Genomic DNA, 55,910 nt, shown 5'->3' with positions numbered 1-55,910 from the left:
GAGGACTGGGTGGGTGCCCATTCGACGTCCAGGATGCGTTCCGGCTGCTGCGACAGCGAGTCCACGTTGACACAGTCGGCGCGGTGCACCGAGACGCCGCTGCCCCGGGTCACGAAGCCGATGATCGGGTCGCCTGGAACGGGTGTGCAGCAGCGGGCCAGTTTCACCCAGACGTCCTCGACGCCCTTGACGACCACGCCCGGGTCGGCGTTGGCGCGGCGCTTGCCGCGACCGCGCGAGGGCGGCGAGCTCTCCGCGATGTCCTCGTTGGCCGCGTCCTCGCCGCCGAGCGCCTGGACCAGCTTCTGGACGACCCCGGCCGCGGCCACATGCCCCTCGCCGATCGCCGCGTACAGCGACGAGATGTCGGGGTAGCGCATCTCGTGGGCGAGCGTGACCAGGGAATCGCCGGTGAGGATGCGCTGGATCGGCAGGTTCTGCTTGCGCATGGCCCGCGCGATGGCGTCCTTGCCCTGCTCGATCGCCTCGTCCCGGCGCTCCTTGGAGAACCAGGCACGGATCTTGTTGCGGGCCCGGGGCGATTTGACGAAGCCGAGCCAGTCGCGCGAGGGGCCGGCACCGGCCGCCTTGGAGGTGAAGACCTCCACCAGGTCGCCGTTGTCCAGGGTCGATTCCAGCGGCACGAGCCGCCCGTTGACCCGGGCCCCTATGGTCCGGTGGCCGACCTCGGTGTGGACCGCGTAGGCGAAGTCGACCGGTGTGGCACCGGCGGGGAGCGCGATGACGTCGCCCTTGGGTGTGAAGACGAAGACCTCGTTGCGGGAGAGGTCGAAGCGCAGGGACTCCAGGAACTCGCTGGGGTCCTCGGTCTCCTTCTGCCAGTCCAGGAGCTGGCGCAGCCATGCCATGTCGTTGACGGTGTCCTGGCCGCGACCGGTGTGCTTGGGCACGTCGGTGCGCACCTTGGAGGCGCCGGCGACGGCCTCCTGCTTGTACTTCCAGTGCGCGGCGATGCCGTACTCGGCACGCCGGTGCATGTCGAACGTGCGGATCTGCAGCTCCACGGGCTTGCCGCTGGGGCCGATCACCGTGGTGTGCAGCGACTGGTACATGTTGAACTTGGGCATCGCGATGTAGTCCTTGAACCGGCCGGGGACCGGATTCCATCGCGCGTGGACGGTGCCGAGCGCCGCGTAGCAGTCGCGGACGGTGTCGACGAGGACCCGGATGCCCACCAGGTCGTAGATCTCGGCGAAGTCCCGGCCCCGCACGATCATCTTCTGGTAGACGCTGTAGTAGTGCTTCGGGCGTCCGGTGACGGTGGCCTTGATCCGGGCGGCCCGCAAATCGGCCTGGACCTCGTCGGTCACTATGGCGAGGTATTCGTCACGCTTGGGCGCCCGCTCGGCGACGAGACGGACGATCTCGTCGTACATCTTGGGGTAGAGGATCGCGAAGGCGAGGTCCTCCAGCTCCCACTTGATGGTGTTCATGCCCAGGCGGTGAGCCAGGGGGGCGTAGATCTCCAGCGTCTCGCGGGCCTTCTTCTCCTGCTTCTCCCGCTTGAGGTAGCGCATGGTGCGCATGTTGTGCAGCCGGTCGGCGAGCTTGATCACCAGGACCCGGGGGTCCTTGGCCATGGCGACGACCATCTTGCGCACGGTCTCGGCCTGTGCGGCCTCGCCGAACTTGACCTTGTCCAGCTTGGTGACGCCGTCGACGAGCAGGGCCACCTGGTCGCCGAAGTCCTGGCGGAGGGTGTCCAGGCCGTACTCGGTGTCCTCGACCGTGTCGTGCAGAAGCCCGGCCATCAGCGTCGCCGGATCCATGCCGAGCTCGGCGAGGATGGTCGTGACGGCGAGCGGGTGGGTGATGTACGGATCGCCGCTCTTGCGCTTCTGGCCGCGGTGCCAGCGCTCGGCGACCTGGTAGGCGCGCTCGATCTGGCGCAGCGTGGCGTTCTCGATCTTGGTGTCGTTGCCGCGGACGATCCGCAGCAGCGGTTCGAGGACCGGGTTGTACGGGCTGGAGCGCTGCACGCCCAGGCGCGCGAGCCTGGCCCTCACCCGATTGGAGGAGCCGCCGGACCGGCCCGTGGGAGCGGCCGGGGCGACCGGCTTGGCGGCGGGCTTCGCCGGAGGCTTCGGAGTGGTGGACGCCGGGGAGGCGGGAGCGGCGGGCTGCGCGGGCGAGGCGGGCCGCAGCGTGGGGGCGGCAGGGCGGCCGGGGCCCGTACCGGCCTCGGGGGCCGGGGGCTTCGGCTTCTGCGCGGGCTGCTTCTTCCCGGGCATGGCTGAGGCCGCCGCGGGCTTGTCGGGCTGCGGGGCGGCGACTGGCTGGGCCTCGTCTGGCAAGAGCACTCCTCGTGCGGATCCGGACTCCCGGAAAGGCCATCGTATCGACCCGGTGGCAGGTCCTCGCCCGGGGACGGCGAGACCCCTGACAACGACGGACGGGCACCCGGTTGTTCCCGGGTGCCCGTCCGTCGTGTCCGTGAGCCGCCGGGGACCGGCGGCGGCCGATGCTCAGACCGTGATCAGAACCTCCAGCGGAGCGCCCGCCAGGCCCTGCTCCACCCGGGCACGCCCGTCCAGGAAGCCGAGCTCCATCAGCACCGCCACGCCCGCGACCTCGGCGCCGGCCCGCCGGATCAGCTCCAGCGAGGCCTCGGCGGTGCCGCCGGTGGCGAGGATGTCGTCGATGACCATGATCCGGTCGTCGGCGGACAGGTCCTCCGCGTGGATCTCGATCTCGGCCGAGCCGTACTCCAGCTCGTATGCCTGGCTGAGCGTGGCGCCGGGCAGCTTGCCCGCCTTGCGGACGGGCACGAAGCCGAGACCGGCCCGTACCGCGACCGGCGCGGCCAGGATGAATCCGCGCGCCTCCAGACCGACGATCTTGGTGGCGCCGTGCCGTACGCACAGCTCCGCGAGGGTGTCGGTGAGGGCCGCGAACGCGGTCGGGTCCGCGAGCAGCGGCGTGATGTCCTTGAAGACCACCCCCGGCTTCGGGTAGTCGGCCACGTCACGGATGCGGCTGAGCAGGAGCTCACGCGTGCTCTCGGTGGTGCTGCTGGTCATCGGCGGTTCCCCGGGGTGCGGCCCTGGCCCCGGTGGGGCTGCTGGCGCTGACCGACCACCGCGGCGGCGGGAGCCACGTCCTCGACGCGGTCGTTCGGCGGCTCGTCCCCGGCGGACTCGCCCCGGGCGGCGGCGGCCGCGCGCTTGGCGAGGATCCGCTTCTTCAGTGCCTTCATCTGCGGGTCGCGTTCCTTGAGGTCGGCGACGAGCGGGGTGGCGATGAAGATCGAGGAGTACGCACCGGCGGCGAGACCGACGAACAGCGACAGCGAGATGTCGTTCAGCATGCCCGCGCCGAGGACGCCGCCGCCGATGAACAGCAGACCGGCCACCGGCAGCAGGGCGACGATGGTGGTGTTGATGGAGCGGACCAGCGTGCCGTTGATCGAGCGGTTGGCGATCTCGCTGTACGTCCAGCGGGTCTGCTTGGTGATGTCGTGGGTGCTCTCCTTGAGACTGTCGAACACCACGACGGTGTCGTACAGGGAGTAACCGAGGATGGTCAGCAGGCCGATCACGGTGCCCGGGGTGACCTCGAAGCCGACCAGCGCGTAGACACCCACGGTGATCGTGATGTCGTGGATCAGTGCGACGAGGGCCGCGATGGCCATGCGCCATTCGAACGCGATGGCCAGGTAGATCACCACGAGGACCATGAAGACGCCGAGACCGGTCCACGCCTTGTTGGCGATCTGCTCGCCCCAGCTCGGGCCGACCAGATCGGCAGCGAGCTTCTCCTCCGGGATGCCGAGGTCCTTGGAGAGCTGGGCCTTGATCTGGTCCGACTTGGCGGTGTCGACCTCGGTGATCTGAATACGCATCTTGCCGTCGCCCAGCTTCTGGACGATCGCCTGGTGGCCCGAGGCGGCCGTGGCGCTGTCCTCCGCCTCGGCCACGGTGGCCTTGGTGCTCGGCGTCGTGAAGACCGCACCGCCCTTGAACTCGATGCCCATGTTCAGGCCGCTGACCGCCAGGCCGACGATGGCCGTGATGGTGATCAGGATCGAGACCCCGTACCAGATCTTGCGCTTGCCGATGAAGTCGTAGCCGACTTCGCCGCGGTAGAGACGGGCGCCGAGATTGCCGAGTCGCGACATCTCACGCCTCCTTCGGGTGGTCGGTACGGACGGTGGCACGACGCGAGCGGCGCAACGGCGGCTTGGCACCGAGCCGCTTCGGGTCCAGACCCGACCACGGGTGGCCACTGGCGAAGAACTTCGTCCGGGCCAACAAGGTCATGAGGGGCTTGGTGAAGAGGAACACCACGACCACGTCGAGCAGGGTGGTGAGCCCGAGCGTGAAGGCGAAGCCCTGGACCTTGCCGACGGTGACGACGAAGAGCACCGCCGCGGCGAGGAACGAGACGAAGTCGGAGACCAGGATCGTGCGGCGGGCCCGCGGCCAGGCCCGCTCGACGGCCGGACGCAGGGTGCGGCCCTCGCGGATCTCGTCCCGGATTCTCTCGAAGTACACGATGAAGGAGTCGGCGGTGATACCGATGGCCACGATGGCTCCGCAGACCGCGGGAAGGTTCAGCGCGAATCCGATGGCCGGTCCGAGCAGCGCCATGATCGTGTAGGACAGGACGCCGGAGACCAGGAGGCTGAGCAGCGCGATGAACGCCAGGCCGCGGTAGTACACCACGAGGTAGATGACCACCAGGGCGAGGCCGATCGCGCCCGCGATCAGCCCGGCGCGGAGCTGTTCGCCGCCGAGGGCGGCGGTGACGGTGGTGGCGCTCTGCTCCTTGAACGAGAGCGGCAGCGCGCCGTAGGAGAGCACGTTGGCCAGGTCCTCGGCGGACTGCTGGGTGAAGCTGCCGGAGATCTCGGCGCTGCCGCTGAGCGTCGAGTTCACCTGGGGCGCGGAGACGACCTCGCCGTCCAGGGCGATGGCGAACTGGTTCTGCGGGGAGGGCTGCGCGGAGAGCTTCTTGGTGATCGTCTGGAACTGCTTGGAGCCCTGCTTGGTGAACTCCATCTGGACGATCCACATGCCGCGCTGCTGGTCGAAGCCGGCCTTGGCGCTGTCCACCTCGGTGCCGGACACCTCGGCCGGTCCGAGGATGTACTTGGCGTCGCCCTCGGAGCTGCACGCGACGACCGAGTCGGCGGGCTTGGCACCCTGCGCGGCCTTGGACCGGGAAGCGTTGCTGGAGCAGTCGAGTGCGGCGAAGTCCTTCTGCAGCTTGGCCGCGGCGGCGTCCTCGGCGGGGGCCGACGGCGCGGTCGAGCCCTCGCTCGCCCCGGGGGTGGGCGTGGCGTCGGCCTTGAGGCCGTCGGTGACCGCACGGCCCTGCGTGGTGGCGGTCGCGTTCGGCGTCGCGGCCGCCTTCCCGTCGGCGGACGCCGACGCGCTCGGACTGGGCTTGCCGGACGGCGGGGCGCTGGGCGTCGGGGACGCGGTGCCCTGGGCGACGGTCAGTACCGGCCGGAAGTACAGCTTCGCGGTGGTGCCGACCTGCTCACGTGCCTGGGCCGAGTCGGTGCCCTTGGGAATGTTGACGATGATGTTGCGATCGCCCTGCGTCTGGACCTCGGCCTCGGAGACACCCAGACCGTTGACGCGGCGTTCCATGATCTGGACCGCCGTGTCCATGTTGGTCTTGTTGATCGCCGATTCCTGGCCCGGCTCGCTCTTCGCCTCAAGCGTGATGGATGTACCACCGGCCAGGTCGATGCCCAGTCGTGGCGTCGGCTGGTCAGCCAGGAACATCCCGCCTGTGAGCGCGACCATGGCGATCAGGATCAGAGCCAGGGAACGCCCCGGCCTGCCCTGACCGCCGGCCGCTCCCCGGCTCTTCTTCGGTGCTGCCACCTTCTCGTTTCTCCCTGTCCAACCGCCCCGCGCCGGGTGCGCGCCCGAGCGGCCACGAAGTGTAGTGGGGACCCGCCCCCGCAGAAGATCGCACGGTCCGGGCGCCTGATGCCGGTGGCTCGCGGCGTCCCCGGGTCGTGGACTACTTCGCGTCGGCCTCGCCGTCGGTGCCGCCCTCGGACTTCTTGTCCTCGGACTTCTTGCCGGACTCGGCGTCCTTCGGCTCGGCGTCGTCGGCCTCGGCCTTCTTGCCCAGGTCGATCCTGCCGTCGTCCGAGGTGGTCTCGGCGGCGTCCGTCTCGGTCAGGGAGGAGGCGTCGTCCGGCACGACGGTGCCGTCGATGTCGAGAGCGTTCTCGTCGTCGCCGTGGACGATGCGGTTGTACTCGGCGTCGTCGAGGACGGCGCCGATGGCGTTCTTGGCGTAGATGGCGTGGACGCCCGGCGCGACCTCAAGGAGAACCGTGTCGTCGTGAGCCTCCTTGACGGTGGCATACATGCCCCCGATCGTCCGGACGCCGGCGCCGGGCTGCAACTCGTTGCGCATCTGGGCGGCGGCCGCCTGCTTCTTCTTGGCGGACCGGGTCATCAGGAACATGGCCCCGATGAGCACGATGAAGGGGAGGAGAGACACGGGATTCACGGGACGAGTTTCCTTCGCACGACCGCACCGGAGGACGGCCTGATCTTCGGGGGTGGGTACACCGGCCCATACGGGCGGCATCGGCGGAGTCTAAGCGAGTCCGCATCGATGGAACAACGCCCAACGCCTCCGGTTGGTTCCTGTCCGGGCCAAGCTGTGACGCGTCACGCCCCGAACAGGCCCTGTTGTCCCTTTCCGCCGTGCTGTGGGGGCACGAGGCCGAGATGGGCCCAGGCCGCGGGTGTCGCGACCCGTCCGCGCGGCGTTCTGGCCAGGAGTCCCTCCCGTACCAGGAACGGTTCCGCCACCTCCTCGACCGTCTCGCGCTCCTCGCCCACGGCGACCGCCAGGGTGGACAGGCCGACGGGCCCGCCGCCGAACAGCTTCAGCAGGGCGCCGAGCACCGCCCGGTCCAGCCGGTCGAGTCCACGGGCGTCGACCTCGTAGACCCCGAGGGCCGCGGAGGCGACCGGGCGGTCGATCCGGCCGTCGGCCTTGACCTGGGCGTAGTCCCGGACGCGGCGCAGCAGCCGGTTGGCGATGCGGGGGGTGCCACGCGAGCGCCCGGCGATCTCGGCGGCGCCGTCGTCGTCTATCACCACGTCGAGAAGACGGGCCGAACGGTGGATGACGCGTTCCAGTTCGGTGGGGGCGTAGAACTCCATGTGGCCGGTGAAGCCGAAACGGTCGCGCAGCGGGGGCGGCAGCAGTCCGGCCCTGGTGGTGGCGCCGACGAGGGTGAAGGGCGGGAGCTCCAGCGGGATGGCGGTCGCTCCGGGGCCCTTGCCGACGATCACGTCGACCCGGAAGTCCTCCATCGCCATGTAGAGCATCTCCTCGGCGGGCCTCGACATGCGGTGGATCTCGTCGAGGAAGAGGACCTCGCCCTCCTGGAGCGAGGAGAGGATCGCGGCGAGGTCGCCCGCGTGCTGGATGGCGGGGCCCGAGGTGATCCGGATCGGGGCGCCCATCTCGGCGGCGATGATCATGGAGAGGGTGGTCTTGCCCAGGCCGGGGGCGCCGGAGAGCAGCACGTGGTCGGCGGTGGCACCGCGGGCCCTTGCCGCCTTGAGGACCAGATCCAGCTGTTCACGCACTTTTTCCTGACCGACGAATTCGTCGAGGTCCTTCGGTCGCAGTGCCGCCTCGACCGCGGTGTCCTCGCCGGCCGCGTCGGCGTCGACGAGGCGCTCGTCGAGCCGCTCGCCGGTGTCGGGTCCGGTCTCGTCCCAGTTCATTGCGTCTGTCCCGCCTCGGGTGTTTCGGTGCCGTGCGCTGCCCGGCCCGGCGTCGGGTGCTCCGTTTCCCGGGGGCCCCGGGGTGCGGTGCCCGGGTCAGCGTGCCCGGTTGAGGGTCTGCAGCGCGGCGCGCAGCAACTGCGGCACGGGGGCCTGCCCGCTCTCGGCCAGCGCCGCCTCGGCCTGCGGGGTGACGGCGGCGACCGCCTCGTCGGCCTCGCGGGTGGCGTAGCCGAGGCCGATGAGGGCGGCGTGCAGCTGGTCGCGCCAGGCAGGGGTGACCGCGGCACCGACGCCCTGGTGGCCGATCCGGGCGCCGACGGGCTCCCCGAGCCTGTCCTTGAGTTCGAGGAGGAGCTTCTGCGCGCCCTTCTTGCCGATGCCGGAGACGGCGGTGAGCGCCTTCTCGTCCCCGGTGGCGACCGCGACCCTCAGCGCGTCCGGGCTGTGCGCGGCGAGCATGGCCTGGGCGAGCCGGGGGCCGACCCCGCTGGCCGTCTGGAGCAGTTCGAAGGTCTGGCGCTCGTCGTCGTCGGCGAAGCCGTAGAGAGTGAGCGAGTCCTCGCGCACGACGAGGGAGGTGGCCAGTCGCGCCTCCTGGCCGACGCGCAGGTCGGCAAGGGTGCTCGGGGTGCACTGGACGGACATGCCGATGCCGCCGACCTCGATCACGGCCGTGGTCGGGGCGAGCGCGGCGACGGGGCCGCTGACGAAGGCGATCATCGGGGGACCTTCCGGACGGGGGCCGCGGGTGTGCTGCCCGCGGAGGTACGGGGGGCGCGCGGCGCGCGGGACGCGGCGGCGGCCGCGGCGTGCGCCTGCTGGAGGCGGTTGACCGCGGGGGCGCGCCAGATGTGGCAGATGGCCAGGGCCAGGGCGTCGGCCGCGTCGGCCGGCTTCGGCGGGGCGTCGAGCCTCAGCAGCCGGGTGACCATGGCGCCGACCTGGGCCTTGTCGGCACGGCCGCTGCCGGTGACGGCGGCCTTGACCTCGCTCGGGGTGTGCAGGGCGACCGGTATGCCCCGGCGGGAGGCGCACAGCATGGCGACCGCGCTGGCCTGCGCGGTGCCCATCACCGTGCGGACGTTGTGCTGGCTGAACACCCGCTCCACGGCGACGTATTCGGGCCGGTGCGCGTCGAGCCACTCCTCGATGCCGCGCTCGATGGCGACCAGCCGGTGGCCGAGCTCCGCGTCGGCCGGGGTGCGGACGACGCCGACGCCGAGCATCGTCAGGGTGCGGCCGGCCACGCCCTCGACGACACCGACGCCGCATCGGGTCAGCCCCGGGTCAACGCCGAGTACCCGCATGGGACGCCCCTCCGTACCGATCGGTCAACTGTTCTGGCAGGCTATCGGCTCGCACTGACAACGTGTCGGGCAATGCGACGGGCCGACGGGGTGTGTCCCCCGTCGGCCCGCGCGTGAAGGTGGTACCGAGCCCGGCTCAGAGCCTTCCGGGTGACCCGCGTCCGCCCGGTCGGAGGTCACCCGCCAGGCTCTCAGGCGTCGACCTTCTCCATGACCTCGTCCGAGACGTCGAAGTTGGCGAAGACGTTCTGGACGTCGTCGCTGTCCTCCAGCGCGTCGATCAGCTTGAAGATCTTGCGCGCGCCCTCCTCGTCCAGCTCGACCTGCATGGTGGGCAGGAAGCCGGCCTCGGCGGAGTCGTAGTCGATGCCGGCCTCCTGGAGCGCGGTGCGCACCGCGACCAGGTCGGTGGCCTCGCTGACGACCTCGTACGTCTCGCCGAGGTCGTTGACCTCCTCGGCGCCCGCGTCGAGCACGGCACCGAGCACGTCGTCCTCGGTCAGCCCGCTCTTGGGGACGATGACGACGCCCTTGCGGTTGAAGAGGTACGAGACCGAACCGGGGTCGGCCATCGAACCGCCGTTGCGGGTCATCGCGACGCGCACGTCGGAGGCGGCACGGTTGCGGTTGTCGGTGAGGCACTCGATGAGCACCGCGACACCGTTCGGGCCGTAACCCTCGTACATGATCGTCTGGTAGTCGACGCCGCCCGCCTCAAGACCGCCCCCGCGCTTGACCGCGGAGTCGATGTTCTTGTTCGGTACGGAACTCTTCTTCGCCTTCTGGATCGCGTCCACAAGGGTCGGGTTGCCATCGGGGTCCACACCGCCGGTGCGGGCCGCGACCTCGATGTTCTTGATCAGCTTCGCGAAGAGCTTGCCGCGCTTGGCATCGATCACGGCCTTCTTGTGCTTCGTCGTAGCCCATTTAGAGTGGCCGGACATCTGCCTTCTCCTTCGCGTCACCAAAATTCGATCCGAACCCGGGAGATCCTACCGGGATCGAGTCAGCCGACTGCGCGCACCATGTCCACGAACAGCGCGTGAACGCGATGGTCCCCGGTCAGTTCCGGATGGAACGACGTCGCCAGCGCGTTGCCCTGGCGGACGGCGACGATATGGCCGCCGTGCTCGGCCACCACCTCGGCCCGGGCGCCGACCGACTCCACCCACGGGGCGCGGATGAACACGCCCTCGACGGGGTCGCCCTCGATCCCGTCGACCCGGACGGCCGCCTCGAAGGACTCGTTCTGCCGCCCGAAGGCGTTGCGCCGCACGATCATGTCGATCCCGCCGAACGTCTCCTGGCCGGCCCTCGGATCGAGGATCTTGTCGGCGAGCAGGATCATGCCCGCGCAGGTTCCGTAGACCGGCATCCCGCCCCGTATCCGTGCGCGCAGCGGTTCCGTCATGCCGAACAGGGAGGCCAGCTTGGACATCGTGGTGGACTCTCCACCGGGGACGACGAGTCCGTCGACCTCGGCGAGTTCCTCGGGGCGCCGGACCGGCCTGGCCAGGGCGTCGGCCGAGGCCAGGGCGATCAGGTGCTCCCGCACGTCGCCCTGGAGAGCCAGGACTCCGATCACAGGGGTGTCGCTCATCGGCGCTTACCAGCCGCGGTTGGCGTAGCGCTCGGCCTCGGGCAGGGTGTCGCAGTTGATGCCGACCATGGCCTCGCCCAGGTTCCGGGAGGCGTCCGCGATGACCTTCGGGTCGTCGTAGAAGGTGGTGGCCTTCACGATGGCGGCGGCGCGCTTGGCCGGGTCGCCGGACTTGAAGATGCCGGAGCCGACGAAGACTCCCTCGGCGCCGAGCTGGCGCATCAGCGCGGCGTCGGCGGGGGTGGCGACGCCGCCCGCGGAGAACAGCACGACCGGCAGCTTGCCGAGCTCGGCGACTTCCTTGACCAGCTCGTACGGGGCGCGCAGTTCCTTGGCGGCGGCGTACAGCTCGTTGTTGTCGTAGCCGCGCAGGCGGGCGATCTCGTTCTTGATCTGGCGCAGGTGGCGGACGGCCTCGACGACGTTCCCGGTTCCGGCCTCGCCCTTCGAACGGATCATGGCCGCGCCCTCGGCGATGCGGCGCAGCGCCTCGCCCAGGTTGGTGGCGCCGCAGACGAACGGGGTGGTGAACGCGAACTTGTCGCTGTGGTTGACCTCGTCGGCCGGGGTGAGGACCTCGGACTCGTCGATGTAGTCGACGCCGAGGGACTGGAGCACCTGTGCCTCGACGAAGTGACCGATGCGGGACTTCGCCATCACCGGGATGGAGACGGCCTCGATGATCTCCTCGATCATGTTCGGGTCCGACATCCGGGCCACGCCGCCGTCCTTGCGGATGTCGGCCGGCACCCGCTCCAGGGCCATGACGGCCACGGCGCCCGCGTCCTCGGCGATCTTCGCCTGCGCGGCGTCGACGACGTCCATGATCACGCCGCCCTTGAGCTGCTCGGCCATGCCGCGCTTGACGCGGGCGGTGCCGGTGACCGGGGATGCGGCGGACTGCGGGGTGGTGGGAAGCGTGGACACGGATCGACCTCACTCGGAGAAAAGTCGCTGAAAGCGCTGATGTGTGCAGGGCCGAGCAAACTCTCCGGAGGCGGTCCACATCAAGGGCCAATGGAAGGCCGGTGGATCGTTTTGGGCGCGTACGGTACGGGTTGTGAAGCAGGTCACGTCGGCGTGGACGGCCTGTCCGGCCGAGGGCGGACGGAGGGTCCGGTCCGGTCTCACGCGAGTGTCCTGACGGCTCAGAGCCTGTCGGGCGACCTCGGATCGGGTGGTGGACGCGGTCCGGTGCCCGCGGTCCCCGGGCAGAGGAGGGAGTCGACGCGGAGCGTCGGCGACCGACGACAACGCGGGAGGCGTGCGTGCCGGGGCGTGGCCGCCCGGCCGGAGGCCACCCGGCGGGCTCTCAGCCGGCGGGACGGTCGGCCAGGGCGACGGGCGGTTCGTCGTCCATCTCGAACGCGAGCGGGAACGGGGCGTGCCCGGCCAGCCGGAACCACCGCACCTTGCGGTGGCGGCGCAGCGCGCGCGCCGCGCGTACCGCGTCGTTGTGGAACCGCCGGGCCATCGGGACCCGGCGCACGGCGGCGGCGAGTTCGGACGCCGCCTCCTCGCCGCCGGGGATCTCCTTCACGGCCTCCACCTGCGCCGTCTCGCCGAACACCGCGCGCAGCGCGGCACTGAGCTCGCTCTCCGCCACCTCGCGCTGCTCCTCCTCGGCCTGACGGGCGGCGTGCGCGGCCTCGTAGAGCACGATGGACGCGGCAGGGTCGAGAACACCCGATGTCGCCAGTTCCTGGGTGACCGATGCGCGGCGCAGGAGCTGCGCGTCGAGGGCGGCGCGGGCGGCGTCGATGCGGGTGTGCAGCCGGTCCAGCCGGCCCGCGGTCCAGCTGAGGTACATGCCGACCGCGACGAACGCGACGACGATCCAGATGAAGGTTTCGGTCACGGGCGGCAAGGCTACCGTCGGGGCGCGTGCGGCAGGACCGGGCGGACGGGGCGCGCGGGGCGCCCCGCGCCGTCCGCGGTCAGTCCCGGGCCAGGCCCAGGCGCGCGCGCAGCCCCGTGCGTTCGTCCGCCGCCACCGAGGCCGCGCCGTCCGTCACCGTCTCGTACACCGCGAGGATGTCCGCCCCGACCGTCGACCAGTCGAAGCGGCGTACGTGCGCGGTGCCGCGCTCGCTCAGCTCCGCGCGCCGTACCGGGTCGCCGAGCAGCCGGATCGCCGCCGCCGCCAGTGCCTCGGCGTCCTCGTTGGCGAAGAGTTCGCCCGCCGCGCCCTGGTCCAGCACCTGGGCGAACGCGTCGAGGTCGCTGGCGAGGACCGGGGCGCCCGCCGACATCGCCTCGACAAGGATGATGCCGAAGCTCTCGCCGCCCGTGTTCGGGGCGACGTACACGTCGACGCTGCGGAGCAGACGTGCCTTGTCCTCGTCGCTCACCATGCCGAGGAATTCGACGCGCTCGCGCATCCGCGCGGGCAGCGAGGCGACGGCTTCCTCCTCGTCGCCGCGTCCCGCGACCAGCAGTCTGGTGTCCGGGCGCGCGGCGAGGATCGTGGGCAGGGCCCGCATCAGGACGGGCAGCCCCTTGCGGGGCTCGTCGATACGCCCGATGAAGCCGAGCGTGCCGCCGCCGGGGCCCCCGCGGTCGCCCTCCACCGGGCCGCGCGCCTCCCGCGACTGCCACTGCGCCCTGGGTTCGGCCGAGGCGAAGAAACCGACGTCCACGCCGTTCGGGATGACGACCGCGTCGCCGCCGAGGTGCTCGACCAGGGTGCGGCGCGCGTACTCGCTCACCGCGATGCGCGCGCTGATCTTCTCCAGCGCGGGCTGCAGGATCGGGTACGCGGCGATCATGGCCCGGGAGCGGGGGTTGGAGGTGTGGAAGGTGGCGACGATCGGCCCCTGCGCGGCCCAGCAGGCGAGCAGTCCCAGTGACGGCGACGTCGGTTCATGGATGTGGATGACGTCGAAGGTGCCGTCGTGCAGCCAGCGGCGCACCCGCGCGGCCGAGAGGAACCCGAAGTTCAGCCGGGCCACGGACCCGTTGTACGGCACGGGCACGGCCCGGCCCGCCGAGACCACGTACGGCGGCAGGGGTGTCCCGTCGTCGGCGGGGGCCAGCACGGAGACCTGGTGTCCCAGCCGGATCAGGTGTTCGGCCAGGTCCCGGATATGGAACTGCACGCCGCCCGGGACGTCCCAGGAGTACGGGCAGACGATGCCGATCCTCACGACCGTCCCTCCGGGGTGTGCGGGGCCTGCGGCATCCCCTCCGCCGCCGGGCCCTCCCGGTTCTCCAGATCCGCGAGCCAGAGCCGTTGCAGCATGTGCCAGTCCTCCGGATGTTCGGCGATCCCGGTGGCGAAGGCGTCGGCCAGCGACTGTGTCATCGCGGACGTCCGCTCGGCGCGGCTGCCCGATTCCGGGACCTCGACCGGCGGATGGATGCGCGCTCTCATGACCGGCGTGTCGTCGTACCCGAGTGTCACCGGCAGCAGCAGCGCGCCGGTCTGCTGTGCGAGCAGCGCCGGTCCCGCGGGCATGCGCGCGGTGTCGCCGAAGAACGTGACCTCGACGCCGGAGGCGGACAGGTCACGGTCGGCGACCAGGCAGACCAGTCCCCCGGCCCGCAGCCGTCGCGCCAGGGTCCCGAAGGCGGCGCCGCCGCTGTGCGGCAGGACCTCCATGCCGAGCCCCTCGCGATAGGCGACGAACCGGTCGTACAGGGTCTCGGGCCTCAGCCGCTCGGCGACCGTGGTGAAGGGGACCTTGAGGTCGGTGGTCACCCAGGCACCCGCCAGATCCCAGTTCGCCAGGTGCGGCAGGGCGAGGATGACGCCCCGGCCGGTGTCGAGACCGTCGGTCAGCCGGTGCGCGTCGGCGACGTCGATCGACTTCTTGATCCGCTCCGGGGTCCAGGTGGGCAGCCGGAACGACTCCATCCAGTAACGCATGTACGAGCGCATCCCGGCCCGGGACAGTGCGGCGAGCCGGGCGGGCGACGCCTCGGGCACGACCCTGGCCAGATTGGCCTCCAGTCTCAGGACGCCCTTGCCCCGCCGTTTCCAGACCTGGTCGGCGAGGGTCCGGAAGAGGCTCCGTGCGACCGGTTCGGGAAGCTTCTTCACGACGGCCCAGCCGAGCCCGTACAGGCTGTCGACCAGCCGGTCCCGCAGGCCGGTCCGCCCGTCGGCCGGTGCGTCGCTCACCGGGCCGCCCCGCTCCCCCGGTCGGTCACGGAGGCCTCGGCTGCGTCGGCGGCGTCGGCCTCGGCGGCCTCGCGGCGCACGGTCACGACCCGCTGCACGAGCGTCACCAGACTGCCCGCGGCGACGATCCACAGGGCGATCGGCAGCAGGATCTGGATTCCGGGGACTCCGAAGGTGTGCAGACCGGCGAATCCGGCCGCGACCAGCGAGATCACCAGCCGCTCGGCGCGCTCCACGAGTCCGTTGACCGCGACCGGCAGCCCGATCGACTCACCGCGCGCCTTCGTGTACGAGACCACCTGGCCGCTCGCCAGGCAGAAGATCGCGACCGCGCACAGGATGTTGTCGTCGCCCCTGCCCGCGTACCAGAGCGCGAACCCGCCGAAGATCGCTCCGTCGGCGACCCGGTCCAGGGTCGAGTCCAGGAACGCGCCCCAGCGGCTGGAGATACCGGCCTGGCGTGCCATGTTGCCGTCGACGAGGTCGGAGAAGACGAAGATCGTGATGACGATCGTGCCCCAGAAGAACTCCCCCATCGGGAAGAAGACCAGTGCACCTGCCACCACCCCTGCCGTACCGATCAGGGTGACCGCGTCGGGGCTCACGCCGAGGCGGAGCAGCAGTGCGGCGAACGGTGTGAGGACACGCGTGAAAAAGGCACGCGCGTACTTGTTCAGCATGGCCTTCCCGAGGTTCTGTGTGCCGGGCGGCCCCTTCGGCCCCGGCTGGCCCATCGTAGTCACGCCCGCCGGACTCCACCTGCCGGGCACCCCGCCGCGCGCGGCGGGGCGCGACGGATGGACGCGGCCCGGCCCAAGTGGAAAGCTCGAATTACCGCGGGTGTCACCGTGGCCGCTCTCCACGGGTGTCGCCGTGGTCGGCACGGCTCCCCCGCGCCGCGCACGCTTCTCCCCCACCGCGCGGGATCGTCCCCCGATCCGCGCCACCACCCGGGAGGCACGCATCATGGGAGACAAGGCACATGCCCGCGCCGGGGCCGCCGGCGGGGTGGCGACGCCCGACCGGCCCTCGTCCGTCCGCAACGTGGTGCTGGTCGGCCACAGCGGCTCCGGCAAGACCACGCTCGTCGAGGCCCTGGCCCTGGCCGCCGGGGCGCTCAACCGGGCCGGCCGGGTCGAGGACGGGGCGACCGTCTCCGACTACGACGAGACGGAGCGACGCCGGCACCGGTCCGTGCAGCTCTCGCTGGTGCCCGTCGCATGGGACGGGTTCAAGATCAATTTGCTGGACACCCCCGGATACGCCGATTTCGTCGGGGAGCTCAGGGCCGGTCTGCGGGCGGCGGACGCGGCCCTGTTCGTGGTGTCCGCCGCCCAGGAGGCCGACGCCGTGGCCGGCGCGGCGCGGGCCGTGTGGGACGAGTGCGCCGCCGTCGGCATGCCGCGCGCCATCGTGGTGACCCACCTCGACACGGCGCGCATGTCGTTCGACGAGATGGTCCGGATCTGCGGAGAGGTCCTCGGCGGGGACGACCCCGACGCCGTGCTCCCGCTGTACCTTCCCGTCCATGGCGCCGCCGGCCCCGACGGGCACGCCCCGCTCACCGGACTCGCCGGGCTCCTCACGCAGCGGATCGTCGACCACTCCTCGGGCGAGCGCCGGGAGACACCGCCCCCGGCCGACGACCGGGCGGGGCTCCGGGAGGCCCGGAACCGGCTGATCGAGGGCGTCATCGCGCAGAGCGAGGACGAAACCCTGATGGACCGGTACCTCGGCGGGGCGGAGATCGACGTCGCGACACTCGTCGACGGCCTGGAGCGGGCCGTCGCCCGAGGCACGTTCCATCCCGTCCTCACCGCGGCCCCCGCCCCCGACGGTGCCCGGACGGGCGTCGGCACCACGGAGCTCCTGGACCTGATCACGGGTGGTTTCCCCGCACCGCCGGAACGCCCGCTGCCCGGGGTCGTCCCGCTGCGCGGGGCCCCGCGGCCCGCCCTGACCTGCGACCCGCGGGGGCCGCTGCTCGCCGAGGTGGTCAAGACCTCCTCCGACCCGTACGTCGGCCGGGTGTCCCTCGTGCGCGTCTTCTCCGGCACCCTGCGTCCCGACGACACCGTCCACGTCCTCGGTCACGGCCTCACCGATCCCCGCCACACGGCTCGCCCCCTGCACGAGGCGGAGGTGCGCGTCGGCGCGCTCTCCTCGCCGTTCGGCGGGCAGCAGCGTCCGGTCACCGCCGGTGTCGCGGGCGACCTGGTCTGCGTCGCCAAGCTGGGCGGGGCGGAGACCGGGGACACGCTCTCCGGCACGGACCTGCCGCTGCTGATGGACCCGTGGACCGCGCCGGACCCGCTGCTGCCGCTGGCCGTGGAGGCACACGGCAAGGCGGACGAGGACCGGCTCTCCCAGGGACTGGCCCGCCTGGTCACGGAGGACCCGACCCTGCGCCTCGAACAGAACCAGGACACGCGCCAGGTCGTCCTGTGGTGCCTCGGCGAGGCCCACCAGGACGTCGCCCTGGACCGGCTGCGCAGCCACTACGGCGTCCGGGTCGACGCCGTGCCGCACCGGGTGGCGCTGCGCGAGACCTTCGCCACGCCCGTCACCGGACGCGGTCGGCACGTGAAGCAGTCCGGCGGCCACGGCCAGTTCGCCATCTGCGAGATCGACGTGGAGCCACTGCCGCCGGGGTCGGGCGTCGAGTTCGTCGACCGGGTGGTCGGCGGGGCGGTGCCGCGCCAGTTCGTCGCCTCGGTGGAGAAGGGGGTCCGGGCCCAGGCCGCGCGCGGAGTGGCGTCCGGGCATCCGCTCGTCGACGTACGGGTCACCCTGCGGGACGGGAAGTCCCATTCGGTGGATTCCTCCGACGCCGCGTTCCAGACGGCGGGCGCGCTGGCCCTGCGCGAGGCCGCCTCGGCCACCCGTGTCCGGCTCCTCGAACCGGTCGCCGAGATCCGGGTGCTGGTGCCCGACGACTACGTCGGGCCGGTGATGAGCGACCTCTCCGGGCGGCGCGGACGAGTCATCGGCACCGAACAGTCCGGCCCCGGACACACGCTCGTACGGGCCGAGGTCCCGGAGCTGGAAATCGAACGGTACGCCGTCGACCTGCGCTCGCTCTCCCACGGCGCCGGCCGGTTCGACCGGGCGTACGCCCGGCACGAACCCATGCCCCAGCAGCTCGCCGAGCGTGTCCGCGACGAGCGCGAGGGCCGCCCGATCGGCGTGTGACCGCCCGTGGCGCCGGTCCCCGCCCACGGGTTGTCCACAGGGGCGGACGGGGCAGCATTCCGGACGATACGCTGTGGTCCCAGCTCAGAAGGTGTGCCGGGCACGGCAGTTGGGAAACAGCCGCAGGAGCGGTTCCTCGGCGTTGAGTGGGGGCGACGGTGGCCAACGAAGGATTCGATTTCTCTCCCGGAGCGCAGATCCCGATCCAGGGCTCGGGCGGAGCGGCGGTGGCGACGAACGCCCTCGCCTCCGCGGCGTATCGCGACAGTCCGGTGGAAAGCATCCTCGACGCGAACAGCGAGTGGCACAAGTCCGAGGTGAAGGAGGGGCGTTCGAAGTTCCTCAAGGCCGACTACTTCAAGCCCAATCTCGGCGAGGCGTTCTCCCGGGCCGTGCAGGAGCGCATGCTGGGCGGAGCTCGCGGTGCGCTCATCCAGTCCTTCGGGGCGGACCCGCAGACCGTCGTCGAGCACTGCCTGTCCGCGACCCGTCTGCGCAGGGCGCGCGACGTCAAACTGACCACCGTCACCGTGCTGTTCGGCATCCTCTTCCTGCCGGGAATGGTGATGTGGGTCCTGGCCTTCCGGCTGCGCGACGGGCTCGGCAGGACCAAGGACAAGGTGCTCTCCGCCGTGGGGAACGCCCTGCTGCCGATCGTCGGCATCGGGGCGTTGATCCTCCTGGTGGGACTCCCCCTCACGGGGTTCCTGGCGCTCTACGCACGCGCGGTGATCGTCGCTCCGGTCGTCGGATGGTTCTTCGCCAAACGGATCGCCGAGTCCTCGGCGAAGGACATGCGCGCGCGTTGGGAGGGGCTGCTCTCCGGGGGCGGTGTCGTCGCCAAGATCCCCGAGGCGGCTCCGAAGAACCCCAGCGAGACCTCCCGCGAGGCGCTCCGCCAGAGCCTGGAGAAGCTCACCGCGGAACAGCACTCCAACTCGGTCTTCTACGCCGGGCCCAAGGGCATCCTCGGCATGGGAACCCGCTGGGGCAGCTGGCAGCTCGCCGAGGAACTCGTCTCCAAGGAACCGGGCAAGGAGTTCAACAGGTTCCGGAGCTGGGATCTGGTCCGGGCCATCCACGACCAGTTGAAGGTGCTGGAGCGCGGCCCGCTGAACACCGGAGGCTTCCCCACCCCGTCGGTCACGCACTGGATCGTGTCGCCGGTCGGCGAGAACGCCGGCTCGGTGTCCCGTCCGGAGGGCGAGGACGTCGCCACCTTCCAGGTCAAGCCGCACGAGATACAGCGCATCTGCAACCACCAGCAGTTCGGCGGTGGTGACCGGCACTACCTCGGCGTCCAGTTCATCCTCTGGGACGGCCAGTTGGTCATCACCATGATGATCACGGTCACCGTGCTCTACGAGACGCTGCGCATCGAGGTCACCGGGCACGCGCTCGGCCCGGTCCATTCGCTCTTCACGAGCAAGCCGGCGGCCAAGACCAAGACGGTCAACAAGACCGTCCGGTTCTGGGAGACCCGCAGTATCACCCTCCCGCTGGTCGAGCCCTCGGAAGTCGTCCGTCTCGCCCTGCGCGCGCCGCTCACCTGGTACCCGCCGCTCCTCGACTACCTCGGCGGCAAGATCGCGCTGCCCGAACCGTTCGGCCTGCGCCATGCCTGGGCCGAGAAGCCGTGGCGCCACCGCTTCATGGCGGACGACGCGATGCGCGCCGCCACGCCGGTGCTGCGCGCCGTGCACACCGCCGCCCTGCGTGTCCTGGAGGAGAACGGCGTCGAGACCGAGCGTTTCGACAACCGCTCGATGGTGCTCAGCGGGATGGTGCAGGATCCGTCCCCGCGCAAGGCCGACGTGTACGACGCGTAGCACGGGACGCCCCGCGGCCGCCCCTCCGGTTCGACCGGAGGGGCGGCCCCTTTCGGTCCGCGGACCGGGCGGCTCAGTCCACCGGCCAGGCCGCGGCCAGCATCGTCCGGGTGTCGGCGAGCAACTGCGGCAGCACCTTGGTGTGTCCGATCACCGGCATGAAGTTGGTGTCACCGCCCCACCGGGGCACCAGGTGCTGGTGCAGGTGCGCGGCGATGCCCGCGCCCGCGGAAGCCCCCTGGTTGAGCCCGATGTTGAAGCCGTGCGCCCCCGACGCCGCCCGCAGGGCCGTCATCGCCCGCTTGGTGAAATCGGCAAGCTCCATCGTCTCCGGTCCGTCCAGCTCCGTGTAGTCGGCGACGTGCCGGTAAGGCACCACCATCAGGTGTCCGCCGTTGTACGGATACAGGTTGAGCACGGCGTAGACACTGCTGCCGCGCGCGACGACCAGCCCGTCCTCGTCCGATTTCGACGGGATCGCACAGAACGGACAGCCGTCGCCGGCCTCCGAACCGGTCGGCTTGTTCTCACCCTGGATGTACGCCATCCGGTGGGGCGTCCACAGGCGCTGGAACGCGTCGGGCGTCCCCACTCCGATCTGCTGCTCCGGCTCACTCGTCATGCCGATCAGCATATTGCTTCACCCCTCGGCCGCGTGTCGCCGGGGCTGAAGCCGTGGGCCCGCGACGATGCTGAGGCGATGAGCGACCGGCCCGCCGACCCCGTCCCCGCACGATTCCGACGCTGGGAGCAGCGCACCGAGGTTCCGCTCCTCGGCGCCTCGTTGCTCTTCCTGCTCGGCTACACGGTCCGCGTCCTCGCCCCGCACGACCGGCCGTGGAACGATCTGGCCCTCGCGCTGGTCTGTGCCACCTGGCTGCTCTTCCTCGCGGACTACACCGTGCGGCTCCGTCTCAGTGGCCTCGGTCCGCGCTACGTGCGGGTCCACTGGCTGGACACCGTGGTGCTTCTGCTGCCCCTGCTGCGACCGCTGCGCCTGATCCAGGTCTACTCCGCTATCCAGCGCCGCCGGGAGCAGCCGGTGCTGAACCTGTACGCACGGGTGATCGCCTACGCCGGTACGACGGCGCTGCTCCTCGGCTTCTCCGCCGCGCTGGCCGTGTACCACCAGGAGCGATCGGACCCGGCGTCCTCGATCCGCACCTTCGGGGACGCGGTCTGGTGGGCGTGCGCGACGCTGACGACCGTGGGGTACGGGGACGCGGTGCCGGTCACGCCGGGCGGGCGAGTCGTGGCGTCGGGCCTCATGGCGTGCGGACTGGCACTGCTGGGCGCGGTGACGGGCTCGTTCTCGTCGTGGCTGTTGCAGGTGTTCCGGCGGGAGGACGAGAAGAGGCCCCCGGAGGGTGACTGAGAGGCTCTGCGAGCCTTCCGGCCCCGAACCGGTCGGGTTCCGGGCCTTCCTTCGGGGGCCGTGCCCCGGAGCGTGCGGGCCGGGCTCGGGAGCGGCGTGCGCCGCCGCCCCGATGCCCCGCCCGCACGGACCGTGTCACACCTGCGCGCGCCGCTCCACCACGTCGACGAGCTTGGCGATCGCCTCGTCCCGGGCGATGCCGTTCTCCTGCGAGCCGTCGCGGTACCGGAACGACACGGTGCCCGCGTTCATGTCCTCGTCACCGACGATGATCATGAACGGTGTCTTCGCCTTCTGCGCGTTGCGGATCTTCTTCTGCATCCGGTCGGACGAGGCGTCCACCTCGACCCGGAGGCCCTTCTTCCGCGCCTCGGCCGCGAACTCCTGGAGGTACGGGATGTGCGCGTCACCGATCGGGATGCCGACCGCCTGGACCGGGGCCATCCACACCGGGAAGGCGCCCGCGTAGTGCTCCAGGAGCACCGCGAAGAAGCGCTCGATGGAACCGAACAGGGCACGGTGGATCATGACCGGGCGCTGCTTGGTGCCGTCCGGCCCCGTGTACTCCAGATCGAAGCGCTCGGGCAGGTTGAAGTCGAGCTGCACGGTGGACATCTGCCACGTGCGGCCGATCGCGTCCCTCGCCTGCACCGAGATCTTCGGGCCGTAGAACGCGGCCCCGCCCGGGTCCGGGACGAGCGGCAGGCCCTGCTTCTCGGCGACCTGGCGCAGCGTCTCGGTGGCCTCCTCCCACACCTCGTCGGAGCCGACGAACTTCTCCGGGTCCTTGGTGGAGAGCTCCAGGTAGAAGTCGGTGAGGCCGTAGTCGCGCAGCAGGTTCAGCACGAAGGTGAGCGTGCGGTCGAGCTCCTCGGCCATCTGCTCCTTGGTGCAGTAGATGTGCGCGTCGTCCTGCGTGAAGCCGCGCGAGCGGGTCAGCCCGTGCACCACCCCGGACTTCTCGTACCGGTACACCGTGCCGAACTCGAAGAGGCGCAGCGGCAGTTCGCGGTACGAACGTCCCCGGGCGTCGAAGATCAGGTTGTGCATGGGGCAGTTCATCGGCTTGAGGTAGTAGTCCACGCCGTCGTCGAGCTGCATGGGCGGGTACATGCCCTCGGCGTACCAGTCCAGGTGGCCGGACTTCTCGAAGAGCTTGCCCTTGGTGGCGTGCGGCGAGTAGACGAACTCGTAGCCCTCCTCCTCGTGGCGCCTGCGCGAGTAGTCCTCCATCGCGCGCCGGACGACACCGCCCTTGGGGTGGAAGACCGCGAGGCCGGGACCGATCTCGTCGGGGAAGGAGAAGAGGTCAAGCTCGTTGCCGAGCTTGCGGTGGTCGCGCTTGGCGGCCTCCTCCAGGAACTCCAGGTGCGCCCTCAGCTCGTCCTTGGTGGGCCAGGCGGTGCCGTAGATGCGCTGGAGCATGGGGTTCTTCTCGCTGCCCCGCCAGTACGCCGCGGCGTTCCGCATCAGCTTGAACGCGGGGATGTACCGGGTGGTCGGCAGATGCGGACCGCGGCAGAGGTCCTTCCAGCACAGCTCGCCGGACTTCGGGTCGAGGTTGTCGTAGATGGTCAGCTCGGCGCCGCCCACCTCGACGTCCGCGCCGTCGCCCGCGTTCTCCACGGAGTCGGAGCCCTTGATGCCGATGAGCTCCAGCTTGTACGGCTCGTCGGCCAGCTCCTCGCGGGCCGCCTCATCGGTCACGACCCGGCGGGAGAAGCGCTGGCCCCGCTTCTGGATCTCCTGCATCTTCTTCTCGATGGCCTTGAGATCCTCGGGGGTGAACGGCTTCTCGACGGCGAAATCGTAGTAGAAGCCGTCCTTGACCGGCGGGCCGATGCCCAGCTTGGCCTCGGGGAAGAGCTGCTGCACGGCCTGCGCCATGACGTGCGCGGTCGAGTGACGCAGGATGTTCAGGCCGTCCTCGGACGAGATCTCGACGGGCTCGACGACCTCGCCGTCGGAGACGACGTACGCGAGGTCCTTCAGCTCACCGGCGACCCTGGCGGCGACGACGGTGCGCTCGCCCGGGAAGAGGTCGGCTGCCGTAGTGCCCGTCGTCACCACGCGCTCTTCCCGCTCGGAATCGCGTTGGATGGTCACACGGACGTCTGACACCGGTCTCTCCTGACTCAGGGGGTACGCACGCTCTCGTGTCTGCGCGTGCGAGAGGAATCGTACCGAGCCGCGGGCCCCCTCTGCGAAACGGTTCGCGACGGCGGGCCCCGATGTCCGCCCGTCGGCGACCGGTCCGACTGTCAGGCACATGGCATGTCCCGCCGACTGTCAGGCACATGGCGTACCCCTCCCGGGGCGGCCCGCGCCGAGCGGGGAAGCGGGCGCCCCCGCGCACGGAACACCCCGGGTGGACGGCGCGGCGCCCCGGGCGGACGCGGTCGGCCTCTCGCCGAGCCCGCCGTGATCGCGCGGGGCGCCCGGCCGCCGAGGTCGCGCCGAGGGCTCCCGGACGGCGTACCCGGCCATGGGCGCGGGTATCACCGGACCGGGCAGGGATATCGCCATCTGCCCTCCAGGTGCGAGGAGTTCGGGGATGACTCACTGGTACGAGGGACCACTTGCCGCTTTTGACACCGAGACGACGGGAGTGGACGTCGAGGAGGACCGGATCGTTTCGGCCGCGCTCGTCGTCCAGGACACGGCGGGCGGACGGGCCCGCGTCACGCGCTGGCTGGTGAATCCCGGGATTCCGGTGCCCGCCGGTGCGACCGGGATCCACGGCCTGACCGACGAATACCTCCAGCGCAACGGCCGTTGGCCGGCACCGGTGGTGGAGGAGATAGCCCGCGCGCTGGCCGAACAGTGCGCGGCGGCCCGCCCGCTCGTCGTGATGAACGCTCCGTTCGACCTGACCCTGCTGGACCGGGAGTTGAAGCGGCACCGGGCCTCGTCACTCGCCGGCTATCTGCAGAACGCCGCGTTGTGCGTACTGGATCCACGCGTACTCGACAAGCATCTGGACCGCTACCGCAAGGGGCGGCGGACCCTGACCGACCTCTGCGAGCTGTACGGGGTGGCGCTGGACGGCGCGCACGACGCCGCCGACGACGCGACGGCCTCGCTGGAACTGGTGCGGGCGGTGGGGCGGCGCTTCGCGTCCCGCCTGGAGCGGCTCACACCACCCGAGCTGCACACCTTGCAGGCGGTGTGGCACGCGGCGCAGGCGCGTGGTCTGCAGGCGTGGTTCGCGAAGAACGGTACGACGGAGGCGGTGGATCCGGCCTGGCCGCTGCGCCCGGCGCTCCCGACCGCGGCATGACGGCTCGCGCGCCCGACGGCCACGCGCCACGACGGTCGCTCCCGGTCCGACGGAGTCCTTCCGCCGGCGGAGTCGACAAAAAAGACGAGGCCGGTCCGTCGACAGATTCGACGGACCGGCCTCTCCCGGTGGGCGATACTGGGTTCGAACCAGTGACCTCTTCGGTGTGAACGAAGCGCTCTCCCACTGAGCTAATCGCCCGGGAACGGGTTGAACCATACAGGGCTCCGCGGGTCGGGTTCAAACCGCTTCCAGCCGGGCGGCGAGACCCCGGCGTCCGGCACGCATCATCACGGCGTGGTTGGCCCGGAACACGGCACGTCCGGGCACCGCGAGAAGTCGCATCAGCCGTTTGCGGACCTCGACCTCCTGCTCCTGGACGACGCGGCTGCCCCCGCCGCGCGCCGTCACCGTCCACCGGGCCCAGCCGGTGAGATCGCCGTCGAGCACCGCCTCCAGCACCCCCGCCCCGGGATCACGACGGCGTTCGCGCATGGTCACCACGAGGTCGTACGGCAGGACGGAGCGGACCCTGGTGGTCCGGGCGACGGCGTCGCACCCTCCGACCTCGCGGACCTGCGGCCACCAGCTCGGGTAGTCGTCGACGCGTTCGAGGATCTCGTACACGGCACCGGGCGGGCCGGGGAGGTCCCAGATACTCACGAAGTGGTAGCGGTTCCAGTCCATGCCCCCAGTCTGCGCGTACTCAGCCGACGAACTGAGTACGCGAGCGCATGTCCGATCCCGTGGCTCCGGTCACACTCCCGTTCATGGAACATGTGCCCCCGCCCGCGGAGGAATTGGCGCTCCTCGATCGCGAACTGGCCCGGCTCGACGCCCGTCGGGCCCAGTTGCTGGCGCGCCGCGCCTGGCTGGTGGGTGTGCTGTCCCGGCCCGTCGCCCGCCCCGCCGCCCCGTTCGGGCCGCCGCGCCCGGTCCGGCCGCCGACCGCGTTCGCGCCCCCGTCCGCCCCTCCCCGCGCACCGGGCGGGACGCGCAACGCGCAGAACGTGCTGCTCGCTCTGGGCGGTCTGCTGCTGGCGATCGCGGCGATCGCGTTCACCCTGGTCAGCTGGGGCGAGATGGGGATCGGTGGCCGTTCGGCGGTACTCACGGCGGTGACGGCGGCGGCGCTGGCCGCTCCCGCTCCGCTGCTGCGGCGCGGCCTGCCCGCGACGGCCGAGTCGTTCGCCGCGCTGGCCTCGGTGCTGATGGTCCTGGACGCGTACGCGCTCCATCGGGTGGTGATGCCCCGGGCCGACGGTCCCGGCTTCGCCGCGGTGGCCTCGGCGGTGCTGGCGGCGCTCTGGGCCGGGTACGGGCTGCTGCTGGGCCGTCTGCGGCTGCCGCTGCCGCTCGCCGTGGTCAGTGCGCAACTGCCGTTGCCGCTGTGCGCGTGGTGGGCCGGGGCGGGGGCGTCGGCGTTCGGCTGGGCCCTGGTGGTCACTGCGGCGATGGACGCCGCGATCGCGTTGCGGGGCCGGGGGGTCGCGGTGCGGGTGACGGCCTGTGCCGGTTGCTGGACGGTCGGCCCGGTGGGACTTCTGGTGGCCCTCGCGCAATCGGTGTCCGCCGGTACGGCGTGGGCGGCGCTGGGACCGGGGGTGCTGCTGCTCGCGGGTGCGGCGGTCGCCGTCGCGGGGGCCTGGCGTGCGCCGTCCGGGTTCGCGGTCGCGGGCGGCGTGCTGGCCGGGTGGTGCGCGGTGGCCGCGGTGGGCGGTGTGCTGTGCGCCGGTCCGCCCGGCACCTGGTCGGTACCCGTGTACCTGCTGTGCGGGGCGGCGCTCCTGGCAGCGGTGCGGGCCCCGGTGCCCCGCCCGGTCGGTCAGGGCCTGGTGTGGTCCTCCTCGGCGGTGGTCGCGGGGGCGGTGCTGGCCTCGATGCCGCCGGTCGGGCTGTCGCTGATCGGGGCGGCGTACCGGCTGGCGGGGGTATGGACGGGGGCACCGGACGGAGGCGTCCGCGGCGCGTCGGCCGCGACATGGTCCCAGATGGCCTCGGCCCCGGTGGTGCTGCTGATGGTGGCCGCGTTGTCGGGGGCGGTGCACCGGTGGTGGCCGCGGACGGTGCGGTTCGTCGGTCCGGTACTGGTGCCGGGACCCGTGTGGCGGGGCGTGGCCGGGGCCGCCGCGGTGGCCCTCGGGTGGGCGGGGTGCACGGTGACGCCCGCGGTGCTGGGGCTGCCCCACCCGGTTGCGGTGGTGGCGCAACTTGCCGTGGTCGCGGCACTGTTCGCGGTGGCGGTGCGTTCGCTGAGCCGCGGGACCGACGCCGTGGGGCCGACGGCGCTGGTCTGCGGTGCGGTCGGCGCGGGAACGGCGGGATTGTGGGCGCTCGCGACGGAGGCCACCACGTACGCGGCGTCCGGAGTGCTGCTGGTGGTGCTCGGGGCAGCCGCGGTGGCGCTCGACGGCCCCGCGACGTCCGCGGCCCGGGCCGTGCCGACGCCCTCGGCCGTCGAGGCTACGCGGACCATGTGGACGTTGCGGATCGCGCAGGCGGTAGCGGCGTGCGGCGCGGTGCTGTGCGCGACGGTGTTGGCCGTCGCGGCCGGGGCCTCGCTGGGGCTCTCCGCCCATCGGGCGGCGCCGGTCCTGCTGGTCGTCCCGGCGGCGACGGCCCTGCTCGGAACATGGCTGCGGAGCCGGCCGCCGGCTCTCGCGGTGGAGTCGGCCGGAGCCGTGGCGGCGGTGGTGTCGGTGGGCATGGCGATGCCGGACCGGGCGTCCCTGGCACTGGTGCTGGCGCTGTGCGGGACGGTGGCCGTGGGCACCGCCGTACGGCCCGAGCGTCGGCCGGCGGCCGGGTACCTGTCGACGGGACTGTTCGTCCTGGCGGCCTGGCTGCGTCTGTCCGCCTCGGGAATCTCGGCCCCCGAGGCGTACACCCTGCCGGTGACGGTGCCCGCGCTGGTGGTCGGGGCACTGCTGCGGCGTCGTGATTCCGGCGCGTCGTCGTGGACGGCCTACGGTCCGGGGCTCGCGATCACGCTGGTGCCGAGTCTCTTCGCCGCGTGGTCCGATCCGCACTGGGTGCGTCCGCTGCTGCTCGGCGTGGCGGCACTGGCGGTCACGCTGGCGGGGGCGCGGCAGAGGCTCCAGGCGCTGTTGCTGCTCGGCGGCGCCGTACTGACCCTGGACGCCCTGCACGAGTTGGCTCCGTACGTGGTCCAGGTCGTCGGCGCGCTGCCGCGCTGGATGCCGCTCGCCCTGGCCGGGGCGCTGTTGCTGGCGGTCGGGGCGACGTACGAGCAGCGTCTGCGCGACGCACGACGGCTCAAGAACGCGCTGGGAAGGATGCGCTGAGGGTCCGTCGCGCGCTCCGGGGCGGCCGGGTCGTCCCGGGCCGTCCGCGCGGTCGTCCGCCCGCCACGGAAATCGAGGGCGGGAAAGCCCGCGTTCCCGAACTGATCCCCAAATCGTGTGCGACAGGCACTCCGTGCCGCGTGCGCCCGGAATTACGGCGGAGTTCCGAGGACATAGTTCCGGGGACATAGGAGAACGGCATCCGCACGGCACGCGTCGGGCCCCTCCGGGAATTCCGTCGCCATGGCCGTCGTCATGAATGCCCGTCCGGACGGGCGGCGCGCAATCACGGCACCTGACGTGTTCTCGGAACTCCCGCCGGAAAGCGGCACGGAAAAGCCGCCGCGCCCCGATTTCGCGTGGTCCGCCCGAGCGGAAGGGCGTCCTCGCCGCATGTCGGCCGACCGGAGCACACCCGCGGGAACGGCCCCCGTCCGCCACCCGCGCCACTCACCGGATGAAGAGGAAGCGGCGTACGCAGAGGGGCCCATGAGACTTCGCAGTCTCATGGGCCCCTCTGTCCGGGTGGGCGATACTGGGTTCGAACCAGTGACCTCTTCGGTGTGAACGAAGCGCTCTCCCACTGAGCTAATCGCCCGGGCGCAGGTCAAACATTACCCCATGTCAGTGGCGCCCCATGACCATCCCGGGTCACTGGTGGATCTTCCACGGCATGGTGATGCCGAACTTCCAGACGTAGACCCCCACCAGCACCGCGATGATCACCAGCCCGATCACGGTGAGGATGACGTTGCGGCGCCGCACCTTGGGATCGAGCGCCCGCTGCGCCGCCTCGGTGACCTTCCTCCGGGTCCAGCGCAGCACCAGCTGCGCCCAGACGAACTCGGTCGCCCAGATCGCCATGCCGGCGAAGATCACCAGCCACCCCGGGCCGGGCAGGGGCAGCATGATGATCCCGGCCACGACGACCGCGAGCCCGACCATGAAGACACCGACCTGCCAGCTCAGGTGCAACGCCCTGGACGCCTTGATGAAGCCGGGCGCCCGGGAGCCGAGCCCCCGGCCCTCGTCCGTCGCACCGTCCGGGACGTCCCCCGTCATGTCCCCGGCGGCGGACGCGGTCCCCGCCGGAACCACGTCGTCTCCCCGCCGGTCACTCTCCGCGTTCATGGGGGCCAACCTACCGGAGCGGACTCCGTCACCGGAATGGCCGTATATCTCAAAGTCGCACACCCCCATATGAGCGACCTGAAGGAACACAAAAAGGTCAGAGGGGTTTACAACGCCACCGTAGGTGGCATGTCGATTTCGCCGACGTGCGAATCCCCGAGCGCACACTGAGCGAAAGGCCCTGGCGCTTATGAACACCACGGTCAGCTGCGAGCTGCACCTGCGCCTCGTTGTGTCGAGCGAGTCCTCACTGCCTGTACCTGCGGGCCTGCGGTATGACACGGCCGATCCTTATGCCGTGCACGCCACCTTCCACACCGGAGCGGAGGAAACGGTCGAGTGGGTTTTCGCCCGTGACCTCCTGGCCGAAGGGCTGCACCGGCCCACCGGCACCGGAGACGTCCGCGTCTGGCCATCCCGTAGTCACGGTCAGGGCGTCGTCTGCATCGCACTGAGCTCCCCGGAGGGCGAAGCCCTGCTCGAAGCCCCGGCGAGGGCCCTGGAGTCGTTCCTGAAGCGGACCGACGCCGCGGTTCCACCGGGCACCGAGCATCGTCACTTCGACCTCGACACGGAGCTCTCACACATCCTGGCCGAGAGCTGAGCCAGGCCGAGAGCTGCACGGCGTCGTCCGACTCGGGGAGACGGCGCCGCGCGGAAAAACTTCATACGGTGACGCCGACGCCGTCATCACGGAACCCACCGTGGTGGCGGCGTCCGCGTCGGCGCACGCCCCGGGCGCCGCGCACCGGGCAGGTGCCCCGTCCGGCCGCCCCGGACCGGAGGGCGCGCGGACGGGCCGGTGGATGGCCGGTACACGCTCCTCGCGCCCTTCCCGTGGCCGCTCGGCCCCCTGCGCGTCGGCATCGAGCCAGTAGAGTCAGCCGGCATCGACTGCGGGCGCTCGCCCGCCGGAGGCCAGGGAGCGAAAGCGTGCTGATCCCCCACGACACCCGGATCGCCCTCGACACAGTGGTCGATCTGCTGAACACCGCGCCGACGAGCGGGCAACCGGAGGTCGAGCCGGTCGAGGGGCTCGCCGACATCGAGGCCCTGTACGACTTCGCCCGGCGCCACCGCATCAGCGGCGTGGACGAACTGCACGAGAAGGACCTGCGGGCCGTACAGGATGTGCGGGCACGCTTCGCCACGATATTCGCGGCCGACGACGCCCGGATCGCCGCCGCCCTCATCAACACCCTCGTCGCCTCCGCGGGCACCACGCCCCAGCTCAGCAACCACGACGGTTACGACTGGCACGTGCACTACTTCGCGCCGGACGCCTCGATCGCCGACCATCTCGCGGCCGACTGCGGCATGGCGCTGGCCTTCATCGTGGTGGCGGGCGAGCAGGAGAGGCTGCGTCGCTGCGGGGCCCCGGACTGCCGACACGCCTTCGTCGACCTCTCCCGCAACCGGTCCCGCCGCTACTGCTCCAGCCGGACCTGCGGCAACCGTCTGCACGTGGCGGCGTACCGGGCGCGCCGCAGGGAGGCGGCGGGCTGATCGCTCACAGCATGAAGAGATCGTGCAACGCGGCCATCAGCAGCAAGCTGCCGATCACCCCGAGGAAGATCATCAAAGGGGGCTGGGACAGCGCGAAGAGGCAGCCACGCGGCTCTTCGGCAGGGCTTGCGGGGGCATCGCCCCGGGAGGTGTCGACCATCGCGAGAAGATCATGACGCACTCCGGAACCGCCGACGGCCAACCAGCCCTCCCCCCGGGTGAGTTCACCCACTCCAGGGACATCCCCGTTCGACTCTCCGTCCGGTCCTGCGACAGTTATTCGGCCCGACGGCCGCTCGGACAGGGACCATTGGCTCCAGAACAGTCCAACACCAGGCGGACCGCGCCGACTTCACGACGACGAATCACCGATCGGACCGTCACCGCAGCTCGCCGCCCCGGCCGTTTCATCCGCCGGGCGAGACGGCCTCCCCGGCCGCGGGCTCAGATGCCGTGTTTCCTCAGAATCGCCTCGATGTCGCTGAAATCCTCGTTCGGCGAAGCGGACGACTGCTTCGTCTTCGCCGGTCGGGCCGTCTGCGCGCGGGTCGCCGGGGCTCCGGAGCCCAGTGAGGGCGCCGAGGCGGCCGGGGCGACGGCCTCGCCGCGCCCTGCCCGCTCGGCGGCTCTGCGCTCCTTGCGGGTACCACCACCGCGGCGTTCGACGGCGCGGGTCGTCACGAACAGCAGCCAGGCCGCGGCGAGCAGTCCGAAGCCGAGCCAGACACTCGGCTTGAAGACGATGTCGACGGCCCAGGCCATGACACCGGTCAGCGCCAGGCCGATGGGGACCAGGGAGTAGGCGGCGATCCGGGTCGCGGCGAGGAATCGCTTGCGGCACGCCGTGACGGCGGCGATGCCCAGCCCCGCCGCGGACACCGCGGAACAGATGGTCTCGGCAAGCATCGTGGCCTCCAGGCTCCCGGGGGGAAACGTCCCTTCCATCCTGCACCGACCGACCGTCCGTCGGCCATGATCCCGGACCGCATCAGGGTCATATCAGGGCCGGAATCCTCCGCAGGTGCCGATTCGGGACGCACCGTCCGGCGCGGTCCGCGGCGGGCCGGGAGCCGATTGGGCCGCGCGCGGGGGCCCTGCGAGACTGGCCGCATGAGTGATTCGACCCCCGCGACGCCCCTTGTCCTCGATCTCTGGTGCGAGCTCCAGTGCCCGGACTGCCACCGGGCCCTCGCCGATGTGCGCGCCCTGCGGGACAAGTACGGCGACCGGCTGGAGGTGCGGCTGCGGCACTTCCCGCTGGACAAGCACAAGCACGCCCACGCCGCCGCACAGGCCGCCGAGGAGGCCGCGGCACAGGGCGGCGGGTGGCCCTACGTCGAGGCGGTCCTCGCCCGTACCTCGGACCTCGACCGGGCCGGCGAGTCCCTACTGGTCGAGGTGGCGCGCGAACTGGGCCTGGACGCCGAGGAGATGGACACCGCGCTGATCGACGGGCGGCACATGCTGATCGTCGACGCCGACCAGGCCGAGGGCAAGGCCATCGGGGTCACCGGCACGCCGACCTATGTGATCGGTGGTGAGCGGCTGGACGGCGGCAGGAGCCAGGACGGGCTGCGCGAGCGAATCGAGGAGATCCTCGACGGACTGCTCGCGGAAGGGCCCGGGCGGGCCTGAACAGCCCCACGCCGTCCCCGGCTCCGCACCGGGCCCCGGTGCGGAGCCGTGTCGTGTCGTCATGCCGCCGGCACCCGCGCCGGTGCGGTGACCGGGAAGGTCTGCCGGGAAGCCCGCGGCGTCCGGTGCACCTTCCCGGTCACAGCGCTAGAGGGGCTTGGCCAGGTTGTACTGGGTCACCCGGTATCCGAGCGATTCGTACAGTCGCAGTGCCGGTGTGTTCTCGGCGAAGACGTGCAGTCCGAGAACAGGGGCGCCGGCGTTCAGGGTGATGCGTTCCGCCTGCACCATCAGGGCACGCCCGAAGCCGCGTCCCCGGTGCTCCTCGTTCACCTCGACGTCGTAGACGAATCCGCTCGCGCCGCCCGGACCGTCGTCGAGCACCGTCACCCACACATGGCCGACGACGGTGCCGTCGTGGACCAGGACGTGAAAGTGCACGCCCGCCGTGTCCAGGCCGTCCGGCAGGTTCCGGGCGTGGTCGGTCCGGGACTTGTGCAGAGCCTGCTCGGCCGGGACGCCCCGGTCGATCCAGGACTGCGCGTACGTGTCGATGGCGGTGCCGAGCCAGTGCGCGAACTCCTCGGGGCTCATCGGCCGGGCGACGACGCCGTCGGGAGGCTCCGGCGCCGTCGGACCGACGTCCTTGATCATGTTCCTGGCGCGTTCGGTGTAGCCGCAGGCGGCGGCCAGCCCCCGGGCCGCCTCGTTGTCCGCGGGCACCGAAGTGCGCAGCTGGGTGCAGCCCCAGCCGCGCAGCACCTCCTCGGCGGCGAGCACGGCGATGGTGCCGCGCCCGCGCCGCCGGGCGCGTTCGTCGATGCTCAAGGAGCGCAGCACGCCGGCCGCCGTGCCGAACGCCGGATCGGTGCCGATCTCCATGGTCCCGACGGACCGTCCGTTGTCGCACACGTCGTAGGCGCGGATCCTCGCGCCGTCGGTGTCTTCCTGAATCGGCCCGTTCGGCCGGAGGGTGGTGGTCATCGGAGCTGTTCTATCCGTCGCCGCCCCGATCGTCACCCCGTTTTGCGGGTTCCTGGTGTCCGGTCTACGGGTCGAGATCGTCTCCCGACCGCTCCTCGAAGATCCTCATGGCCTTCGCCGTGACCGGGCCGGGGGCTCCGGGCAGCTCGCGGTCGTCCACCCGGTGGACGGCCTGCACGTCGCGCAGCGTGGAGGTCAGGAAGATCTCCTCGGCCCGGTCCAGGACGTCGAACGGCAGATCGGTCTCCTGCGCGCCGGTCCACTCCGCGGCCAGCGCGCGGGTGATCCCGGCGAGGCAGCCGGACGCGACCGGCGGGGTGTGCAAACGACCGTCGAGCACGACGAAGACGTTGGACCCGGTTCCCTCGCAGAGCCGTCCCACCGTATTGGCGAAGAGGGCCTCGGACGCGCCGTGCTCGCGGGCACGGGCGAGCGCCACCACGTTCTCCGCGTAGGACGTGGTCTTGAGTCCGGCGAGCGCGCCGCGCTCGTTGCGCGTCCACGGGACGGTGATCACGGCCGTGCTGTCGGGGCGTCGGGTCGCCTGTCCCAGGGCGACGACGAGGCCGGGAACGGCGTCGCCGCGGTCGGAGCCGAGCGGCGAGAGCCCCCCGGTGCAGGTGATGCGCAGTCTCCCGAGCGGCATCGGGTTCGCGTCGACGACGGCGGCGCAGGCGCGGCGCACCTCGTCGAGGTCGGGCTCGGGCAGGCCGAGACCCCGGGCCGAGCGGCCGAGCCGGTCGAGGTGACGGGTGAGGGCGAAGGTCCGGCCCCCGACGACCTTGACCGTCTCGAAGACACCGTCCCCCACCGTGAGTCCGTGGTCGAGCACGGACACCCGGGCCTCGTCGGCGTCCCGCAGTCCGCCGTTGACCCACATCCTCATCGCGCTGTCCTTCCCGTCGCTTCGTGGACGCCCGACGCTACAGCGAGCAACCGTGACGCCTTGAGTTCGGTCTCGTCCCATTCGCGCCCGGGATCGGAACCCCAGGTGATGCCCGCCCCGGTGCCGAACCGGAGGACCGGGACTCCTCCCGTCCGGTCGATCCAGAACGTCCGTATGCCCACCGCCAGGGATGCCGTGCGACGGTCGGCGTCGACCCAGCCGATGCCGCCGCAGTAGGGCCCTCGCGGCGCGGTCTCCAGCTCCCCGATGATCCCGAGCGCACTGGTCTTGGGCGCCCCGGTGACGGAGCCGGGAGGAAAGGCCGCGTCGAACAGCTCCGGCCAGCCGGCCCCCTCGGCGAGCTCCCCCCGCACGGTGGAGACCAGGTGGACGAGACCGGGATGCTTCTCCACCACGCACAGGTCGGGGACCGTGACCGACCCGGTGGCGCAGACCCGGCCGAGGTCGTTGCGGACCAGGTCGACGATCATCACGTTCTCGGCGTGGTCCTTCTCCAGCAGATCGTCCTCGGTGCGTCCGGTGCCCTTGATCGGTCCCGACTCGACGGTCCGGCCGTCCCTCCTCAGGAACAGTTCGGGCGACGCCGTGGCGATCTCCACTCCGTGCGCGGGCAGCCGAATCGTTCCCGCATAGGGGGCGGGGTTGCCGCGTGCCAGCAGTGAGGTGAGCGCGTCCACGTCCGCGGCGGCGGGGTCGGGCAGCGGCGCGGTCATCACCCGGCAGAGGTTGGCCTGGTAGACCTCGCCCGCCGCGATGTACGCACGGATCCGGCGCACGCCCGCGACGTACGCGGCGCGGTCCAGGGACGAGGTCCAGTCGCCGGCCCCGGGACCGCGCCAGGCGCCCGGCACCGGGGCCGGCACCGACGCCTCGCGCACGGTGTCGAAACGCGCGCAGACCAGACGTCCCCCGAAATCGGCGGAAACGGCCCAGAAGCCGGACGAGTCGAGGGCCGCGGGATCACTCGTCACGTCCCTTAGTCCGGACGCGACGAGGCCGCCGAAGCGGGCCATGGGAGCGAGATCGTGCACGTCGTCGAGTCTAGGACGGCGCCCGGTGGCCCCCACCGCGATGAGCGCGCCCCAGCACGCTGCACAAACGCGTTTTTGTACTGGCCCGGGAATCCGCTAGAGTTCAACACGTCGCCGGGACGCGGAAGCCGACCGGGAAAGACACGCGGACGTAGCTCAGTTGGTAGAGCGCAACCTTGCCAAGGTTGAGGTCGCCAGTTCGAACCTGGTCGTCCGCTCGCAGAAAAGCGAGGGATCTTCCCGAACCCTCGCTCGTGGTGGAGTGGCCGAGAGGCGAGGCAACGGCCTGCAAAGCCGTCTACACGGGTTCAAATCCCGTCTCCACCTCCAAGGACGATTAGCTCAGCGGGAGAGCGCTTCCCTGACACGGAAGAGGTCACTGGTTCAATCCCAGTATCGTCCACTGGTCCGTAAGGATCCCCGCGCGATTAGCTCAGCGGGAGAGCGCTTCCCTGACACGGAAGAGGTCACTGGTTCAATCCCAGTATCGCGCACGCAGTACACGCAGGTTCACCCTGCGCGATTAGCTCAGCGGGAGAGCGCTTCCCTGACACGGAAGAGGTCACTGGTTCAATCCCAGTATCGCGCACCAGCCGAAGCCCCGGTCGTCTCGACGATCGGGGCTTCGCCGTCTTCGCGATGTCGCTTCCACAAAGCCGTTCCACGACTCCGTTTCCACGGCCTGCCGCCGGGCGGCGAAGAGCGCCGCGGGCCGGGCGGCAGGCATCCGGCACGCTCAGGAGGAGAAGAGCATCCGGCCGAAGCTCTTGTGCCGGTAGTGGCCGCCGTGATGGCCGCCCTGGTGCTGCGGGGCGCCCCAGGCGGGCGCCGGGGCGGCCGGATAGGCCTGCGGCGCCGGGGGCGCGGGCGGTGCCTGCTGTGCCCACTGCGCCTCGATGCGGGTCAGGGTCTCCAGTTCGCCGTAGTCGAGGAAGATCCCCCGGCAACCGCTGCACTGCTCGATCTGTATGCCGTTGCGGTTGTACGTGTGCATGGGCGCGTGGCACTTGGGACACTGCATGGTTCGGCTCACTCCTCGCCGTCGGGTCGCCGTCGCCGGAAGACACGGCCGCCGACGGTCGGTTCAGCCTACGACGGGTGTCCGTCGGCCAACTGCGGGGGGAGAGAGGCGATTCGGGCACAGGCGTCGATCATCGCCCGCTCCACCTCGTCCGGGTCCCGGCCCTCGGCCGCGGACTTGGCGAACGCCAGCGCGGCGGTCTGCACGGTCAGGGCCCTGGCCGGGACGTCCAGTTCGGGCCACGGGTCGCCCGCGGCGGGTACGGCGGGTCCGCCCGCCGCCCGGTAGGAGTCAAGGAACCGGAGCCAGACCTCGGGGGGCAGGAGTCCGGCCGCGTACCAGGCGGCGGGGCGGGCGAGGTCCCAGGCCGGGTCGCCGAGACCTGTGTCGTCCACGTCGATGAGCAGCCAGGGACCGTCCGGTACGGGGTGGCGGACGAGTTGACCGAGGTGCAGGTCCCCGTGGCAGAGGAAGCGTGAACGGTGGGCGGGTGGCGCCGCCTCGGCACGGGCCCAGCCGGGCAGCCGGTACCAGGCCGCGAGCACGGGGGCGGTGGCCGGGTCACCGGGCCGGGCGGCACGCATCCGCGCGACGGCGAGCGCGGCCTTCACGGGGCCCCTCATGGGCGGAAGGGCGGAGGGGGGCGGGGTCCGGTGCAGTGCGGCCAGCAGGGCGGCGGCCTCGGCCCAGGGCGCGGCGTCGGGATCGGCCGGGTCGACCGGATCTCCGTGCGGCCACAGGCTGACGGGGCGGCCGTCGAGGGCGCAGGGCGTGGGGCACAGCGGGGCGAGCAGGATGCCGGTCGTCCGGGGGTCGTCCGCGAGGGCCATACGGGTGAGCAGGTCCGGGGGGCGGGTGCCCGGGGCGTGGGCCTTGGCGACGACCGGTCCGCTGCGGACGACGGTCGCGTCGGTCCGGTCGGCGAGGGTCACCGGCGGCGGGCAGGCGCAGGCCGCCGGCGGGTGGGCGGCCCGGTGGGCCAGCGCCCCGAGCGCGCGTACGACCGCGGTGGTCATGGCCTCCCCCCGATGACGGACGTGCCGGATCCTGTGCCCCGGCGGGTCGCGACCGAGCGTACGCGGGTCCGGTGCACGGCCCGGACAGCGCGATGTCCGGTCAGCTCCCCAGCTGACCGGACAAACGCTGCCGTCCGCCGCACCCCCGTCCCCACGGGGTTGTTGGCCGGATGTCCCGGTCCGGACCGCTCTTCCGGACCCGGGGCGCCGCTCAGCGCCCCAGCATCACGCCCACGGACGACGCCTGTGTGACCACCGCGTCCCAGCCGCCGAAGACGACCACGAGCAGGGCCGCCAGGGGAAGAACCATCGCCGTCGCCACCAGCGGGTGGCGCCTGCCGGACGGCGAACTGCGGACGAGCACGGCGGGGAGCCCGCTCTCCCGCGTGCGAAGCATGCTCCGCGATGCCGTGTCCGCCATGTTTCCTCTCCTGACCGCTATGGGGCGGCGGGCGTGTGGCCTCGGGGGACGAGTGCTTCGCCCGCCGCTTGACCTCAACACTAGGGACGCGGGAGGGATCCGGCGTCATGCCCGCGTACCGAATGACGGGCCTCCCGTAGGAGGACCCGTGGGAAGCCCGCGTACTCCCCTGGGTGGAGATCGGGCGCCTGATTCCCGGGGTCGTCCCGGAGGGGTACCAGCCGGGGCGGAGCCGCGCGTGACGTCACTCACTCATGGCGCCCGGCGGGACGGCCGCGGGCCGTCGGTGCGTCGCCCGGACGCAGCGGTTCCGGCCCGCGCCCGGCCCCCGGCACCGCGGCCGGCGTGTTCGGGAAGAGGCGAGCCCTTGCATCAACGGCCCGCGGACGCGCCTCATTTGACGTACCGTCGCGCACGGCGCCGGAATCGGGTGCGGTCTCACCGTCCGTCATGGGCCGTGCCATGGCCCGGCAAACGATCCCGGGGCGAGGGCGCGGCCTCTGAGCGCCCCGGGCGCCGGGTACGTAAGCTGTGCCTCGTCAGGCGTACCAGGCAGCGGGGATGGGCAGAACATGGCGATGATGCGGCTCCGACGCGAGGACCCGCGTGTCGTCGGCTCGTTCAGGTTGCACCGACGGCTCGGGGCCGGCGGCATGGGCGTCGTCTACCTCGGTTCGGACCGGCGGGGACAGCGGGTGGCGCTGAAGGTGATCCGGCCCGATCTGGCGGAGGACCAGGAGTTCCGCTCGCGGTTCGCGCGCGAGGTCTCCGCCGCCCGGAGAATCCGCGGCGGGTGCACGGCACGCCTGGTGGCCGCCGATCTGGAGGCGGACCGTCCGTGGTTCGCGACGCAGTACGTCCCGGGGCCCTCGCTGCACGACCGGGTGGCCGAGGAGGGACCGCTGTCGGCGGCCGAGGTCGCCTCGATCGGGGCGGCGCTCTCCGAGGGACTCGTGGCGGTGCACGAGGCCGGGGTCGTCCACCGCGACCTCAAACCGTCGAACATCCTGCTCTCCCCCAAAGGTCCCCGGATCATCGACTTCGGGATCGCCTGGGCGACCGGCGCGTCGACGCTCACCCATGTCGGTACGGCGGTCGGCTCCCCCGGCTTCCTCGCCCCCGAGCAGGTGCGCGGCGCGGCGGTGACACCGGCGACGGACGTGTTCTCGCTTGGTGCCACGCTGGCCTACGCGGCGATGGCCGACTCGCCCTTCGGACACGGCAGTTCCGAGGTGATGCTGTACCGCGTGGTGCACGAGGAACCGCAGTTGTACGACGTGCACGACGCGCTGGCGCCGTTGGTGAGCGCGTGTCTGGCGAAGGATCCGGAGGATCGTCCGAGCACGCTCCAGCTGTCGATGCGGCTCAAGGAGATCGCGGCGCGGGAGGCGCAGGGTCTGCACGAGAGCCGTCCGCCGGCACAGCGTTCGGCGCAGGAGCTGGACCGGCCGACCGGGCGGCTCGACGGCCCGCACACGGAGCAGCAGACCAGGCGGACGGCTCCCCCGGCGCCTCGTCGGCAGCAGCGGCAGCCGCAGGGCGGTCGGCAGACGACCTCGTCGCGGTCCGGGGCGTCCCGGACCGGCGGCTCGCGTCCTCAGCAGCGTCAGCCGGCGCGCGGCACCACACGGTCGGGCAGGCGCCCCGCTCCTCCCCACCGCACGAACGGCAGGCCCGCCACGAACGGGACGAACGGCAGGCCGGGGACGCGGCCCGGGGCCCGCAGGACCTCGACGGGGCTGCGTCCCGCCAATCCGCGGTTGCTGCGGCAGCGCCTCGTCGTCTTCGTGGTGGTGACGTTGCTGGTGGCGCTGGGCATCGCGGTGGCGCAGGGCTGTCAGGGTCCGGCCCGGGGGCTGGGCACGAGCCCCACCCGGGTCGAGGCCCGGTGGCACGACCCGAGCGGAATCGCGGCCCCGCGGCTCCGGTAGCCGGTCAGGGCCGCGGGCGGCCCGATGCCACGGCGTAGAACGCGACGGCCGCGGCCGCTCCCACGTTCAGCGAGTCGATGCCGTGTGCCATCGGGATCCGTACCCAGCGGTCGGCGGCGACGAGGGCCCGGGTGGACAGCCCGTCGCCCTCGGCACCGAGCATCAGCGCCACCTTGTCCATCCGGTGCGGCGCCGCCCGGTCGATGCTGTCGGCCTTCTCGTCCGGGGTGAGCGCGAGCAGTTCGAAGTCGGCCTCCCGTACGGTCTCCAGGTCCTTGGGCCAGGTGTCGAGACGGGCGTAGGGCACGGAGAAGACGGCCCCCATCGACACCTTGACGGAGCGCCGGTAGAGCGGGTCGGCGCAGTCCGGGGAGAGCAGCACGGCGTCCATGCCGAGGGCGGCGGCGCTGCGGAAGATCGCCCCGATGTTGGTGTGGTCGTTGACGGCCTCCATGACGACCACCCGGCGGGTCGACGCCAGGAGCTGTCCGGCGGTCGGCAGCGGTTTGCGCTGCATCGAGGCGAGTGCGCCGCGGTGCACGTGGTAGCCGGTGACGCGTTCGGCGAGTTCGGGGCTCACCGCGTACACCGGGGCCGGTACCTCGTCGATGACATCGCGCATGAGGTCGACCCACTTCGCCGACAGCAGCATCGACCGCATCTCGTACCCGGCGTGCCGGGCACGTCTGATCACCTTCTCGCCCTCGGCGATGAAGAGCCCCTCGGCGGGCTCTCGCCTGCGCCGGAGTTCCACGTCGGTGAGTCCGGTGTAGTCGCGCAGACGGGGGTCGTCGGGGTCGTCGACGGTGATGAGATCAGCCACGGGTTCGATACTGCCTTGTCCGGTGTGTGGTGCCAACGGCTCGGAGGAAGATCTGTTACCGCTGGTTACTCGATGGGGTGGGCGGTGGCCGCCCGGGTTACTCGGCGGCCGGGCCCACGATGTCCGCGCCCACCGCGACGACCTCGCCGATGACGATGACCGCCGGAGGGCGTACTTCTTCGGCGACGACCCGCTCGGCGACGGTCGCCAGCGTCGCGTCGACCCTGCGCTGGGAGGCGGTGGTGCCCTCCTGGACCAGGGCGACCGGTGTGTCGGGGGCCTTGCCGTACGCGACGAGGGCCCGGGCGATGGCGCCGATCTTGTCGACGGCCATCAGGAGCACGAGGGTGCCGCGCAGCTTGGCGAGGGCCTGCCAGTCGACCAGCGAGCGCGCGTCGTCGGGGGCGACATGGCCGCTGACGACGGTGAACTCGTGGGCGACGCCGCGGTGGGTGACGGGGATTCCCGCGGCGCCGGGCACGGAGATCGAGCTGGAGATCCCGGGGACGACGGTGCAGGCGATGCCCTCGGCCGCGAGCGCCTGGGCCTCCTCCATGCCACGGCCGAAGACGAACGGGTCGCCGCCCTTGAGCCGCACGACGGCCTTGCCCGCCTTGGCGTGCTCGATGAGCGCCCGGTTGATGGCCTCCTGCGCCATGTACCGGCCGTACGGAATCTTCGCGGCGTCGATCACCTCGACGTGCGGCGGGAGTTCGTCGAGCAGGTCGCGCGGCCCGAGACGGTCGGCGATCACGACATCGGCCTCGGCAAGGAGGCGTCGGCCGCGCACGGTGATCAGGTCGGGGTCACCGGGGCCCCCGCCGACCAGGGCCACGCCGGGGGTCCGGGAGCGGTGCTGGGGAGCGGCGAGGCTGCCGTCGCGCAGGCCCTCGACGATGACGTCGCGGACGGCGGCCGAGTGGCGGGGGTCGCGGTCGTGGGCGTCGGTGGTGAGTACGGCGACGGTGACGCCCTTGCCGCGGCCGGTGGCCGGAGTCCACGCGGTGGCGGCGTCGGCGTCGTCGCTGCGGACGCACCAGATCCGGTGGCGTTCGGCCTCGGCGGACGCCGCTTCGTTCGCCGCGATGTCGTCGGACGCGACGAGGACGTACCAGGCGCCGGTCAGGTCCCCGTCGGCGTAGCGGCGGCGCTCCCAGCGGATCTCGCCGGCATCGGCCATCGCCTCGACGGACGGCGTCGCGGCCGGTGAGACGAGGACGATGTCGGCGCCCGCCGCGATGAGCGCGGGGAGACGGCGCTGGGCGACCTGGCCGCCGCCGACCACGACGACACGACGGCCGCCGAGGCGCAGTCCGACGGGGTACGCGGGGTGATCGGCGCGGTCTGCGTGCTCGGCCATGGCGGTGCGGGCTCCTCGTACAGGATCGGAGTACGGCGGCCGCTGCGGCGGTGGAGCGGCTGTGACAGGCGGGTTCGTGGGGCGGGTCCACGATACGTGGTGGCTGCGGGGTCGAACGGGGCCGGTGCGCCGGGGCGGGACGTCCGGGCCCTGGGGCGTGTGCCGTGCCCGGACCGGGGCAGGGCGTAAAGCGTGTTCCGAAAGTGGCGTCGTCTGCCCGAAGGGCAGGCCGGGCGGCGTTTGGTGCGTGCGATCGCAAGGCGGAGGGTCACCCCGATACCGGGCATATCGGGGCGATCCCGACAACGCGGCGAGCGCGCGTTGTCGGGATCGCCCGGCAGACGGGACTTTCGGAACGCGCTTTTAGACCGGTGGGCCCGGCGCGTCGCCTCCGTACGCCGTTCCCCGTCCCGGTGGTGGGCTGACGACGGGCTCCGCCCCCGCCGCTCGCGACGGCGGGGGCGGGCCGCCTACTTCTCCGTGACGCCCGCCGAGTCGAACGTCGCCACCTCGTGCATCGCCCGCGCCGCGCTCTGCACGATCGGGAGCGCCAGCAGCGCCCCCGTGCCCTCGCCGAGGCGCAGGTCGAGGTCGACGAGCGGGCGCAGTCCCAGCTTGTTGAGCGCGGCGACATGGCCGGGCTCGGCACTGCGGTGGCCCGCGATGCAGGCGGCGAGTGCCTCGGGGGCGATCGCCCGGGCGACCAGGGCCGCGGCGCCCGCGCTCACTCCGTCGAGGATGACGGGCGTACGGAGCGAGGCCCCGCCCAGCAGGAACCCGGCCATCGCGGCGTGTTCGAGGCCGCCGACCGAGGCCAGGACACCGATCGGGTCGGCCGGGTCGGGCTGGTGGAGTTCCAGGGCCCGTCGGACCACGTCGACCTTGCGGGCGTGCATCTCGTCGTTGATGCCGGTGCCCCGGCCGGTGACCTCGGCCGGATCCATGCCCGTGTACACACAGATCAGCGCGGCGGACGCGGTGGTGTTGGCAATCCCCATCTCGCCGATCAGCAGGCCCTTGTTGCCCGCCGCGACGAGATCGCGGGCGGTCTCGATGCCGACCTCGACGGCGGCGAGGACCTCTTCCCTGGTGAGGGCGGGGCCGGTCGTGAAGTCGGCGGTCCCGGCGCGCACCTTGCGCGGGAGCAGGCCGGGCGTCGCCGGAAGCTCCATGGCCACGCCGACGTCGACCACGCAGACCTCGGCGCCGACCTGTGCCGCGAACGCGTTGCAGACCGCGCCCCCGCCGAGGAAGTTGGCGACCATCTGCCCGGTGACCTCCTGCGGCCAGGCGGTGACGCCCTGGGCGTGCACCCCGTGGTCTCCCGCGAAGATCGCGACGGCCGCGGGCTCCGGGATCGGCGGCGGACACATCCGGGAGAGCCCCGACAACTGCGCGGAGATGATCTCCAGCATGCCGAGCGCACCGGCGGGCTTGGTCATCCGCTTCTGGCGCTCCCACGCCTCGCCGAGCGCCTTGGCGTCCAGCGGCCGGATGTTGGCGATGGTCTCCTGGAGCAGGTCGTGCGGCTCCTCGCCGGGCAGGGCGCGACGCCCGTACGTCTCCTCGTGGACCACCCAGGACAGCGGGCGGCGCTTCGACCAGCCCGCCTGCATCAGCTCGGGCTCCTCGGGGAACTCGTCGACATAGCCGACGCACAGGTACGCCACGACTTCGAGGTGCTCGGGCAGGCCGAGGGCGCGGACCATCTCGCGCTCGTCGAAGAAGCTCACCCAGCCGACGCCGAGTCCCTCGGCACGGGCGGCGAGCCACAGGTTCTCGACGGCGAGCGCGGAGGAGTACGGGGCCATCTGCGGCTGGGTGTGACGGCCGAGGGTGTGACGGCCGCCGCGGGTGGGATCGGCGGTGACGACGATGTTGACCGGGGTGTCGAGGATCGCCTCGATCTTGAGTTCCTTGAACTGCTTGGCCCGGCCCTTGGGCAGCGATTTGGCGTAGGCGTCGCGTTGCCGCTGGGCCAGCTCGTGCATGGAACGACGCGTCTCCGCCGAGCGGATGACGACGAAGTCCCAGGGCTGCGAGTGGCCGACGCTGGGCGCCGTGTGCGCCGCTTCGAGGACCCGGAGCAGGACCTCGTGCGGGATCGGGTCGCCGCGGAAGCCGTTGCGGATGTCGCGGCGCTCACGCATGACGCGCAGTACGGCCTCGCGCTCGGCGTCGTCGTATCCCGGGGCGGGCGGGGTTGTGGCGGCGACGGCCTCGTCCGGCCCGGGGGTTCCCGTGGCTTCCGCCTCTTCGGCGGCGTGCGGCGGCGCGGCCCCGGGCGCGGGGCTGCCCTCGGGCTGCGACTGCGACTGCGGTGCGGTCGGCCCGGCGTCCGGCTGCGTGGTCTCCGCGGCCGTCGTGGTCTCCGGGGTCTCCGGGGTCTCCGGGGTCTCCGGGGTCTCCGGGGTCTCGACGCTCTCCGGGCCCGCTCCGGTTTCCGCGGCGGGCACCGGCGCCTCGACGGCGGCCTCGGCCTCCGGGAGGCCGGGCACGGGGGCCTGCTCGGGGGTTTCGGCGGGCGCGGGGGTCCGAGTGCCGTCGGAGGGGGTCTCCCCCGCGGCCTGCGGCACCGGCTGCCCGGTCTCGACCGGCACGGCGGTGGCGCCCTCGGGGCCGACGGCCGGTTCGGCCCCGACGGCCTCGGTCCGCTCGGCCGGAACCGGCCCCATGGCGATCGCCACGCGCTCGGGCTCCGCCTCCGGCCCGGCCGTCACCGGCTGTTCCTCGGCGGGCGACGGGGCAAGGTGCGGCGTCGTCGGCACCGAGCCCTCCACGGGCACGAAACCGTCCACGGGGGCGGCTTCCGCGACGGCCTCGGGCTCCGGCACCCGGTCCTCGGACACCACGGGAACGACGGGAGCGGGCAACGGCTCCTCGGACACCACGGGAGCGGGCAACGCCTCCTCGGACACCACGGGCGCGGGCAACGCCTCCTCGGACACCACGGGAACGACGGGAGCGGCGGCGGGCACGGACGCCTCGTCCACCACGTCGGCCTCCGGTGCCGCTGCCGCCGCACCCGTCTCCACGGCCTCCGGCGCGACGACGGCCGCGGCCCCGTCGGCAGGACCCTCGACCGGTGTCCCGGCGACGTCCGCGGTCGGGACGACCGCGGGAGCACTCGGGACCTGCGGCTGAGCGGCCGGTTCGGGAGCGGACTGCGCGGACTGCGCGGGCTGTACGGTCTGCGCGTGCTGTGCGGGCTGCGTCGCGGGCGTCGGCTCGACGGGCGCGGGGGCCTGCTCGGCGACCGGTTCCGGGACGACGGCGGCCGGGGCCACGGCCGCCGCCGGTGCCTCCGCTTCCACGACCGCCTCGGTACGCTCCGGCGCCGCCTCCGGTTGCGGTTCCGCGACGACCGGTTCGGGGGCGACAGCCTCGGGGGCCACGGCTTCGGGGGCCACGGCTTCGGGGACCGCCGTCACCGGGGCGGCGGCCTCCGGCGCGACCGGGTCCGGAGCAACCGTTTCCGCCCCGTCCGGGGCGGCGGCAGGCTGCGGTGCCTGGGCACCCCACGGGCTCCCGCCCTGGGGAAGGATCTGGCCGAGCTGCGGGCCGGGCAGCACGGACGCCTCGTCACCGGGAGCCTCGAAGTACTCGGGCCCGCCGGCGGGCGCCGCGGCCTGCGGTGCCGGGACCGGGGCCTGGGTCCGGGGCGCGCCCGCGGGCCCGCGGTCGGCGAGGGAGCGGACCACACCGCCGGTCGGCGTCCCGCCGTAGGACGGCCCGCCGTCGGCCACGACCGGACCGCGGTGCAGCGGCCGCCGTGCCGGGGCCTGGGGCTGAACGGCCGGAGCCGGTGCGGCGGCCGCCAGGTCGGCGGAACCGGAGTCGTGACCGGCGTACACGTCAGCGGCCGGCGCCTGGACGGGATGCTGCGCCCGGGCGGGCTCCTGGACCTGCACCGGCCCCTGGGGCTGCGCGGACACGGCGTCGACGGACGGGGGGTACACCGCGGTGGCCTGCGGTGCGCCCTGCGCGGGCAGCGAGGCGTATCCGGCGGCATCCTCGGGGTACTGGCCGGGAGCGGGCACCGTCTGCGGGTCGCTCCAGGCTCCCTGGGGGCTCGGCATCAGCAGGAGATCGTCGTCCTCGGGCACCTGCTCGGAGGGAGCCGGGTAGGTGTAGCCGTCCGGGGCGGCGACGCCCGGCTGCTCCACCGTGCCCGCGTTCTCCGGCAGTCCCTCACCCGGGATCTGGCCGGTGTCACTCATGCGTACCCCTCGCCCATCGTCAGTGCTTCTTCGGCCCTTCGCCCGGGACGCCCGACCACGGCACGCCGGCGCTCGTCGACAAGAACGAGCGGGCGCACCACGCGGCACGAGACGGACGCGGACATACTGCATTCTCGCGGCCGTTCGCCGCCGCGGCAGCCCATTTCGCCACGACCCGCTGTGGACTGCGCCACGTTGCGCATCCCGGGATCTGCCGTACCACAACGGGGACCAAAACGGTCCCCTTTTCCGGACATTGACGAACGAAGCGACGAACGCCCAGCCGCGGTGCAACGATCGGCCAGCCTACCTCGCGCCGCGCGGGGAGCAGGTCAGGGGGCGAGGTCGGAACGGAGCGCCGAGAGCAGGAACACGACCGTGCGCTCGCGTTCCGACCAGGCGGTCGTGTCGAGTTCGACGGACTGGAGGAGCGAGCACCGGACGCCGTACCCGTTCCCGGCGAGGGCCGCGCCGAGCGCCTCGGCCTCGTCCCGCGTGGACGCGTGGGTCACGATGCGCTCGGGCCGCCGCTCGGTGACGGCCGTGACGACGGGGACCCCACCGCCCCCGATCCGTACGACATCGGGTTCCGGCAGTCGTTCCAGCACCTGCGGCGCCCGGCCCTCCACGACCTGGACCTGGACCCCGAAGGCGCGGGCGGCCGCCGCCGTGCGGGCGCAGGCCGCCGGGTCCTCGTCGACCGCGAGGACCGCGGCCCCGAAGCGGGCCGCCTCCACCGCCAGGGCCCCGTCGCCGGAGCCGATGTCCCAGACGAGGTCGCCGGTGCGGGGACCCAGCCGGGCCAGTTGCGCGGCGCGCAGCCCCGGTGACTCGCCCTCCCGGCTCGCGCCCCGGCCGTCGTCGGCACCTCCGACGCCCGTCGCGGTGTCCCAGGGGTACGCCTCCCGGGGCAGCGCCCAGCCGCGTACTCCCCGGGGGCCGCCGGGGTCCCGGCCGGCGATCCAGGCACCGGTGGCCTGCGGTTCGCTGCCGCCACCGATGACGATCACCACGTTGGGGTCGCGCCAGGCGTGGTCGGCGGCGTTGTCCGAGGTGAGGACGCTCACCTGTTCGCGCGCGGTACCGAGTTCCTCGCAGACGACGAAGGTGCGGTGAACCCCTTCGAGGAGCAGGGCGAGTTCGGCGGGGCCCGCACCGGGCGAGGTCAGCACGGCGACCTTGGGGTGGGCGCGGCAGACGTTGACGGCGCGGCGCAGGGTGCGGGGGTGGGCGACGACGATCTGGGCGTCCTCCCACGGCATGCCGGCGCGGGCGAAGGCACCGGCCACGGACGAGACGGCGGGCACCACTTCGACTTCGAGGCCGTGTTCGGGTGCGCGGAGGTTGCGTACCACTCCGAAGAAGCCGGGGTCCCCGTCGGCGAGGACGACGGCGCTGCCCCGGTGTCCGGCGATCCGGCGGGCGGCAAGGTCGATGGAGCCCAGGCGAATCCGCTCGGCGTGCGGGGGAACCGCGGGCAGTGCGAGGTGGTGTGCGGCTCCGGCGACGAGCGTGGCGGCCGAGAGGGCGGCCGTGGCCGCTCCGGTCAGTGGCGAGCCGTCCCAGCCGATCACAGTGACCCGATCGGCCATCTGTCGTCAGTCTCCTGGAGTTGTCGCAGGTGGGGGTGTGTGTGAGGGAGGGGCAGGGCGAGCGTACCCCGGTTCGCGCCGGTACCGCGCCGCAGCCACCGGGGACGGTCAGTTCCAGTCGTTGTAGGTGCCGTAGCCGCCCGCGTCGGCGAGTTGCTCGGCGACGCCCTCCAGGTCCTCGGGGAGCAGGCCCCAGACGATCAGGTCGGTCCTGATGTCGGTCCAGCCCCCGTCCTCCGTCCGGGTGCGGGCTATGCGGGCGTTGCGCAGGACGCCCTCGCTGATGCAGCCGGTCTTCTGGGCGACCTGCTGGGCCGAGGTGTTGTCGGCGGGGGTGCGCAGTTCCATGCGTTCGAATCCCCGGTCGCGGAAGATCCACTGGGCCAGCGCCAGCACGGCTTCGGTGGCGTAGCCCTCGCCGCGCGCCCAGGGGGCGGTGATGTAGGAGACCTCGGTGGCGAGGGTGCGCCAGTCGGTGTTGCGCAGGCGCACCGAGCCGACGAGCCGTTGGGTGAGGAATTCGGTGACGGCGAGCACGATGCCGTCCCCGGTGGTGCGCCGGGCGGGGGCGATCCGGCGGACCCAGCGTTCGGCGTCGACCTGGGTGTAGGGGTGGGGGGCGTCCGTCCAGGCGGTGACGAGTTCGTCGTTCATCATCTCGATGTACGCGGGGACGTCCACCATGTCGAACGGGCGCAGCACCAACCGGTCCGTGCTGATGGAGATGTCCGGGAAGGTGGAAGTCATGCGCAGCTCCATGCCGAAGACCGTGTAAAGGCACAGCATGCAGCATCCGGCCGGGGGCGCGCATGGCCGGGTCGCTGCGACGGAGCCCCGCGCCCCCCTTCGGCGGGGTTCGCGGGGCTCGTCGGACAAAAGCCGTGCGGGGGTCAGGACTTGGCGGCGGTTCCGAAGGCCGGGATGACCGAACCCCGGTAGGTGTCCTCCAGGTACTTCTTGACCTCGTCGGAGTGCAGCAGCTTGACCAGCTTCTCGACGCGGGCGTCCTTCTCGTTGCCCTTCTTCACGGCGATGATGTTGGCGTACGGGTTGCCGTCGGCCTTCTCCAGGGCCAGGGCGTCCCCGGTGGGCTTGAGGTCGGCCTCGATGGCGTAGTTGCCGTTGATGACGGCCGCGTCGACCTCGTTCAGGGCGCGGGGCACGGTGGCGGCCTCCAGTTCCTTGAACTCCAGGCCCTTCTTGTCGGTGATGTCGCTCAGCTTGGCGTCGGTGCCGACGCCCGCCTTGAGGGTGATCAGCCCGTTCTCGGCGAGCAGGTGGAGGGCGCGGCCCTCGTTGGTGGTGTCGTTGGGCACCGCGACGGTCTGGCCGGGCTTGATCTCGCCCAGGGACTTGACCTTCTTGGAGTAGAGGCCGAGGGGCTCCAGGTGGACGGTGCCGACGGAGACCAGGTGGGTGTTCTTCTTCTTGTTGAAGTCGTCGAGGTACGGCTGGTGCTGGAAGAAGTTGGCGTCGACCTGGCCGGTCTCGGTGGCGGTGTTCGGCAGGACGTAGTCGGTGAACTCCTTGACCTCCAGCTTGAGACCCTCCTTCTCCGCGAGGTTCTTCTTGACGAAGTCGAGGATGTCGGCGTGCGGCGTCGGGGACGCGGCGACGACGAGCGCCTTGGAGGTGTCGGCCTTGGCACCCGCGTCGCTCTTGGGCGCGGGGTCGGAGTCCGTGCCGCAGGCGCCGAGGCCCAGGGCCAGGGCGGCGGTGACGGCGGCGGTTGCGGCGATCTTGGTGTTCTTGCGCACGAAAAGTGCCTCTTTCGGTGATGGGTGGTGCGCCCGGACAAGGAGTTCGGGCTCTGGAGGAGAGGAAGTCTCAGGTGGTGGCGCGGCCGCGGCGGGCCAGCAGCCGTACGGCTCCGTCGCCGATCAGCTGGATCACGGTCACGATGACGACGAGCAGCGCGACGGTGATGAGCATGAACCGGTTGTCGAAGCGCAGGTATCCGTAGGTGACGGCCTTGGAGCCGAGCCCCTCGCCGCCGACGGCGCCTGCCATCGCGGAGTAGCCGATGAGCACGATGACGGTGGTGGTGACGGCGGAGACGAGCGAGGGCAGCGCCTGCGGCAGCAGGACCTTGCGGACGATCGTCGGAATGGACCCGCCCATCGACTGGACGGCCTCGACGAGTCCGTGGTCGACCTCCCGGACGGCGGTCTCGACGAGTCGCGCGAAGAACGGGATGGCGCCGATGGACAGCGGCACGATCATCGCGCTGGGGCCGATGAAGGTGCCGACGACCCAGGTGGTGAAGGGGATCAGCGCGATCAGCAGGATGATGAAGGGCAGCGAGCGCCCGATGTTCACGATCGCGCCGATCACCTTGTTCACCGGGACGTTCCGCAGCAGCCCTCCCCTGTCGGTGAGAACCAGCAGGATGCCCAGCGGCAGTCCGACCAGGACGGTGACGACGGTGGACCAGAGCACCATGTAGAGGGTGTCGACGGTCCCCTGGACGAGCAGGGGCTGCATGTCCGACCAGGTCACTTCGCCACCTCCTTGGTGAGCGGGGCGGGGGTCTGCGCGGGGAGGTCCGCGGCGTCGTCGGTCACGACCTCGGTCTGGAGCCCCTGCTCGCGCAGGAAGCCGATCGGGACGACGTTGTCCTCGAAGCGTCCGGGCAGTTCGATGCGCATCCGGCCGATCTGCCTGCCGCCGACGGTGTCCATCGCGGCGCCCAGGATCGAGATGTCGATGTTGTACGTGCGGGAGAGCTGCGAGATCACCGGCTGGGTGGCGGAGTCGCCGTGGAAGGTGACGTCGACGACGGTGCGGTCGGGGCCGGAGGCCGTGCCCCCGACGGGGAACAGTTCGTGGGCGAGTTCGGATCCGGGGGTGGCGAGCAGTTCGCCGACGGTGCCGGACTCGACGACGCGTCCCTCGCGCATCAGCGCGGCGGAGTCGCAGATGGTCTTGACGACGTCCATCTCGTGCGTGATGAGCAGGACGGTCAGGCCGAGTTGCCGGTTGAGGTCGCGCAGGAGCTGGAGGATGGAGCGGGTGGTCTCCGGGTCGAGCGCGGAGGTGGCCTCGTCGGAGAGCAGCACCTTGGGGTCGCCGGCCAGCGCGCGGGCGATGCCGACACGCTGCTTCTGGCCGCCGGAGAGCTGTCCGGGGTACGCCTTGGCCTTGTCGGAGAGGCCTACCAGGTCGAGGAGTTCGAGGGCCTTGCGGGAGCGGTCCCCGGCTCCGACGCCGAGGATCTCCAGCGGGAGTTCGACGTTGGCCCGTACCGTGCGGGAGGCCAGCAGGTTGAAGTGCTGGAAGACCATGCCGATGCGGCTGCGCGCCTCGCGCAGTTCCCTGCCTGCCCGGCGGCCCCGGCCGGCGAGCGCGGTGAGGTCCTGGCCGGCCACGGTCACGGTGCCGGACGTGGGGCGCTCCAGGAGGTTGACACAACGGATGAGGGACGATTTCCCGGCGCCGCTCTGGCCGATGACGCCGTACACCTCGCCCTCCCGGACGTGCAGGTCGACGCCGTCCAGGGCGGTGACCTCGCGGTCGCGCGACTGGTAGACCTTGGTGAGGCCCGTAGTGGTGATCACAGGGTTTCCGTCACTGTCGAGTGCGCGGCGCGGTGTCCGCCGGGCACGGGGCATGCGTCTGATGAGACTGTTCGGACGTTTCGATCGGTCGTTCCGAGCGGGGACCGGCACGCCCGTGGCGCGGCTCGGCGGCCGGGCGGCGGTGCCCGGACGGGCTCGTTCCGCTGGGTGCGGACGGCGGTGGGCTCGGTCTCGCTTCGGGGCGCGAGCGATCGGGCGGGGGCCCTCAGAAGGCGCGCATTCGACACATACAACGAGCACCGGGCGTCGTGATCGCCTCGGTCGCAAGGGTGCGGCTGCTCGTCGTGGTCATGGCCCAAGTAAAACAGACAGTCCATTCCGCGCCATCCGTCCGTCCGGATAGCGGACAGCCGTGGACAGTGCGGCGCGACGGTCCCACCGAGCGCCACATTACCTGCCCTCATAGCTGTGACCTGCACAAACGCATCGAAAGCGCCGATTGTGCCGGTGGCGGCCCCCTCTCGCGGATCGTCGTCCGTTGTGGTCAAGGCCACGGTTGCGGTGGCGGTTGCCGGCCCGGTGGGGACGTCCGGCGGGGGCGCACGCGGGGCGCGCGTCGCTCCGTAATACCCTCGCTTCATGCTTGACGCCCTGACGATCGCGGTCGCCGTGACCGCGCTCGCCCTCGCCGCGTGGTGCGGACTGGCCGCCTACCGCGATCAGCCGACCAAGGACTGGCACTTCATCGGGATGGCCGTGGTCCTGTTGCTGGCGCTGGCCCAGCTGGTGGTGGGCATCGTCCAGCTGTCCCGCGGCGAGCGGCCGGAAAAGGGCATGGCGATCTTCATCGCGTATCTGCTCGGAGCCTTCCTCGCCGTGCCGGCGGCCGGGTTCCTGTCGCTCTCGGAGCGGACCCGGTGGGGTTCGGTGACGGTGGCGGCGGGCGCGGTCGTCCTGGCCGTTCTCGAAGTGCGGCTCTACGACATCTGGGGAAACTGACCGTGACCGACACCGACCGCTCCCCCGCGACGGACACCGCCGGGAAGCAGCCCTTCGACCTCGGCACCGGTCCCGGCCGGGTGCTGGTCTGGTTCTACGGGGTGTTCACCGTCGCCGCCGCGTCCCGGTCGATCGTGCAGATGATCCTGGACTTCGGCAAGGCGCCGCTGGCCTACGTGCTGTCGGCCGTCGCCGCCGTCGTGTACGGCTTCATCACGTACTCGCTGGTGCGCGGCGGGGAGCGTGCCCGGCGGTCGGCCCTGGTGTGCTGTGCCGCCGAGCTGGTGGGCGTGCTGGTCGTGGGGACCTGGACGGTGGTGGCGCCGTCGGCGTTCGCGGACACCACCGTCTGGTCCGGCTTCGGTATGGGTTACCTGTTCATTCCGGTGATCCTGCCCGTCACCGGAATGATCTGGCTGCGCCGGGCCAGGAGCGCGTGACCCCGGCGCGATCCGCCCGGGCACGGGCGGCACGCGTCACCCGCCTCACCGGGCGGTACGCCTGGTGCTGCCGACCGGAGGGTTCACCGGCCCGAACCATCCGGCAAGCCCTTCCGGTCACGGCACCGGGGCGCTTCGGTGGCGCCGCGGGCGTGCGGGCCGGAGGCCGCCCGGCAGACGGGACTTTCCGTCCCTACGCGCTGGCCACGTACGCGGGTGCCGCCGCGTCCTTCTCCAGCAGGATCATCAGGACGCCGTCCCCACCCGGCTCGTTGCCCGCCGTGGTGTACCCCGCCCGCTGGTACAGCCGCAGGTTGCCCTCGCTGCGGTGTCCGGTGTGCAGCCGGAACCGGGTGGCCGACCGCTCGTCGGCGAGTCCCGTCTCGGCCGCCCGGAGCAGCCGCGCGCCGAGACCGTGTCCCTGGAGCCGGGGGTGGACGCAGAGCCGGGCGATCTGGCCGGTGCCGTCCTGGTCGGTGGAGCCGCGGACCGAGCCGACGACCTCGTCGCCCAGCCGTGCCACGAACACCAGTTGCGTGGTGATCTCGGCGCGCACCGAGTCGAGGGTCTGGACGAGCGGGTCGATCCGGTAGTTCCCGTAGAGCTCCGCCTCGCTCTGGAAGCAGAGGTACTGGAGCTTCAAGATCTGTTCGGCGTCCTGTGCCGCCGCTGCCGAGATGATCACACTCATGCCCATGTGCGCATGCCTCCGCCCACCTGATCCACCGGTTGTCTCACGCTCCTTTCCCGGGGAACAGGAGCGACAACCTCCGCCGCGAGCATTCTGCGCAGACATCCAAGGCATCGGGAACGGACTGGGCCCAAACTGCCCTGTGACATACCCAACTTCCCTGCGATTTCCCGGTAGGTCGGGTCGCCGGGGGCGAGCATCGCCAACAGCAGCCGGGCGCACCGGCCGGGCAGCCGCTCCACCGCGGCGCGCAGCACCCGGCGTTCGTCGGCGCCGACGGCGAGCCGTTCGGGGCAGTCGGACGGGTCGGCCGAGGTCTCGTCGCGGTAGGGGCGTTCGCGCCGCGCGGTGCGACGGGCCCTGCGGGCCTCCGCCCGTACGGTGTCCCGCACCCAGCGGCTGGCGCGGGCCGGTGGCGCGTCCCGCGCGAGCCGTTCCAGCAGCCTCAGCCAGACGGCCTGTTCGAGATCGGCGGGGTCCAGCGCCGCGCCGGTCGCGGAGGCGGCCGCCTCGGCCATGGCCTCGGCGCTCACCAGCGGGCGGAGGGCGTGGACGACGGCCGAGGGGTCGTGGGGCGGCCCCGCGGGGGCGGGATCGAGAAGCGTCATGCCCGGGCCGACGCCCCCGCGCCGACGGCCGGTTGCCGTACACGGCGAGCACCACCCTCCCGGGGCATTTTCCCGGACGGGTGGTGACGTCGCCGCGTCCTCGCCGCGGTCAGCTCCCGGTGAAGTCCGCGGCGGCGAGGAGGGCGGTGTCCGGGTTGTCGGAGAAGATCCCGTCGATGCCCGTGGCGAAGTACGCCCGGAAGGCGCCGAACGCGTCACCGTAGGCGACCGGGTCGGTGCCGCGCCGGAATTCCGCGGGCAGGAAGGTGTTCTCGTTGCGCATGGTGTACGGGTGCAGGACCAGACCGCGGGCGTGCGCGTCCCGTACCAGGGTGGTCGGCTCGGTGAGCCGTCCCGAGGAGTCCTTGGGGATGATCAGGTCCAGAGTGGGGCCGATCCCCTGGGCGTAGGACGCGATCCACTTCAGGCCCTCGGGCTTCACCAGGTCGGCGGCGGTGCGCGGATCGCCCGACACGACGAAGTCCCACGGACGCTCGCCCGCTCCCGGGAGGAGAACGACGCCGGGGGTGGAGACCAGCCGGGAGAGCCGCTGGATGCTGCTCGGCTCGAAGGACTGGAGGATGAGCGGCGACTGGCGGCGGTGGCGGTCGTAGCGGCGCAGCAGCTTGACGAGGGGCTCCTCCAGTCCGAGGCCCAGGCCGCGGAAGTAGGTGGGGTGCTTCGTCTCGACGTACAGCCAGACCGGCTTTCCGCGTCGGCGTCCCTCGCGGTCGGCCCAGCGCAGGACCTCCTCGAAGGTGGGAATCTCCCAACGACCGTCGTAGAGGGTGTTCTTCTGCCGGGTGCCGGGGATGCGCTCGGTGGCCCTGAGCGTCTTCAGCTCGGCGAGGGTGAAGTCCTCGGTGAACCAGCCGGTGAGGGAGACCCCGTCGACCTTCTTGGTGGTCCTGCGGCTCGCGAACTCGGGGTGCGCGGCGACGTCGGTGGTGGCGGTGATGTCGTTCTCGTGCCGGCAGACCAGGTGGCCGTCCCTGGTCGGCACCAGGTCCTGCTCGATGACGTGCGCGCCCATGTCGAGCGCGAGCTGGTAGGAGCCGAGGGTGTGCTCGGGCCGGTAGCCGCTGGTGCCGCGGTGTCCGATGACGGTGGGCACCGGCAGGTCGAGACGGAAGCGGTGTCCGCCCGACGCCGCGGGGACGCTGCCGGTGGCCGGGGCGGCACCGGCCGGGGCGGCGGCCGTCCCGAGGGCTGCCGTGCCCAGCATCGCGGCACCCGCGCCCAGCATGATTCTGCGGCCGGGACCTGTCTGCGCGCGCTCTGTCATGAATGCTCCTCGCGTGTGATGTCTCGCACCTGTCGGACGCGGCCCGAGCGTAGGCAGTCGCACCGTCGGGGGAGCGGCACCTGGACGAACTTGGCGGAAACACGTGTCAACACCCGGTATCCGTTGGATGAACCCGATGTGCGATCGGCGGGTACCCGCGAGTATCGTCCTCACCTGCATGGACCGCCACGATCCGCGTCCCGGCCGCCCGGCCACTACACCGGAGGAACCGTTGTCCCGACTCGCACTCATCAAGGCAGTGCTCGGACCGTTTTTGCGCCTGATGTTCCGCCCCCAGGTGGAGGGAGTGGAGAACATCCCCGGGGACGGTCCGGTGATCCTCGCGGGCAACCATCTGACGTTCATCGACTCGATGATCATGCCGCTCTGCTGCGACCGGCCGGTGTTCTACATCGGCAAGGACGAGTACGTGACGGGCAAGGGGATCAAGGGCCGGGCGATGGCCTGGTTCTTCACCGGCTGCGGCATGATCCCGGTGGACCGGGACGGCGGCCGGGGCGGGGTCGCGGCGCTGATGACGGGTCGTCGCGTGCTGGAGCAGGGCAAGGCGTTCGCGATCTATCCGGAGGGCACCCGCTCCCCCGACGGCCGTCTCTACCGGGGCCGTACCGGCATCGCGCGGCTGACGCTGATGACGGGCGCGCCCGTGGTGCCGTTCGCGATGATCGGCACGGACAAGCTCCAGCCCACCGGGTCCGGTCTGCCCCGTCCCGGCAAGGTGACGGTCCGCTTCGGTGCCCCCATGGAGTTCTCCCGCTACGAGGGCATGGACCGGGACCGCTACGTGCTGCGGGCGGTGACGGACTCCGTGATGGCCGAGGTGATGCGGCTCTCCGGCCAGGAGTACGTGGACATGTACGCGACGAAGGCCAAGGCCGCCTGAGGCGGTTCGCGGCGAACGGAAGGGCCCGTACCCACAGGTTCGGCGGATTCTTGGGGTCCTCGCAACACCTGATGGCTTACGTGGTCGTCAGTAGATCACGCAGGCGCTCGGCTGGGGTTTTCCAGCCGAGCGTT

Annotated in this window: 50 protein-coding genes and 7 tRNA genes (1 of these 57 running past the window's edge); 17 read left to right on the top strand and 40 right to left on the bottom strand. The window is 71.8% G+C overall.

Features of this window, described 5'->3' with window-relative positions; genetic code table 11:
- The 15 genes from ACF1CT_RS28325 to pgsA all read right to left on the bottom strand — a co-directional run.
- Window positions 1-2,315 carry the 5' portion of a RelA/SpoT family protein gene (locus ACF1CT_RS28325; protein ID WP_391786806.1) on the bottom strand. The gene continues 253 nt to the left of window position 1, outside the view, so 2,315 of the gene's 2,568 nt are visible here — the first part of the coding sequence; its start codon is at window positions 2,313-2,315; its stop codon lies beyond the left edge, outside the window.
- 171 nt (window positions 2,316-2,486) lie between these two features.
- Window positions 2,487-3,041: an adenine phosphoribosyltransferase gene (locus ACF1CT_RS28320; RefSeq protein WP_391786805.1), complete on the bottom strand. Its 555-nt coding sequence runs from the start codon at window positions 3,039-3,041 to the stop codon at window positions 2,487-2,489.
- Entirely contained in the window at window positions 3,038-4,138 is a 1,101-nt protein-coding gene (gene secF, locus ACF1CT_RS28315; protein ID WP_391786804.1) for a protein translocase subunit SecF, read from the bottom strand. Before secF ends, ACF1CT_RS28320 begins: the two co-directional genes overlap by 4 nt.
- 1 nt (window position 4,139) lies before the next feature.
- Complete coding sequence (gene secD, locus ACF1CT_RS28310; protein WP_391786803.1) at window positions 4,140-5,858, bottom strand: protein translocase subunit SecD; 1,719 nt, start codon at window positions 5,856-5,858, stop codon at window positions 4,140-4,142.
- A 142-nt stretch (window positions 5,859-6,000) separates the two neighbouring features.
- A complete protein-coding gene (yajC, locus tag ACF1CT_RS28305; protein ID WP_391786802.1) occupies window positions 6,001-6,501 on the bottom strand; it encodes a preprotein translocase subunit YajC in 501 nt (166 codons plus the stop codon).
- A 164-nt stretch (window positions 6,502-6,665) separates the two neighbouring features.
- Window positions 6,666-7,739, bottom strand: a complete 1,074-nt coding sequence (gene ruvB / locus ACF1CT_RS28300) for a Holliday junction branch migration DNA helicase RuvB (protein ID WP_391786801.1) — start codon at window positions 7,737-7,739, stop codon at window positions 6,666-6,668.
- Between the two features lie 96 nt (window positions 7,740-7,835).
- A complete protein-coding gene (gene ruvA, locus ACF1CT_RS28295; RefSeq protein WP_391786800.1) occupies window positions 7,836-8,462 on the bottom strand; it encodes a Holliday junction branch migration protein RuvA in 627 nt (208 codons plus the stop codon).
- Window positions 8,459-9,049: a crossover junction endodeoxyribonuclease RuvC gene (gene ruvC / locus ACF1CT_RS28290; RefSeq protein ID WP_391786799.1), complete on the bottom strand. Its 591-nt coding sequence runs from the start codon at window positions 9,047-9,049 to the stop codon at window positions 8,459-8,461. The genes ruvA and ruvC overlap by 4 nt, the downstream gene beginning before the upstream one ends.
- A 191-nt stretch (window positions 9,050-9,240) precedes the next feature.
- Window positions 9,241-9,993 (bottom strand): YebC/PmpR family DNA-binding transcriptional regulator, encoded by a 753-nt coding sequence (locus ACF1CT_RS28285; RefSeq protein ID WP_391786798.1) that lies wholly within the window; start codon window positions 9,991-9,993, stop codon window positions 9,241-9,243.
- A 62-nt stretch (window positions 9,994-10,055) separates the two neighbouring features.
- Window positions 10,056-10,649, bottom strand: coding sequence for a pyridoxal 5'-phosphate synthase glutaminase subunit PdxT (pdxT, locus tag ACF1CT_RS28280; protein ID WP_391786797.1), 594 nt, complete (start codon window positions 10,647-10,649; stop codon window positions 10,056-10,058).
- Window positions 10,650-10,655: 6 nt separating this feature from the next.
- Window positions 10,656-11,576, bottom strand: a complete 921-nt coding sequence (gene pdxS / locus ACF1CT_RS28275) for a pyridoxal 5'-phosphate synthase lyase subunit PdxS (RefSeq protein WP_391786796.1) — start codon at window positions 11,574-11,576, stop codon at window positions 10,656-10,658.
- A 385-nt stretch (window positions 11,577-11,961) separates the two neighbouring features.
- Window positions 11,962-12,507, bottom strand: coding sequence for a hypothetical protein (locus ACF1CT_RS28270; RefSeq protein WP_391786795.1), 546 nt, complete (start codon window positions 12,505-12,507; stop codon window positions 11,962-11,964).
- A gap of 79 nt (window positions 12,508-12,586) precedes the next feature.
- The gene (locus tag ACF1CT_RS28265) at window positions 12,587-13,795 is read right to left on the bottom strand and encodes a glycosyltransferase family 4 protein (protein ID WP_391786794.1); all 1,209 of its coding nucleotides are present in this window, start codon (window positions 13,793-13,795) and stop codon (window positions 12,587-12,589) included.
- Window positions 13,792-14,772, bottom strand: a complete 981-nt coding sequence (locus ACF1CT_RS28260) for a phosphatidylinositol mannoside acyltransferase (protein WP_391786793.1) — start codon at window positions 14,770-14,772, stop codon at window positions 13,792-13,794. Before ACF1CT_RS28260 ends, ACF1CT_RS28265 begins: the two co-directional genes overlap by 4 nt.
- Window positions 14,769-15,452, bottom strand: a complete 684-nt coding sequence (gene pgsA, locus ACF1CT_RS28255) for a phosphatidylinositol phosphate synthase (protein WP_391786885.1) — start codon at window positions 15,450-15,452, stop codon at window positions 14,769-14,771. The genes ACF1CT_RS28260 and pgsA overlap by 4 nt, the downstream gene beginning before the upstream one ends.
- A gap of 286 nt (window positions 15,453-15,738) precedes the next feature.
- On the opposite strand from pgsA, the gene ACF1CT_RS28250 reads away from it, so the two are divergent.
- A complete protein-coding gene (locus ACF1CT_RS28250) occupies window positions 15,739-17,964 on the top strand; it encodes an elongation factor G-like protein EF-G2 (RefSeq protein ID WP_391786792.1) in 2,226 nt (741 codons plus the stop codon).
- Between the two features lie 158 nt (window positions 17,965-18,122).
- The gene (locus ACF1CT_RS28245; protein ID WP_391786791.1) at window positions 18,123-19,793 is read left to right on the top strand and encodes a hypothetical protein; all 1,671 of its coding nucleotides are present in this window, start codon (window positions 18,123-18,125) and stop codon (window positions 19,791-19,793) included.
- Between the two features lie 73 nt (window positions 19,794-19,866).
- On the opposite strand, the gene ACF1CT_RS28240 is transcribed toward ACF1CT_RS28245, so the two are convergent.
- A complete protein-coding gene (locus ACF1CT_RS28240) occupies window positions 19,867-20,427 on the bottom strand; it encodes an HIT family protein (RefSeq protein ID WP_391786790.1) in 561 nt (186 codons plus the stop codon).
- 66 nt (window positions 20,428-20,493) lie between these two features.
- Between ACF1CT_RS28240 and ACF1CT_RS28235 the strand changes: the two genes are divergently transcribed.
- Complete coding sequence (locus ACF1CT_RS28235; protein ID WP_391786789.1) at window positions 20,494-21,168, top strand: potassium channel family protein; 675 nt, start codon at window positions 20,494-20,496, stop codon at window positions 21,166-21,168.
- Between the two features lie 135 nt (window positions 21,169-21,303).
- On the opposite strand, the gene thrS is transcribed toward ACF1CT_RS28235, so the two are convergent.
- Window positions 21,304-23,289, bottom strand: coding sequence for a threonine--tRNA ligase (thrS, locus tag ACF1CT_RS28230; protein WP_391786788.1), 1,986 nt, complete (start codon window positions 23,287-23,289; stop codon window positions 21,304-21,306).
- A gap of 433 nt (window positions 23,290-23,722) precedes the next feature.
- Between thrS and ACF1CT_RS28225 the strand changes: the two genes are divergently transcribed.
- Window positions 23,723-24,448 (top strand): 3'-5' exonuclease, encoded by a 726-nt coding sequence (locus ACF1CT_RS28225; RefSeq protein WP_391786787.1) that lies wholly within the window; start codon window positions 23,723-23,725, stop codon window positions 24,446-24,448.
- A gap of 129 nt (window positions 24,449-24,577) precedes the next feature.
- Here ACF1CT_RS28225 and ACF1CT_RS28220 read toward each other — a convergent pair.
- Window positions 24,578-24,649, bottom strand: a tRNA-Val gene (locus tag ACF1CT_RS28220).
- 39 nt (window positions 24,650-24,688) lie between these two features.
- Window positions 24,689-25,135 carry an SRPBCC family protein gene (locus ACF1CT_RS28215; protein ID WP_391786786.1) on the bottom strand — a complete coding sequence of 149 codons (447 nt, stop codon included), beginning with the start codon at window positions 25,133-25,135 and terminating at the stop codon, window positions 24,689-24,691.
- Between the two features lie 83 nt (window positions 25,136-25,218).
- Here ACF1CT_RS28215 and ACF1CT_RS28210 point away from each other — a divergent pair, with 83 nt between their 5' ends.
- Window positions 25,219-27,753 carry an SCO7613 C-terminal domain-containing membrane protein gene (locus ACF1CT_RS28210; RefSeq protein WP_391786785.1) on the top strand — a complete coding sequence of 845 codons (2,535 nt, stop codon included), beginning with the start codon at window positions 25,219-25,221 and terminating at the stop codon, window positions 27,751-27,753.
- A 526-nt stretch (window positions 27,754-28,279) separates the two neighbouring features.
- Here the strand turns inward: ACF1CT_RS28210 and ACF1CT_RS28205 are convergent.
- Window positions 28,280-28,351: transfer RNA gene (locus tag ACF1CT_RS28205), tRNA-Val, on the bottom strand.
- A 53-nt stretch (window positions 28,352-28,404) separates the two neighbouring features.
- On the bottom strand, window positions 28,405-28,884 hold the full coding sequence (locus ACF1CT_RS28200; protein ID WP_391786784.1) for a TIGR02611 family protein: 480 nt from the start codon (window positions 28,882-28,884) through the stop codon (window positions 28,405-28,407).
- A gap of 190 nt (window positions 28,885-29,074) precedes the next feature.
- Here ACF1CT_RS28200 and ACF1CT_RS28195 point away from each other — a divergent pair, with 190 nt between their 5' ends.
- Window positions 29,075-29,488 carry an SsgA family sporulation/cell division regulator gene (locus ACF1CT_RS28195; protein WP_003959770.1) on the top strand — a complete coding sequence of 138 codons (414 nt, stop codon included), beginning with the start codon at window positions 29,075-29,077 and terminating at the stop codon, window positions 29,486-29,488.
- Window positions 29,489-29,817: 329 nt separating this feature from the next.
- A complete protein-coding gene (locus tag ACF1CT_RS28190; RefSeq protein WP_391786783.1) occupies window positions 29,818-30,390 on the top strand; it encodes a CGNR zinc finger domain-containing protein in 573 nt (190 codons plus the stop codon).
- A 4-nt stretch (window positions 30,391-30,394) separates the two neighbouring features.
- On the opposite strand, the gene ACF1CT_RS28185 is transcribed toward ACF1CT_RS28190, so the two are convergent.
- Together ACF1CT_RS28185 and ACF1CT_RS28180 are read right to left on the bottom strand one after the other, a co-directional pair.
- Entirely contained in the window at window positions 30,395-30,622 is a 228-nt protein-coding gene (locus tag ACF1CT_RS28185; RefSeq protein ID WP_391786889.1) for a hypothetical protein, read from the bottom strand.
- Window positions 30,623-30,834: 212 nt separating this feature from the next.
- A complete protein-coding gene (locus tag ACF1CT_RS28180) occupies window positions 30,835-31,296 on the bottom strand; it encodes a hypothetical protein (protein ID WP_391786782.1) in 462 nt (153 codons plus the stop codon).
- A gap of 204 nt (window positions 31,297-31,500) precedes the next feature.
- On the opposite strand from ACF1CT_RS28180, the gene ACF1CT_RS28175 reads away from it, so the two are divergent.
- A complete protein-coding gene (locus ACF1CT_RS28175) occupies window positions 31,501-32,025 on the top strand; it encodes a DsbA family protein (RefSeq protein ID WP_391786781.1) in 525 nt (174 codons plus the stop codon).
- A 147-nt stretch (window positions 32,026-32,172) separates the two neighbouring features.
- Here the strand turns inward: ACF1CT_RS28175 and ACF1CT_RS28170 are convergent, their stop codons facing one another.
- The 3 genes from ACF1CT_RS28170 to ACF1CT_RS28160 all read right to left on the bottom strand — a co-directional run bounded on the left by ACF1CT_RS28170 (window position 32,173) and on the right by ACF1CT_RS28160 (window position 34,929).
- On the bottom strand, window positions 32,173-33,009 hold the full coding sequence (locus tag ACF1CT_RS28170) for a GNAT family N-acetyltransferase (protein WP_391786780.1): 837 nt from the start codon (window positions 33,007-33,009) through the stop codon (window positions 32,173-32,175).
- A gap of 64 nt (window positions 33,010-33,073) precedes the next feature.
- Entirely contained in the window at window positions 33,074-33,895 is an 822-nt protein-coding gene (locus ACF1CT_RS28165; RefSeq protein WP_391786779.1) for an aminotransferase class IV, read from the bottom strand.
- The gene (locus tag ACF1CT_RS28160; protein WP_391786884.1) at window positions 33,892-34,929 is read right to left on the bottom strand and encodes a chorismate-binding protein; all 1,038 of its coding nucleotides are present in this window, start codon (window positions 34,927-34,929) and stop codon (window positions 33,892-33,894) included. The genes ACF1CT_RS28165 and ACF1CT_RS28160 overlap by 4 nt, the downstream gene beginning before the upstream one ends.
- Before the next feature lie 163 nt (window positions 34,930-35,092).
- Between ACF1CT_RS28160 and ACF1CT_RS28155 the strand changes: the two genes are divergently transcribed.
- The 5 genes from ACF1CT_RS28155 (at window position 35,093) to ACF1CT_RS28135 (ending at window position 35,539) form a co-directional block, all read left to right on the top strand.
- Window positions 35,093-35,165, top strand: a tRNA-Gly gene (locus tag ACF1CT_RS28155).
- Between the two features lie 38 nt (window positions 35,166-35,203).
- Window positions 35,204-35,277 (top strand) — tRNA-Cys (locus tag ACF1CT_RS28150).
- 1 nt (window position 35,278) lies between these two features.
- Window positions 35,279-35,350 (top strand) — tRNA-Val (locus ACF1CT_RS28145).
- A gap of 19 nt (window positions 35,351-35,369) precedes the next feature.
- Window positions 35,370-35,441, top strand: a tRNA-Val gene (locus ACF1CT_RS28140).
- A gap of 23 nt (window positions 35,442-35,464) precedes the next feature.
- Window positions 35,465-35,539: transfer RNA gene (locus tag ACF1CT_RS28135), tRNA-Val, on the top strand.
- Window positions 35,540-35,683: 144 nt separating this feature from the next.
- Here ACF1CT_RS28135 and ACF1CT_RS28130 read toward each other — a convergent pair.
- The 3 genes from ACF1CT_RS28130 to ACF1CT_RS28120 form a co-directional block, all read right to left on the bottom strand.
- Window positions 35,684-35,968, bottom strand: coding sequence for a zf-TFIIB domain-containing protein (locus ACF1CT_RS28130; RefSeq protein ID WP_391786778.1), 285 nt, complete (start codon window positions 35,966-35,968; stop codon window positions 35,684-35,686).
- 68 nt (window positions 35,969-36,036) lie between these two features.
- Window positions 36,037-36,984 carry a phosphotransferase family protein gene (locus ACF1CT_RS28125; RefSeq protein WP_391786777.1) on the bottom strand — a complete coding sequence of 316 codons (948 nt, stop codon included), beginning with the start codon at window positions 36,982-36,984 and terminating at the stop codon, window positions 36,037-36,039.
- 211 nt (window positions 36,985-37,195) lie between these two features.
- Window positions 37,196-37,405 (bottom strand): hypothetical protein, encoded by a 210-nt coding sequence (locus ACF1CT_RS28120; RefSeq protein WP_391786776.1) that lies wholly within the window; start codon window positions 37,403-37,405, stop codon window positions 37,196-37,198.
- 572 nt (window positions 37,406-37,977) lie between these two features.
- Here ACF1CT_RS28120 and ACF1CT_RS28115 point away from each other — a divergent pair.
- Window positions 37,978-39,336, top strand: coding sequence for a serine/threonine-protein kinase (locus ACF1CT_RS28115; RefSeq protein WP_391786775.1), 1,359 nt, complete (start codon window positions 37,978-37,980; stop codon window positions 39,334-39,336).
- A 4-nt stretch (window positions 39,337-39,340) separates the two neighbouring features.
- Here ACF1CT_RS28115 and ACF1CT_RS28110 read toward each other — a convergent pair whose 3' ends face one another.
- The 8 genes from ACF1CT_RS28110 to ACF1CT_RS28075 form a co-directional block, all read right to left on the bottom strand.
- Complete coding sequence (locus ACF1CT_RS28110; RefSeq protein ID WP_391786774.1) at window positions 39,341-40,159, bottom strand: TrmH family RNA methyltransferase; 819 nt, start codon at window positions 40,157-40,159, stop codon at window positions 39,341-39,343.
- Between the two features lie 97 nt (window positions 40,160-40,256).
- Window positions 40,257-41,519, bottom strand: coding sequence for a uroporphyrinogen-III C-methyltransferase (cobA, locus tag ACF1CT_RS28105; RefSeq protein ID WP_391786773.1), 1,263 nt, complete (start codon window positions 41,517-41,519; stop codon window positions 40,257-40,259).
- 470 nt (window positions 41,520-41,989) lie between these two features.
- Window positions 41,990-45,739, bottom strand: coding sequence for a nicotinate-nucleotide--dimethylbenzimidazole phosphoribosyltransferase (gene cobT, locus ACF1CT_RS28100; RefSeq protein ID WP_391786772.1), 3,750 nt, complete (start codon window positions 45,737-45,739; stop codon window positions 41,990-41,992).
- Window positions 45,740-46,071: 332 nt separating this feature from the next.
- Entirely contained in the window at window positions 46,072-47,331 is a 1,260-nt protein-coding gene (gene cbiE / locus ACF1CT_RS28095; protein WP_391786771.1) for a precorrin-6y C5,15-methyltransferase (decarboxylating) subunit CbiE, read from the bottom strand.
- A gap of 108 nt (window positions 47,332-47,439) precedes the next feature.
- Window positions 47,440-48,117 (bottom strand): GNAT family N-acetyltransferase, encoded by a 678-nt coding sequence (locus ACF1CT_RS28090; protein ID WP_391786770.1) that lies wholly within the window; start codon window positions 48,115-48,117, stop codon window positions 47,440-47,442.
- A gap of 104 nt (window positions 48,118-48,221) precedes the next feature.
- Window positions 48,222-49,088: a MetQ/NlpA family ABC transporter substrate-binding protein gene (locus tag ACF1CT_RS28085; protein ID WP_391786769.1), complete on the bottom strand. Its 867-nt coding sequence runs from the start codon at window positions 49,086-49,088 to the stop codon at window positions 48,222-48,224.
- Between the two features lie 70 nt (window positions 49,089-49,158).
- Window positions 49,159-49,830, bottom strand: a complete 672-nt coding sequence (locus ACF1CT_RS28080) for a methionine ABC transporter permease (protein ID WP_391786768.1) — start codon at window positions 49,828-49,830, stop codon at window positions 49,159-49,161.
- Window positions 49,827-50,888: a methionine ABC transporter ATP-binding protein gene (locus ACF1CT_RS28075; protein ID WP_391786767.1), complete on the bottom strand. Its 1,062-nt coding sequence runs from the start codon at window positions 50,886-50,888 to the stop codon at window positions 49,827-49,829. The genes ACF1CT_RS28080 and ACF1CT_RS28075 overlap by 4 nt, the downstream gene beginning before the upstream one ends.
- 600 nt (window positions 50,889-51,488) lie before the next feature.
- On the opposite strand from ACF1CT_RS28075, the gene ACF1CT_RS28070 reads away from it, so the two are divergent.
- Together ACF1CT_RS28070 and ACF1CT_RS28065 are read left to right on the top strand one after the other, a co-directional pair.
- Window positions 51,489-51,848 carry a hypothetical protein gene (locus ACF1CT_RS28070; protein ID WP_391786766.1) on the top strand — a complete coding sequence of 120 codons (360 nt, stop codon included), beginning with the start codon at window positions 51,489-51,491 and terminating at the stop codon, window positions 51,846-51,848.
- A gap of 2 nt (window positions 51,849-51,850) precedes the next feature.
- Window positions 51,851-52,288, top strand: a complete 438-nt coding sequence (locus ACF1CT_RS28065; protein WP_391786765.1) for a hypothetical protein — start codon at window positions 51,851-51,853, stop codon at window positions 52,286-52,288.
- Between the two features lie 193 nt (window positions 52,289-52,481).
- On the opposite strand, the gene ACF1CT_RS28060 is transcribed toward ACF1CT_RS28065, so the two are convergent.
- From ACF1CT_RS28060 to ACF1CT_RS28050, 3 genes are all read right to left on the bottom strand, one after another.
- A complete protein-coding gene (locus tag ACF1CT_RS28060) occupies window positions 52,482-52,985 on the bottom strand; it encodes a GNAT family N-acetyltransferase (protein WP_391786764.1) in 504 nt (167 codons plus the stop codon).
- Window positions 52,976-53,587, bottom strand: a complete 612-nt coding sequence (locus ACF1CT_RS28055; protein WP_391786763.1) for a sigma-70 family RNA polymerase sigma factor — start codon at window positions 53,585-53,587, stop codon at window positions 52,976-52,978. The genes ACF1CT_RS28060 and ACF1CT_RS28055 overlap by 10 nt, the downstream gene beginning before the upstream one ends.
- 109 nt (window positions 53,588-53,696) lie before the next feature.
- A complete protein-coding gene (locus tag ACF1CT_RS28050; RefSeq protein ID WP_391786762.1) occupies window positions 53,697-54,872 on the bottom strand; it encodes a glycerophosphodiester phosphodiesterase in 1,176 nt (391 codons plus the stop codon).
- Between the two features lie 232 nt (window positions 54,873-55,104).
- Here ACF1CT_RS28050 and ACF1CT_RS28045 point away from each other — a divergent pair, with 232 nt between their 5' ends.
- Window positions 55,105-55,776 carry a lysophospholipid acyltransferase family protein gene (locus ACF1CT_RS28045; protein WP_391786761.1) on the top strand — a complete coding sequence of 224 codons (672 nt, stop codon included), beginning with the start codon at window positions 55,105-55,107 and terminating at the stop codon, window positions 55,774-55,776.
- Window positions 55,777-55,910 lie beyond the last annotated feature (134 nt).

The sequence above is a fragment of the Streptomyces sp. NPDC014734 genome (assembly GCF_043083325.1).
GTDB lineage: Bacteria > Actinomycetota > Actinomycetes > Streptomycetales > Streptomycetaceae > Streptomyces.
Note: the sequence above shows the minus strand (reverse complement) of the source record. Positions and strands in the feature narration are given on the sequence as shown.

Bases quoted from the DNA above. Each gene is read 5' to 3' on its own strand.
- ACF1CT_RS28320 (WP_391786805.1), bottom strand. From the start codon at position 3,041: ATGACCAGCAGCACCACCGAGAGCACGCGTGAGCTCCTGCTCAGCCGC.
- secF (WP_391786804.1), bottom strand. From the start codon at position 4,138: ATGTCGCGACTCGGCAATCTCGGCGCCCGTCTCTACCGCGGCGAAGTC.
- ruvB (WP_391786801.1), bottom strand. From the start codon at position 7,739: ATGAACTGGGACGAGACCGGACCCGACACCGGCGAGCGGCTCGACGAG.
- ruvA (WP_391786800.1), bottom strand. From the start codon at position 8,462: ATGATCGCCTTCGTCAGCGGCCCCGTCGCCGCGCTCGCCCCGACCACG.
- ruvC (WP_391786799.1), bottom strand. From the start codon at position 9,049: ATGCGGGTACTCGGCGTTGACCCGGGGCTGACCCGATGCGGCGTCGGT.
- ACF1CT_RS28285 (WP_391786798.1), bottom strand. From the start codon at position 9,993: ATGTCCGGCCACTCTAAATGGGCTACGACGAAGCACAAGAAGGCCGTG.
- pdxT (WP_391786797.1), bottom strand. From the start codon at position 10,649: ATGAGCGACACCCCTGTGATCGGAGTCCTGGCTCTCCAGGGCGACGTG.
- pgsA (WP_391786885.1), bottom strand. From the start codon at position 15,452: ATGCTGAACAAGTACGCGCGTGCCTTTTTCACGCGTGTCCTCACACCG.
- ACF1CT_RS28250 (WP_391786792.1), top strand. From the start codon at position 15,739: ATGGGAGACAAGGCACATGCCCGCGCCGGGGCCGCCGGCGGGGTGGCG.
- ACF1CT_RS28240 (WP_391786790.1), bottom strand. From the start codon at position 20,427: ATGCTGATCGGCATGACGAGTGAGCCGGAGCAGCAGATCGGAGTGGGG.
- ACF1CT_RS28235 (WP_391786789.1), top strand. From the start codon at position 20,494: ATGAGCGACCGGCCCGCCGACCCCGTCCCCGCACGATTCCGACGCTGG.
- ACF1CT_RS28225 (WP_391786787.1), top strand. From the start codon at position 23,723: ATGACTCACTGGTACGAGGGACCACTTGCCGCTTTTGACACCGAGACG.
- ACF1CT_RS28215 (WP_391786786.1), bottom strand. From the start codon at position 25,135: ATGGACTGGAACCGCTACCACTTCGTGAGTATCTGGGACCTCCCCGGC.
- ACF1CT_RS28210 (WP_391786785.1), top strand. From the start codon at position 25,219: ATGGAACATGTGCCCCCGCCCGCGGAGGAATTGGCGCTCCTCGATCGC.
- ACF1CT_RS28200 (WP_391786784.1), bottom strand. From the start codon at position 28,884: ATGAACGCGGAGAGTGACCGGCGGGGAGACGACGTGGTTCCGGCGGGG.
- ACF1CT_RS28195 (WP_003959770.1), top strand. From the start codon at position 29,075: ATGAACACCACGGTCAGCTGCGAGCTGCACCTGCGCCTCGTTGTGTCG.
- ACF1CT_RS28180 (WP_391786782.1), bottom strand. From the start codon at position 31,296: ATGCTTGCCGAGACCATCTGTTCCGCGGTGTCCGCGGCGGGGCTGGGC.
- ACF1CT_RS28175 (WP_391786781.1), top strand. From the start codon at position 31,501: ATGAGTGATTCGACCCCCGCGACGCCCCTTGTCCTCGATCTCTGGTGC.
- ACF1CT_RS28170 (WP_391786780.1), bottom strand. From the start codon at position 33,009: ATGACCACCACCCTCCGGCCGAACGGGCCGATTCAGGAAGACACCGAC.
- ACF1CT_RS28165 (WP_391786779.1), bottom strand. From the start codon at position 33,895: ATGAGGATGTGGGTCAACGGCGGACTGCGGGACGCCGACGAGGCCCGG.
- ACF1CT_RS28160 (WP_391786884.1), bottom strand. From the start codon at position 34,929: ATGGCCCGCTTCGGCGGCCTCGTCGCGTCCGGACTAAGGGACGTGACG.
- ACF1CT_RS28130 (WP_391786778.1), bottom strand. From the start codon at position 35,968: ATGCAGTGTCCCAAGTGCCACGCGCCCATGCACACGTACAACCGCAAC.
- ACF1CT_RS28125 (WP_391786777.1), bottom strand. From the start codon at position 36,984: ATGACCACCGCGGTCGTACGCGCGCTCGGGGCGCTGGCCCACCGGGCC.
- ACF1CT_RS28120 (WP_391786776.1), bottom strand. From the start codon at position 37,405: ATGGCGGACACGGCATCGCGGAGCATGCTTCGCACGCGGGAGAGCGGG.
- ACF1CT_RS28115 (WP_391786775.1), top strand. From the start codon at position 37,978: ATGGCGATGATGCGGCTCCGACGCGAGGACCCGCGTGTCGTCGGCTCG.
- cobA (WP_391786773.1), bottom strand. From the start codon at position 41,519: ATGGCCGAGCACGCAGACCGCGCCGATCACCCCGCGTACCCCGTCGGA.
- cobT (WP_391786772.1), bottom strand. From the start codon at position 45,739: ATGAGTGACACCGGCCAGATCCCGGGTGAGGGACTGCCGGAGAACGCG.
- cbiE (WP_391786771.1), bottom strand. From the start codon at position 47,331: ATGGCCGATCGGGTCACTGTGATCGGCTGGGACGGCTCGCCACTGACC.
- ACF1CT_RS28090 (WP_391786770.1), bottom strand. From the start codon at position 48,117: ATGCTGTGCCTTTACACGGTCTTCGGCATGGAGCTGCGCATGACTTCC.
- ACF1CT_RS28070 (WP_391786766.1), top strand. From the start codon at position 51,489: ATGCTTGACGCCCTGACGATCGCGGTCGCCGTGACCGCGCTCGCCCTC.
- ACF1CT_RS28060 (WP_391786764.1), bottom strand. From the start codon at position 52,985: ATGGGCATGAGTGTGATCATCTCGGCAGCGGCGGCACAGGACGCCGAA.
- ACF1CT_RS28055 (WP_391786763.1), bottom strand. From the start codon at position 53,587: ATGACGCTTCTCGATCCCGCCCCCGCGGGGCCGCCCCACGACCCCTCG.
- ACF1CT_RS28050 (WP_391786762.1), bottom strand. From the start codon at position 54,872: ATGACAGAGCGCGCGCAGACAGGTCCCGGCCGCAGAATCATGCTGGGC.